The 54,411-nt window shown below is 67.2% G+C and carries 56 protein-coding genes, 1 tRNA gene and 1 riboswitch (2 of these 58 only partly in view); of the genes, 25 read left to right on the top strand and 32 right to left on the bottom strand.

Going from position 1 to position 54,411, the window contains the following annotated elements; translation table 11 throughout:
• Positions 1 to 1,998, bottom strand: the 5' portion of a protein-coding gene (locus tag NYP18_RS12550) for a helicase-associated domain-containing protein (protein WP_259428540.1). Its footprint begins 261 nt before the window's first position; 1,998 of the gene's 2,259 nt are visible here — the first part of the coding sequence; it begins with the start codon at positions 1,996 to 1,998; its stop codon lies off the left edge, out of view.
• A 64-nt stretch (positions 1,999 to 2,062) separates the two neighbouring features.
• Between NYP18_RS12550 and NYP18_RS12545 the strand changes: the two genes are divergently transcribed.
• Positions 2,063 to 2,257: a hypothetical protein gene (locus tag NYP18_RS12545; RefSeq protein WP_126121783.1), complete on the top strand. Its 195-nt coding sequence runs from the start codon at positions 2,063 to 2,065 to the stop codon at positions 2,255 to 2,257.
• Between the two features lie 135 nt (positions 2,258 to 2,392).
• Here the strand turns inward: NYP18_RS12545 and NYP18_RS12540 are convergent, their stop codons facing one another.
• A complete protein-coding gene (locus tag NYP18_RS12540) occupies positions 2,393 to 3,025 on the bottom strand; it encodes a resuscitation-promoting factor Rpf1 domain-containing protein (RefSeq protein ID WP_259428539.1) in 633 nt (210 codons plus the stop codon).
• Positions 3,026 to 3,033: 8 nt separating this feature from the next.
• A riboswitch (cyclic di-AMP (ydaO/yuaA leader) is annotated at positions 3,034 to 3,229 on the bottom strand.
• Between the two features lie 328 nt (positions 3,230 to 3,557).
• On the opposite strand from NYP18_RS12540, the gene NYP18_RS12535 reads away from it, so the two are divergent.
• Positions 3,558 to 3,941: a cold-shock protein gene (locus NYP18_RS12535; RefSeq protein WP_259428556.1), complete on the top strand. Its 384-nt coding sequence runs from the start codon at positions 3,558 to 3,560 to the stop codon at positions 3,939 to 3,941.
• Here the strand turns inward: NYP18_RS12535 and NYP18_RS12530 are convergent.
• Both NYP18_RS12530 and NYP18_RS12525 read right to left on the bottom strand, forming a co-directional pair.
• Positions 3,938 to 4,480, bottom strand: a complete 543-nt coding sequence (locus NYP18_RS12530) for a DUF2771 domain-containing protein (protein WP_259428538.1) — start codon at positions 4,478 to 4,480, stop codon at positions 3,938 to 3,940. The genes NYP18_RS12535 and NYP18_RS12530 overlap by 4 nt on opposite strands.
• Before the next feature lie 11 nt (positions 4,481 to 4,491).
• On the bottom strand, positions 4,492 to 5,232 hold the full coding sequence (locus NYP18_RS12525; RefSeq protein WP_259428537.1) for a glutaminyl-peptide cyclotransferase: 741 nt from the start codon (positions 5,230 to 5,232) through the stop codon (positions 4,492 to 4,494).
• A 31-nt stretch (positions 5,233 to 5,263) separates the two neighbouring features.
• On the opposite strand from NYP18_RS12525, the gene NYP18_RS12520 reads away from it, so the two are divergent.
• Positions 5,264 to 6,004, top strand: coding sequence for a DUF3027 domain-containing protein (locus tag NYP18_RS12520; RefSeq protein WP_439648098.1), 741 nt, complete (start codon positions 5,264 to 5,266; stop codon positions 6,002 to 6,004).
• Positions 6,005 to 6,075: 71 nt separating this feature from the next.
• On the opposite strand, the gene NYP18_RS12515 is transcribed toward NYP18_RS12520, so the two are convergent.
• The gene (locus tag NYP18_RS12515; RefSeq protein WP_259428535.1) at positions 6,076 to 7,155 is read right to left on the bottom strand and encodes a methyltransferase; all 1,080 of its coding nucleotides are present in this window, start codon (positions 7,153 to 7,155) and stop codon (positions 6,076 to 6,078) included.
• 327 nt (positions 7,156 to 7,482) lie between these two features.
• Entirely contained in the window at positions 7,483 to 8,193 is a 711-nt protein-coding gene (locus NYP18_RS12510; RefSeq protein ID WP_259428534.1) for an aminotransferase class IV, read from the bottom strand.
• A 120-nt stretch (positions 8,194 to 8,313) separates the two neighbouring features.
• Between NYP18_RS12510 and NYP18_RS12505 the strand changes: the two genes are divergently transcribed.
• On the top strand, positions 8,314 to 9,774 hold the full coding sequence (locus tag NYP18_RS12505) for an NCS2 family permease (RefSeq protein ID WP_259428533.1): 1,461 nt from the start codon (positions 8,314 to 8,316) through the stop codon (positions 9,772 to 9,774).
• Entirely contained in the window at positions 9,774 to 10,607 is an 834-nt protein-coding gene (locus NYP18_RS12500; protein WP_259428532.1) for a TrmH family RNA methyltransferase, read from the top strand. Before NYP18_RS12505 ends, NYP18_RS12500 begins: the two co-directional genes overlap by 1 nt.
• On the opposite strand, the gene NYP18_RS12495 is transcribed toward NYP18_RS12500, so the two are convergent.
• The 3 genes from NYP18_RS12495 to serC form a co-directional block, all read right to left on the bottom strand.
• A complete protein-coding gene (locus NYP18_RS12495) occupies positions 10,589 to 11,428 on the bottom strand; it encodes a DUF6928 family protein (protein WP_259428531.1) in 840 nt (279 codons plus the stop codon). The genes NYP18_RS12500 and NYP18_RS12495 overlap by 19 nt on opposite strands.
• Positions 11,429 to 11,440: 12 nt before the next feature.
• Positions 11,441 to 12,352 carry a septation protein SepH gene (gene sepH, locus NYP18_RS12490; RefSeq protein WP_259428530.1) on the bottom strand — a complete coding sequence of 304 codons (912 nt, stop codon included), beginning with the start codon at positions 12,350 to 12,352 and terminating at the stop codon, positions 11,441 to 11,443.
• 102 nt (positions 12,353 to 12,454) lie between these two features.
• Positions 12,455 to 13,585: a phosphoserine transaminase gene (serC, locus tag NYP18_RS12485; RefSeq protein ID WP_259428529.1), complete on the bottom strand. Its 1,131-nt coding sequence runs from the start codon at positions 13,583 to 13,585 to the stop codon at positions 12,455 to 12,457.
• 505 nt (positions 13,586 to 14,090) lie between these two features.
• On the opposite strand from serC, the gene NYP18_RS12480 reads away from it, so the two are divergent.
• The 6 genes from NYP18_RS12480 to NYP18_RS12455 all read left to right on the top strand — a co-directional run bounded on the left by NYP18_RS12480 (position 14,091) and on the right by NYP18_RS12455 (position 20,063).
• On the top strand, positions 14,091 to 15,383 hold the full coding sequence (locus NYP18_RS12480; RefSeq protein WP_259428528.1) for a citrate synthase: 1,293 nt from the start codon (positions 14,091 to 14,093) through the stop codon (positions 15,381 to 15,383).
• Between the two features lie 107 nt (positions 15,384 to 15,490).
• Complete coding sequence (gene fkpA, locus NYP18_RS12475; RefSeq protein ID WP_126121769.1) at positions 15,491 to 15,850, top strand: FKBP-type peptidyl-prolyl cis-trans isomerase FkpA; 360 nt, start codon at positions 15,491 to 15,493, stop codon at positions 15,848 to 15,850.
• A 130-nt stretch (positions 15,851 to 15,980) separates the two neighbouring features.
• Positions 15,981 to 16,829 carry an aldo/keto reductase gene (locus tag NYP18_RS12470; RefSeq protein WP_259428527.1) on the top strand — a complete coding sequence of 283 codons (849 nt, stop codon included), beginning with the start codon at positions 15,981 to 15,983 and terminating at the stop codon, positions 16,827 to 16,829.
• Positions 16,830 to 17,251: 422 nt separating this feature from the next.
• Entirely contained in the window at positions 17,252 to 17,533 is a 282-nt protein-coding gene (locus tag NYP18_RS12465; protein WP_259428555.1) for a DUF485 domain-containing protein, read from the top strand.
• A gap of 3 nt (positions 17,534 to 17,536) precedes the next feature.
• Positions 17,537 to 19,177: a monocarboxylic acid transporter gene (locus tag NYP18_RS12460; protein ID WP_259428526.1), complete on the top strand. Its 1,641-nt coding sequence runs from the start codon at positions 17,537 to 17,539 to the stop codon at positions 19,175 to 19,177.
• Positions 19,178 to 19,409: 232 nt separating this feature from the next.
• On the top strand, positions 19,410 to 20,063 hold the full coding sequence (locus NYP18_RS12455) for a hypothetical protein (protein ID WP_259428554.1): 654 nt from the start codon (positions 19,410 to 19,412) through the stop codon (positions 20,061 to 20,063).
• On the opposite strand, the gene NYP18_RS12450 is transcribed toward NYP18_RS12455, so the two are convergent.
• On the bottom strand, positions 20,041 to 20,823 hold the full coding sequence (locus NYP18_RS12450; protein WP_259428553.1) for a DUF1906 domain-containing protein: 783 nt from the start codon (positions 20,821 to 20,823) through the stop codon (positions 20,041 to 20,043). The two genes, NYP18_RS12455 and NYP18_RS12450, sit on opposite strands and share 23 nt — an antisense overlap.
• Positions 20,824 to 21,074: 251 nt before the next feature.
• A tRNA-Arg gene (locus NYP18_RS12445) sits at positions 21,075 to 21,147 on the bottom strand.
• Positions 21,148 to 21,251: 104 nt separating this feature from the next.
• Here NYP18_RS12445 and NYP18_RS12440 point away from each other — a divergent pair.
• Positions 21,252 to 21,536, top strand: a complete 285-nt coding sequence (locus NYP18_RS12440; protein WP_259428525.1) for a cg0963 family protein — start codon at positions 21,252 to 21,254, stop codon at positions 21,534 to 21,536.
• On the opposite strand, the gene NYP18_RS12435 is transcribed toward NYP18_RS12440, so the two are convergent.
• The 4 genes from NYP18_RS12435 to NYP18_RS12420 are packed head-to-tail and all read right to left on the bottom strand — an operon-like array spanning position 21,533 to position 23,919.
• Positions 21,533 to 21,805: a mycoredoxin gene (locus tag NYP18_RS12435; RefSeq protein WP_259428524.1), complete on the bottom strand. Its 273-nt coding sequence runs from the start codon at positions 21,803 to 21,805 to the stop codon at positions 21,533 to 21,535. The genes NYP18_RS12440 and NYP18_RS12435 overlap by 4 nt on opposite strands.
• The gene (locus NYP18_RS12430) at positions 21,802 to 22,338 is read right to left on the bottom strand and encodes a dihydrofolate reductase (protein WP_259428552.1); all 537 of its coding nucleotides are present in this window, start codon (positions 22,336 to 22,338) and stop codon (positions 21,802 to 21,804) included. The genes NYP18_RS12435 and NYP18_RS12430 overlap by 4 nt, the downstream gene beginning before the upstream one ends.
• A 5-nt stretch (positions 22,339 to 22,343) precedes the next feature.
• Positions 22,344 to 23,150 carry a thymidylate synthase gene (locus NYP18_RS12425; protein WP_259428522.1) on the bottom strand — a complete coding sequence of 269 codons (807 nt, stop codon included), beginning with the start codon at positions 23,148 to 23,150 and terminating at the stop codon, positions 22,344 to 22,346.
• A gap of 10 nt (positions 23,151 to 23,160) precedes the next feature.
• On the bottom strand, positions 23,161 to 23,919 hold the full coding sequence (locus NYP18_RS12420; RefSeq protein WP_259428521.1) for a 3'(2'),5'-bisphosphate nucleotidase CysQ: 759 nt from the start codon (positions 23,917 to 23,919) through the stop codon (positions 23,161 to 23,163).
• Positions 23,920 to 23,953: 34 nt separating this feature from the next.
• Between NYP18_RS12420 and NYP18_RS12415 the strand changes: the two genes are divergently transcribed.
• The gene (locus tag NYP18_RS12415) at positions 23,954 to 28,519 is read left to right on the top strand and encodes an ATP-dependent helicase (RefSeq protein WP_259428520.1); all 4,566 of its coding nucleotides are present in this window, start codon (positions 23,954 to 23,956) and stop codon (positions 28,517 to 28,519) included.
• 183 nt (positions 28,520 to 28,702) lie between these two features.
• On the top strand, positions 28,703 to 29,542 hold the full coding sequence (locus tag NYP18_RS12410) for a DNA-formamidopyrimidine glycosylase family protein (RefSeq protein WP_259428518.1): 840 nt from the start codon (positions 28,703 to 28,705) through the stop codon (positions 29,540 to 29,542).
• Here the strand turns inward: NYP18_RS12410 and NYP18_RS12405 are convergent.
• A complete protein-coding gene (locus NYP18_RS12405; RefSeq protein ID WP_259428517.1) occupies positions 29,439 to 30,089 on the bottom strand; it encodes a DedA family protein in 651 nt (216 codons plus the stop codon). The two genes, NYP18_RS12410 and NYP18_RS12405, sit on opposite strands and share 104 nt — an antisense overlap.
• 10 nt (positions 30,090 to 30,099) lie before the next feature.
• The gene (locus NYP18_RS12400) at positions 30,100 to 30,621 is read right to left on the bottom strand and encodes a DUF1707 SHOCT-like domain-containing protein (RefSeq protein WP_259428516.1); all 522 of its coding nucleotides are present in this window, start codon (positions 30,619 to 30,621) and stop codon (positions 30,100 to 30,102) included.
• A 58-nt stretch (positions 30,622 to 30,679) separates the two neighbouring features.
• Here NYP18_RS12400 and NYP18_RS12395 point away from each other — a divergent pair, with 58 nt between their 5' ends.
• Positions 30,680 to 31,093 carry a YccF domain-containing protein gene (locus NYP18_RS12395; protein ID WP_259428514.1) on the top strand — a complete coding sequence of 138 codons (414 nt, stop codon included), beginning with the start codon at positions 30,680 to 30,682 and terminating at the stop codon, positions 31,091 to 31,093.
• 41 nt (positions 31,094 to 31,134) lie between these two features.
• The gene (locus NYP18_RS12390) at positions 31,135 to 31,521 is read left to right on the top strand and encodes a class I SAM-dependent methyltransferase (RefSeq protein WP_259428513.1); all 387 of its coding nucleotides are present in this window, start codon (positions 31,135 to 31,137) and stop codon (positions 31,519 to 31,521) included.
• Positions 31,522 to 31,664: 143 nt separating this feature from the next.
• Here NYP18_RS12390 and NYP18_RS12385 read toward each other — a convergent pair whose 3' ends face one another.
• From NYP18_RS12385 to pgi, 3 genes are all read right to left on the bottom strand, one after another.
• Positions 31,665 to 33,218, bottom strand: a complete 1,554-nt coding sequence (locus NYP18_RS12385) for an HNH endonuclease signature motif containing protein (RefSeq protein ID WP_259428512.1) — start codon at positions 33,216 to 33,218, stop codon at positions 31,665 to 31,667.
• Between the two features lie 187 nt (positions 33,219 to 33,405).
• Positions 33,406 to 34,893: a glutamate-cysteine ligase family protein gene (locus NYP18_RS12380; protein WP_259428511.1), complete on the bottom strand. Its 1,488-nt coding sequence runs from the start codon at positions 34,891 to 34,893 to the stop codon at positions 33,406 to 33,408.
• Positions 34,894 to 34,946: 53 nt separating this feature from the next.
• Positions 34,947 to 36,584 (bottom strand): glucose-6-phosphate isomerase, encoded by a 1,638-nt coding sequence (gene pgi / locus NYP18_RS12375; protein WP_259428510.1) that lies wholly within the window; start codon positions 36,582 to 36,584, stop codon positions 34,947 to 34,949.
• A gap of 96 nt (positions 36,585 to 36,680) precedes the next feature.
• On the opposite strand from pgi, the gene NYP18_RS12370 reads away from it, so the two are divergent.
• Positions 36,681 to 36,995, top strand: coding sequence for an antibiotic biosynthesis monooxygenase family protein (locus NYP18_RS12370; RefSeq protein ID WP_259428509.1), 315 nt, complete (start codon positions 36,681 to 36,683; stop codon positions 36,993 to 36,995).
• A 1-nt stretch (position 36,996) separates the two neighbouring features.
• Here the strand turns inward: NYP18_RS12370 and NYP18_RS12365 are convergent, their stop codons facing one another.
• Positions 36,997 to 37,365: a hypothetical protein gene (locus NYP18_RS12365; protein ID WP_259428508.1), complete on the bottom strand. Its 369-nt coding sequence runs from the start codon at positions 37,363 to 37,365 to the stop codon at positions 36,997 to 36,999.
• On the bottom strand, positions 37,358 to 37,666 hold the full coding sequence (locus NYP18_RS12360) for a chorismate mutase (protein ID WP_259428507.1): 309 nt from the start codon (positions 37,664 to 37,666) through the stop codon (positions 37,358 to 37,360). Before NYP18_RS12360 ends, NYP18_RS12365 begins: the two co-directional genes overlap by 8 nt.
• A 54-nt stretch (positions 37,667 to 37,720) precedes the next feature.
• Between NYP18_RS12360 and pcrA the strand changes: the two genes are divergently transcribed.
• Positions 37,721 to 40,057 carry a DNA helicase PcrA gene (gene pcrA, locus NYP18_RS12355; protein ID WP_259428506.1) on the top strand — a complete coding sequence of 779 codons (2,337 nt, stop codon included), beginning with the start codon at positions 37,721 to 37,723 and terminating at the stop codon, positions 40,055 to 40,057.
• On the opposite strand, the gene NYP18_RS12350 is transcribed toward pcrA, so the two are convergent.
• The 4 genes from NYP18_RS12350 to NYP18_RS12335 all read right to left on the bottom strand — a co-directional run bounded on the left by NYP18_RS12350 (position 40,058) and on the right by NYP18_RS12335 (position 44,906).
• On the bottom strand, positions 40,058 to 40,819 hold the full coding sequence (locus NYP18_RS12350; protein WP_259428505.1) for a M23 family metallopeptidase: 762 nt from the start codon (positions 40,817 to 40,819) through the stop codon (positions 40,058 to 40,060).
• A 157-nt stretch (positions 40,820 to 40,976) separates the two neighbouring features.
• Complete coding sequence (locus NYP18_RS12345; RefSeq protein WP_259428504.1) at positions 40,977 to 43,391, bottom strand: FtsX-like permease family protein; 2,415 nt, start codon at positions 43,389 to 43,391, stop codon at positions 40,977 to 40,979.
• A 17-nt stretch (positions 43,392 to 43,408) separates the two neighbouring features.
• Positions 43,409 to 44,056, bottom strand: a complete 648-nt coding sequence (locus NYP18_RS12340) for an ABC transporter ATP-binding protein (RefSeq protein ID WP_259428503.1) — start codon at positions 44,054 to 44,056, stop codon at positions 43,409 to 43,411.
• 103 nt (positions 44,057 to 44,159) lie between these two features.
• Entirely contained in the window at positions 44,160 to 44,906 is a 747-nt protein-coding gene (locus tag NYP18_RS12335) for a M23 family metallopeptidase (RefSeq protein ID WP_259428502.1), read from the bottom strand.
• Between the two features lie 216 nt (positions 44,907 to 45,122).
• On the opposite strand from NYP18_RS12335, the gene NYP18_RS12330 reads away from it, so the two are divergent.
• The 6 genes from NYP18_RS12330 (at position 45,123) to NYP18_RS12305 (ending at position 51,211) form a co-directional block, all read left to right on the top strand.
• Positions 45,123 to 46,622: a cell division protein PerM gene (locus tag NYP18_RS12330; RefSeq protein ID WP_259428501.1), complete on the top strand. Its 1,500-nt coding sequence runs from the start codon at positions 45,123 to 45,125 to the stop codon at positions 46,620 to 46,622.
• A 52-nt stretch (positions 46,623 to 46,674) separates the two neighbouring features.
• Positions 46,675 to 47,256 carry a phosphoribosylglycinamide formyltransferase gene (gene purN / locus NYP18_RS12325; protein ID WP_259428551.1) on the top strand — a complete coding sequence of 194 codons (582 nt, stop codon included), beginning with the start codon at positions 46,675 to 46,677 and terminating at the stop codon, positions 47,254 to 47,256.
• Positions 47,246 to 48,814, top strand: coding sequence for a bifunctional phosphoribosylaminoimidazolecarboxamide formyltransferase/IMP cyclohydrolase (gene purH / locus NYP18_RS12320; protein ID WP_259428500.1), 1,569 nt, complete (start codon positions 47,246 to 47,248; stop codon positions 48,812 to 48,814). Before purN ends, purH begins: the two co-directional genes overlap by 11 nt.
• A gap of 164 nt (positions 48,815 to 48,978) precedes the next feature.
• Positions 48,979 to 49,536: a hypothetical protein gene (locus NYP18_RS12315; RefSeq protein WP_259428499.1), complete on the top strand. Its 558-nt coding sequence runs from the start codon at positions 48,979 to 48,981 to the stop codon at positions 49,534 to 49,536.
• A gap of 167 nt (positions 49,537 to 49,703) precedes the next feature.
• Entirely contained in the window at positions 49,704 to 50,381 is a 678-nt protein-coding gene (locus NYP18_RS12310; protein ID WP_259428498.1) for a serine hydrolase, read from the top strand.
• 8 nt (positions 50,382 to 50,389) lie between these two features.
• Positions 50,390 to 51,211 carry an HpcH/HpaI aldolase/citrate lyase family protein gene (locus tag NYP18_RS12305; RefSeq protein ID WP_259428497.1) on the top strand — a complete coding sequence of 274 codons (822 nt, stop codon included), beginning with the start codon at positions 50,390 to 50,392 and terminating at the stop codon, positions 51,209 to 51,211.
• On the opposite strand, the gene NYP18_RS12300 is transcribed toward NYP18_RS12305, so the two are convergent.
• The 6 genes from NYP18_RS12300 to rpmB form a co-directional block, all read right to left on the bottom strand.
• Positions 51,192 to 51,860, bottom strand: coding sequence for a TetR/AcrR family transcriptional regulator (locus NYP18_RS12300; protein WP_259428496.1), 669 nt, complete (start codon positions 51,858 to 51,860; stop codon positions 51,192 to 51,194). The genes NYP18_RS12305 and NYP18_RS12300 overlap by 20 nt on opposite strands.
• 49 nt (positions 51,861 to 51,909) lie before the next feature.
• Entirely contained in the window at positions 51,910 to 52,725 is an 816-nt protein-coding gene (locus NYP18_RS12295; protein WP_259428495.1) for a putative nucleotidyltransferase substrate binding domain-containing protein, read from the bottom strand.
• A gap of 118 nt (positions 52,726 to 52,843) precedes the next feature.
• Positions 52,844 to 53,092 (bottom strand): 30S ribosomal protein S18, encoded by a 249-nt coding sequence (gene rpsR, locus NYP18_RS12290; RefSeq protein WP_126121967.1) that lies wholly within the window; start codon positions 53,090 to 53,092, stop codon positions 52,844 to 52,846.
• A gap of 12 nt (positions 53,093 to 53,104) precedes the next feature.
• Positions 53,105 to 53,410, bottom strand: coding sequence for a 30S ribosomal protein S14 (gene rpsN / locus NYP18_RS12285; protein ID WP_126121966.1), 306 nt, complete (start codon positions 53,408 to 53,410; stop codon positions 53,105 to 53,107).
• Positions 53,411 to 53,413: 3 nt separating this feature from the next.
• Positions 53,414 to 53,578 carry a 50S ribosomal protein L33 gene (gene rpmG / locus NYP18_RS12280; RefSeq protein ID WP_123048541.1) on the bottom strand — a complete coding sequence of 55 codons (165 nt, stop codon included), beginning with the start codon at positions 53,576 to 53,578 and terminating at the stop codon, positions 53,414 to 53,416.
• 3 nt (positions 53,579 to 53,581) lie between these two features.
• Positions 53,582 to 53,818: a 50S ribosomal protein L28 gene (gene rpmB / locus NYP18_RS12275; protein ID WP_040085299.1), complete on the bottom strand. Its 237-nt coding sequence runs from the start codon at positions 53,816 to 53,818 to the stop codon at positions 53,582 to 53,584.
• 341 nt (positions 53,819 to 54,159) lie between these two features.
• Between rpmB and NYP18_RS12270 the strand changes: the two genes are divergently transcribed.
• A protein-coding gene (locus tag NYP18_RS12270; protein WP_126121965.1) for a type B 50S ribosomal protein L31 crosses the window boundary here: on the top strand, positions 54,160 to 54,411 show its 5' portion. The gene runs 15 nt beyond the window's last position; only the first 252 of its 267 coding nucleotides appear in the window; the start codon lies at positions 54,160 to 54,162; the stop codon falls past the right edge of the window.

The following is a 54,411-nucleotide window of genomic DNA, read 5'->3' as shown; positions in this document are numbered from 1 at the left end:
TGCGGCGACCGCCGCACTGATCCGGGACTCATCGAGCACCGGCAGTGCCTTCACCGGGATGTCCGGGGCAGGCAGGCGCGCGGGTTTCGGCCGGATGTCCAGTGCCGCGCCGGTGGCGTCCTCGGCGACCGGTTGGAAACCAGCCTCCCGCAGCTCCTCGATGACCTTCGCCAGGGGAGCCTGCGCCACCGCCACCGTCGGTGCGATGATCCGCAGGGCCACCCGCTCCGCGGCCGGCGTGCGGGCGGCCTCGGTGAGCAGCGCGGGGTCGTCGCAACGCAGGTAGCTCAGCGCCGGTCCACCCCGCAGGGTGCCGTGGCGGCGGGCGACGTCCTCGATGAGATAGATGATCGACTGCGGGACCTCGCCGAGGGAGTGGTCGGTGAGCCAGTCCCGCAGCTGCGCGGCCGTACGGCCGGTGTCCAGCGCGCGGCGCACGGAGGTTTCCGTCACCCGGTATACGCTGGCCAACCCGGCGGACTCCAGCTCCCCGAGGAGGTCCAGCTCCGTCTGCAGGTCCCGCGACAGGGGGCCGGGGGCCATGACCGTCATGTCTGCCTGCGGGATCACCCTCTCCACGGTGCCGGGGGTGACCTCCCCGGCCACGGCGAGAGCGTCTGCCGCGGGGTCGAGCAGTGCCCGCAGGACGGAGGTCGCCGTCCCCTGCGCCAGGGCACCGGTCCAGCGGGCCTCCGCCACAATCTCGGAGATTGTCTCCTCCGGCAGGAGGGTGGCGGCCACGGGGCGGGTGAAGAAGAGGTCGTCGCGCATCTGCTCGTCCGTGACGTCCACGCCGGGGGCCACGAGCGTGTGGCGGCTGACCAGCAGGCGGCGGTGTTCGGCGAGGTGCGGCCGTTTCATGGCGTCGCTGAGCAACCGGACCGGCTGCCGCTTCTCATCCCGGGTGCCGATCAGCCACGGCGCCCAGGGCGAATCCAACCATCCGGAAAGCATGGCCACCCAACGTGTGGCCAGGTCGGAGTCCAGCCACCCGTCGGCGGCCAGGGTGGGGGAGAGATAGTCCGAACCCTCATCACCGGCCGGCAGCGGATCCGGTTCCCCACGGCCCAGCAACCCGGCTGCGGTCCCCAGGCTGACCAGGCGGTGGATCTCCGTCTCCTCCACGCCCAGGGCGCGGGCGAGCGTGGTCACGGCGCGTACCCCCACCCCACCCTCCTTCAGCAGCGGGGCAGGGTTCTCGCCGAGCAGCTCGATGAGCTGCCGGAGGTTCCGGGCCACCTCCAGCCCCGCCCCCGCGCCGGCGTGGTCGGCGCGGTCGCGCCCCCGGTCGTCGGCACGCGTCTCCCCCAGCACCCGGGGTGAGGGCGTCAACGGCCGCTGGGTGACGTCCCCACCGCGCAGCAGCGCCCGTACCCGCCGGGGCAGCCGCACGGTGCCGGCATCCACCCGTACGAGCAGTCCGGCATTGATCAGCTGCGGGACTGGGTGGCCCGGGTCGGCGTCCACCGCCGCATGCTTCGTGCGCCCCACCCCACCCGAGTTGAGGAGCGTATCCAGGATCGCCCGCTGTGGCTGGCTCAGTTTCTCGATCACCGCCAGCTCCATCACCGCCGGGGCATCATCCAGCAGCTGCCAGTCCTGCGGCAGGGACGACATGGCCTCCGCAGTGATCCGCAGGGACTGCCCGGAGCCGTAGCACAGGGCCAGTTCCCGTAGCCGGCGTAGCGCCTGCTCCACCTGGGCCGGGGCGGCGGTGGTCGCCGCACAGACCTGGTTGATGACATCCGTGGCCGCCACCGGCTCCAGCTCCGCGCCGAGGTCGGCGGCCGCCTCCAGGGCCGCCAGTTCCAGGGCGTTCAGGGTGCGCAGGGCCCGGCCCACGGAGGCCCGCAGCTCGAGGCGGGCGGCGAGAGGGGTGATTCCCGGGGGTAGCGGCAGAACCACATCGGGGCGGGCACGAAGCAGATTCGCCAGTTCGCGGTCATCACACTGGGCCAACCAGGTGCGGAAATCGGGGCTTTCGGGGGTGGCAGACATGGTGCAACCGATTTTAGTTGCAGTTCAAGTTACTTTTCCGCCGTAGTTTTGCAACAATGAGACCATGGCTAACGTTGAGAAGAAGGGCTATGTCGATCCGGGCTGGCCGAAGCACATCCCGCGGACTGACGGCCACGTGGTGACCGAAATTACCTCCACCCTGGCTGGTGCGTCCAGCCCCTACGGTGACGACCTGGTTCTCCCGCGTCCCGCGGAAGAGCTGGGCTACGTCCACCCGTACACCCGCTTCAACAAGTAGGGGTCCGGGACACTTCCCAGACGCAGACTGATCCCCCGCGCACCTTCCTGGTGCGCGGGGGATCAGTCTCTGGAGGGGGGAAAGCGGAACGGCCCCCGATCTCAGGCTGAGGTCGGGGGCCGTTGACGTGGTTTTCTAGAGACCCACGACAGCGTCGATGGTGCCGCGGTTGGCGCCGTAGAAGGCGTTGAAGTCGTGGCGGTTGGCGTTGTAGGTGGCGTCGAGGGCAGCCGGGACGCCGACACCGTACTGGGTCAGGGAGTCGCGGACGAGGCCGTAGACGGCGTCGACGGCGAGCTCATCGGAGGACACGCCGGAGATCACGGACTGCTCCTCCGACTGGGCGACGATCTGCTGGACCTGGGCCGGGGCGGATGCCTCGGTGGTCGGGGCGGTGCGCGGGGTCGGGGCGGAGTTCAGGCCCAGACGTGCGGAGCAGGCGGGCCATGCGCCCCAGCCCTGGCCGGCGAGGGTCTTCTCGGCGACGGCGATCTGCTGCTCGCGGGTGGCCTGGTTGGCGGTGGCCGCGTACTGGGTGCCACCGTAGGCGGCCCAGGTGGAGGGGGAGAACTGCAGGCCACCGTGGTAGCCGTTGCCGGTGTTGATGTTCCAGTTTCCGCCGGCCTCGCACTGCGCGAGACGGTCCCAGTCGGAGTCCGGGGCGGCGGCGGCGGCCGGTGCCAGCAGAGCTGCGGCGGTGCCGAATGCGGCGGTGGTGGCGGCGAGCTTGGCCGCGGCGGAAACGGTCTTACGGGTGTGACGTGCCATGATTGCTGTGTTCCTCTCATGTTCACGCCTGCGAGGTGAGCTGTCGGGTTCGGGCGGAGGATCACTGTGCCCGGCCCCACTGTCGTGGGGCTTCACCCCGAGGGCAACGGCTGTACTTCTCTGGCCGTCGACCGGTGCGGACCTGGCTGGCCCGCGGTGGTTTCCCCGCCCCTGTCCACATGTATTCTCAAGTATCTGGTGCACTCTGCTGCGCGGCCGCCCGCCTCCCGGACAGGGCTCGGCGTGGGTGGCGGGGAACGGTCCTGCGCGGTGCCTGCCCGATACGATAACGGTTTATAACGTTTCAGTCACGCTAAGTGAACGAAACGGTGTGGATTTCATGGCGGTGCGGAAAAATCCCCCGGGAAGTCCCAGCTCACGACGTCGCCCTCCGCGGGTGTGAGTTACCTCACGCCACGCCGGGCTGGCTGTCCTCCCGCCGGAATCCCCTCCCCGCAGAAATAACTTCTCCCCACCCCGGAGGGGTATACTGACGCCTTCACTATTCAACAGCTAAGGACAGGTGAGCATTGTGCCGATCGGCAAGGTGAAGTGGTACGACGCCGATAAGGGCTTCGGATTCGTCTCCAACCCCGGGGATGAGGATGTGTTCGTGGGCAAGCAGGTGCTGCCCGAGGGAGTCGACGAGCTGGTCCCCGGCCAACGCATCGAGTTCGACTTCGCCGCCGGCCGCCGCGGACCGCAGGCCCTGCGGGTGAAGATCCTGGACACCCCGCGCCGTCGACCCGCGCAGCGCCGCAAGCCCGAGGAGCTGGGCAGTCTGGTCCAGGACCTCATGACCGTCCTGGAGACCCAGGTCCAGCCGGGCCTGGCCGCCGGCCGCTACCCCGACCGCCAGACCGGCCGGCAGGTCGCGGAGATCCTGCGCGCCGTGGCGAAGGAACTCGACAGCTAGTCCTCCGCCGGGTCCACCATGGTGCTCAGGGACCACACCGTGGCGTAGGGGGTCTCCTGCCCCTCGGCGTCGGGACCGATCTGGGCGGAGGAGATCTCCACGACCATGAGGCGGGGACGGGGGTCACCCGCATTCACCGGGTCGACGGAACCGGGGATCTCCACCTGCTCGGTGTCGTAGGGGCCGTGCAGCTGCTGGTCATTGACCGCCGGATCGTCGTAGATCATCAGCAGCTGCCAGTCATGGTCGTGGATCGGCTCGGGGATCTCCAGCACCAGAGTGTCGTCCGGGCCCACCGCCAGGTTGGGCACCTCACCCTCCGGGCACTCCAGGCCGGGTTCACACACGAGATACGGGGAGACCTCGAGGGAGCTGTCACCCACGCGGGCCGTGACGGTGATGTCCTGCGGGGCGGGGCCGGGCCGGTTGTTCCACCAGTTCTGGGCGAGGACCGCCGCGACGATGATGATCACCACGGCGATCAGGAGAGCGAGAAACTGCAGCAGCGACCTCTGCCGCGCCTTCTTGGGGGTGGACATGGCTCCTCATCCTACTGGGCGGGGATGAGCTCGACCTCGTAGAGGTCGGGCCAGCGTTTCCCGCCGAGCAGAAAACGGTCGGTGCCCGGCACGTGCGCGATTCCGTTGAGGACGTGGTCGGCGGCGGGTTCGGCATTGTTGGGCAGGCCGGCGGCGTCGATGACGGCTGTGACGGTGCCGGCGGCGTCGATACGCAGGATGTCGGTGGTGAGGAATACATTGGCGTAGATGTCCCCGTCGACGCACTCGAGCTCGTTGAGGTTCTCCTGCGGGAGACCGTCGGCGGTGACCTGGAATCGGTCGACTTCCGCGAAGGTCCCGGGGTCGAGCCGGCGGAGGGTGTCGGTGCCGTCGGACATGATCAGCTCCTCCCCGGTCGAGCACAACCCCCAACCCTCGCCGGGGTAGGGGACGCGGTCGATCTCCTCGAGTGTGTCCGCATCGCGTTTGACCGCCACCTGTCCCCGCCAGGTCAGTTGCCAGATGTGTCCGCCGTGGCGGGTGACCCCCTCACCGAAGCGCTCCGGTTCCAGCCCGGCGGAAGCCAGCTCCTGCCCCTCGAGGGTGGTGCGGTAGATGCGTGATTCCCCGTACTCGCCCGTGCCCACCAGCAGCGTGCCCCCCTCCTCGAGCTCCAGACCCTGGGTGAAGCTGCTCGCGTCGAAGGGGTGGACCGCCACGATCCGCGGTACCAGCTGCTCCACTTCCACGGGTTCCCCCGCACAGGAGACGAGACCTGCAGCAGATGACATGAGGAGCGTTGCAGCGGCTTCCCTGAGACCCATGGGTTCCATCATGCCGCACATGGCCCATAATGGGGGCGTGTCCTCCTCTCATCGTCGCAGGAAATCTGCACAGCAGCGCAGTCCGCTTCTCGACGCCCGCGCCGTCGAACTCGCCCGCACCGCCCTGGAGGAACTCGGGGACGGGCCAGTCGGCGAGCACATCGGGGTCCAGGGTCTGACGAAGAACGTCGCCACCCACCGCTTCGCCGCGGACGTGCCCGGTTACAGCGGTTGGGAGTGGAATGCCGTACTGGCCTGCGCCTCCGGCTCCCGCCACGTCACAGTCAATGAACTCGCCCTCGTGCCCGCCCCCACCGGTGAAGCCCTCCGCGCACCCGAGTGGGTGCCGTGGATCGACCGGATCCGACCCGGCGACCTCGGCCCCGGCGACCTCATGCCACCCGAGCCGGGGGACGAGCGTCTCACCGAGGCCGAGGACGGCCGTCTCGTCCTGTCGAAGAAGGGACTGGAGAACGCCAGACAGCGCTGGCGCACGGGCGACTACGGCCCCAACAGCGAATTCGCGGAGAAGGCGACCCTGCACTGCCGCACCTGCGCCTTCTTCGTTCCGGCGGGGGAGGTGCTGGGGGAGAACTTCGGTGCGTGCGTGAACGAGTTCTCGGCGGACGGCCACATTGTCCACGCCACCTACGGCTGCGGAGCACACTCCGACACCCCGCCGGACACCCTCATCGAGGAGGCCCCCGATGCCTTCGACGATGAGTACCCGATCTTCTAGTACCGCGCCAGGCAACCTCTGTCCTTCAGGTCCCGGAGCATTATCGGGGCGGTCCACCCTGTATATGGTGTTCACCGCTGCGGAACAGGACTTTTTCTATGCAGTCTCCATAGTGAGGTGACTTCCCTCGAACGTGCGGCGTGCAGCAGGTCTGAGCTGTCTCTCGCTCGCCCATGGGTGGGCGTCGTGTCGAGCCGATCGATCACCTGAAGCCCCGCCTCGTCAATTGCGTCCAGAAGCATCTGTCGGCTGCGCAGGCCAAGGAGCTCGGCGAGATCAGAGAGGATCAACCAACCCTCTCCGTCATCCGTGAGGTGACGTGGCAACCCGGCCAGAAATTGCAGCAGCATTCTGCTGCCGGGGTCATACACTGCCGCATCGAGTGTGGTCGCCGCGCTGCCCGGCAACCACGGCGGGTTGCAGACGATGAGCGGCGCCCGTCCTGCAGGGAACATGCTGGTCAACTGGGCCTCTGCCACACCCTGCATGCCCAGTCGGGTGAAGTTGTCGTTCGCACAGTCCACTGCACGCTGGTTGAGGTCCGTTCCCAGCACCTTTTCCACACCCCGGTTCACGAGCACTGCGGCCAGCACTCCGGTGCCGGTACCAATATCGAACGCCAGATCCCGATTGTTCAGCGGTGCGCGGGCAACGAGATCAACATACTCGTGACGGGTGGGCAGAAACGTACCGTAATGAGGGTGAATCTTTGCGTTCAGGGCGGGAACGTCGACGCCCTGCACGAACCATTGATAAGCGCTCTGCACCCCGATCAGCTCCTGCAGACTCACCACAGCATCCTCGCTGCCGGAGCCAGGATGCTGCCCATACCCGAACTCCACCGCCGGACCAACGTGCGGGGCCCGGGACAAGGGCACCATTGCACTCCCGCTCTGTGCATCAAAGGTGAGCGGCACCAGAACCAACGACATCATCCGTGAACGCTGGGCTCTGACCTGGCGGATACGGTAAAACTTATCTGCATCAGCCATGTCAGGCTGAGCTGCTGCCCTCCCTCGACCTTTTGTCAGGCGTCGGTCCATGGCACTCAAAATTTGTTTTGCGTTGTGGAAGTCGCCCAACCAGAGCATCCCCGTGCCCTGCGCTGCATACCTCATCGCCTGAACTGTGGTGAGCCGGTCATCGACCACGACAAGTTTCCTGGGCGCGGGCCGGTCATTTGCTGACCACCACCTGGCTGAACCCGCTGCCCCGTCATGTTCCCAGTTCAGTAACTCTGCCGCAGGAATCTGGTCCGGAGTAATAGGAATCAACCTCGCTCGATAACGGTACGTCAGCAGTGGGGACCTGCCGGCACCCGCAGGCACATCCACCTGCTTGTCTTGTCCATAGCGATGACCAGCGTGAATGCGCCGACGGTAGGTTCGGTTGCCTGATCATAACAGGATGCCGCTCTGGTCTGATCCGGTGTCAGCAGTCCTGGTGTCGCTCACCCGTAGGGTACGTGCCCCATACCTTCAGACCTCTCCGGCCTGCTCCCACATCCGCTGGTTGATCTCCCGGTGGGTGGGGGCCCCCAGACGCGGCGCGTTGAGGCTGCTCGGGGCCAGCACGGAGCCGTATTCCAGCCAGCCGGTGACCTTGCGCACACCCTCCATGGAACTGAGCAGCCAGGTCTCGTTGCTGCGCAGCTGCAGCATGGTCAACCCCTCCGGATGCTCGACAATCCTGAGTCCCGCCCCGGTGAGCAGCTCCAGGGCCGCCTCCAGCGTCACCGAATCCGAGGCGCGCTGGTGGGCGGAGACGTTGACGGTGCCCTCCTTCAGGTCCAGGAAGAGCACGGCGGAGAAGACCCCCGAGATGACATTGCCGCGTTCGTCGATGAGCAGGCCGGCATCGGAGTCGGAGTGGCGGAGCATGTTCAGGTGTCGGATCTGCCAGCCGAAGTCCGGGCCCTTGCGGGTGGGGTGACGACGCTGGTCGAGGATCCCCTCGGCGTCGACGGTGATCTCCTCCGCCGGCATGATTGAGGGGTGGAGCTCCACGGTCACCGTCGTCTGACCGACACGGATGGCGGGACGGAAGATCCCCGGGCCGGCCTCACGGAGCTTCGCACGAACCTCGTCGACGAGTACCGGGTTGTCAGTGGTCTCCTCACGGAGGCGGTTGAGGTGGGCTTCCAGGTTGGCGACGCGGCCGTCGCGCATGAGGAAGGTCGACACGTACATCACGGGGCGGGCTCCTTGCAGTCGACCCATAATCTACCCAAATGTTGTGTAATTCAAATCCAGGTGGGAGATTTACGAGGTAAAGAGAACTTCATTGAATCCGGAACAGGGGAACCGCGTATGACCACCGGGGTACAGAACAAGGACCGGAGTGCCCTCGACAGGTACTTCCACATCACCGAGCGTGGCTCGACCATCGGCACAGAGATCCGCGCCGGGGTGGTCACGTTCTTCGCGATGGCCTACATCGTCATCCTCAACCCGCTGATCATCGGCACCACCGAAGACATCAACGGCACCACCCTGGGGATCTCCCAGGTTGCCGCCGCCACCGCGCTGGCAGCCGGTGTGATGACGATCGGTTTCGGTCTGATCGCCCGCTATCCCTTCGGCATCGCCGCGGGCCTCGGCCTCAACACCCTCGTCGCCGTCACCCTCGTCGCGGGGGAGGGGCTGACCTGGCCCGAGGCAATGGGACTGGTTGTCCTCGACGGTGTGGTCATCGTCCTGCTGGCGATCTCGGGTTTCCGGACCGCCGTCTTCCGTGCGATCCCGCCATCGATGAAGGCGGCCATGGGTGTCGGTATCGGCATGTTCATCTCCATCATCGGCTTCGTTGACGCCGGTTTCGTCCGCCGCATTCCCGATGCCGCGGGCACCACCGTGCCCGTCGGCCTCGGCATCGACGGTTCCATCTCCTCCTGGCCGACGGTCACCTTCGTCCTCGGCCTGATCATCTGTGGCTTCCTCGTCGTGCGCAAGGTCCGCGGCGGGCTGTTCCTGGGCATCCTGACCACCACGATCATCGCCATGATCGTCGAGGCCCTGACCGATGCGGGTCCCTCCTTCGTGGAGGGTGAGGCCAACCCCGCCGGCTGGTCCCTGGCGGTGCCCGTCATCCCGGAGGGTTTCGGCGGTCTGCCCGACCTCTCCCTGGTCGGCGCGGTCGACCTCTTCGGTGCCTTCACGCGCATCGGCGTCATCGCCGCCACCCTGCTGGTGTTCACCCTGGTCCTGGCGAACTTCTTCGATGCGATGGGCACCATGACCGCACTGGGCAAGCAGGGCAACCTGGTCAACGAGAACGGCGAGCTGCCCGACATGAAGAGGGCCCTGGTCGTCGAGGGTTTCGGCGCCATCGTCGGTGGTGCGACCTCCTCCTCCTCAGCCACCGTCTACGCGGATTCCGCCGCCGGAGTCGGTGACGGTGCGCGCACCGGCCTGGCCAACATCGTCACCGGTGTGCTCTTCCTGCTGGCCATGTTCCTCACCCCGCTCTACGAGGTGGTGCCCATCGAGGCCGCCGCCCCCGTGCTGGTCATCGTCGGTGCAATGATGATGGCCCAGGTCACCGACATCGAGTGGACCAAATTCCACATCGCCCTGCCGGCCTTCCTGACCATCGTGGTCATGCCCTTCACCTACTCCATCGCCAACGGCATCGGCGTCGGCTTCATCGCCTTCGCCCTCATGGCTGTCGCGGCAGGGAAGGCCCGGGAGGTCCACTGGATCATGTGGCTGGTCTCCGCCCTGTTCATCGTCTACTTCGGCATGGACCCGATCCTCGAGGCGATCGGCTGATGCGGATCCGGATCGACGACCCCGCGGACCCGCGTCTCGACGACGTCCGCGACCTCAACCACTCCGACGCCGCAGAGCGCCGCCTGGTGATCGCCGAGGGCCCGCTGGTGGTGGGACGCCTGCTGGAGGCCCGCTTCCCGGTCCGCTGCCTCGTCGGTTTCCCCGGCAGAATCGACAGTTTCCTCGCCGGGAACGTTGTCCCCGCCGACCTGCCCCTCTACGAGGTCAGCCGGGAGGTGCTCGCTGAGGTCGCCGGCTTCGACATGCACCGTGGTCTCCTCGCCGCCGCGGACCGGGCACCCGAACCGGAGCTCGGGGAGATCCTGGCTGAGGCACGCACCGTCGTCGTACTCGAGGGGGTCGGCGACCACGAGAACATCGGCTCGATGTTCCGCAACGCCGCCGGCATGGGCATCGACGCGGTGCTCTTCGGCAACGGCTGCGGCGACCCGCTTTACCGGCGGGTGGTCCGCGTGTCCATGGGGCATGTGCTGCGCATGCCGTTCGCCCATCTGACAGGCACCTACACCACCTGGCAGCGTTCTCTGCAGCAGCTTACCGATGCCGGTTTCCGCCTCGTCTCCCTGACACCTGATCCGGGGGCGGCGCACCTGGCGGACGCGCTCGTGGATGAGCAGGGGCAACCGTGGGAGAAGGTGGCGCTGCTCGTCGGCGCGGAAGGGCCGGGTCTCACCGAGCACGCCATGCGGGTAACCGACATCCGGGCCCGGATCCCCATGGCGCCGGGCACCGACTCCCTCAACCTGGCCACCTCGGCGGCGATCGCCTTCTACGAACGCGATCGCTCGCTGCTTCAGCCCCGGTCGGAGTGACGGATCTTCTCCGTCACCCACGAGCGGGCCAGACGTAACCGGCGGCTGAGCCCGGTGCCCGTGCGCCGCACTGCTGCCACCGATTCATCCGCCCACCGGGGCAACCGGTCCCGCTCCTCCTCGGCGGCAAACTCGTAGTCGTCATAACCGCCGGTGACCTGCGGCTCTGAGGGCTCGCGTGCGGCGCGCTCCCGTTCGAGCCGTGGACCGTCGACCTCCCGGGGTGCGGGCCGACCGTCGACCGCATACGCCACGATGTGGATGTCGGGTCCCTCCGGCGTGATGTCGATCCCCAGCCAGGAACGCCGGGCCTCCGCAACCAGATCCACAGGTTCGAAAGGCAGGGCGATGCCGCCGGCGCTCTCGGCCTTCTCGCCGGCCCAGTAGGGGGCCTCGAAAGGCTCGGGCAGACCGACGTCCTCGTAGGTGCGGGTCCGCTCCGCGCACAGCGAACGCTTGAGCGCCCCGCCCCGCCAGTGCGCCAGCGCGCCGTAACCGGTCGCGGGGTTCACCCCGAAGGCGTACACATCGGCGGCGGGCACGGATTCCAGCAGCCGGCGGTCGAGCTCAGAGAGCGCGGGGGTGTCCGTCAGGACCGTCTGCACGATGGTGACCCCCGGGAAGCCCGCCACATAGAACTCACCCGCAGAGGCCTGCGCTGAACGGTTCAACGCGAACTCGCCGATCGGCGTGATCGGCCACGTCGGATTGAGCTGGGCCAGGTATTTCCGGCCGAAGCCGCGGTCCGCCCGCGGTTCTGCGGTGATCACCCCCGCAGGGTCAGCGGCCGTGACAAACCACAGGGTGACGACAGTCTCCACGACCCACCGCCCCTAGTTCCGCGGACGCTTCGTGTTCGCGCGTACGCCCAACAGCACGTCCTCCCAGTGGGGGGTCACTGCTTTACGACGCCGCCGCGCCGGCGGCGCCTTCTCCTCAGCCTGGAAGTCCTCGCCCTCCAGTTCCTCGGTCTCCGGGACCTCCGGGGTCAGCTGCTCCCCGTCGGAGGTGTCCTCGTCATGGTCCTCCTCGTAGCGGTTGCCCCGACCCACGGAAGTCAGGGAACGCACGGGCTGCACGAAGTCAGGATCCGTCAGGTCGGCGGCCACCGGGTTACGGGCCTCGGCCGTTGTCTGTGAGGTCGGATGGGCGTTGATCGACCACTCGGCCTCGTTCTCTGACAGGCCGACGGTCCAGGTCACCCGGGCCACCCAGGTGCCGTCCGCCTCCCGGTAGGCGTCCCAGGATGTGTCTGCGACGGAATGCCCGCGGGCGGCGAAGGCGGCGGCCAGGACCTCCCACAGCGTCAGCTTCGCCGGGCCGTCCTCCCGGATCGGATGGGCCTGCTTCGCCATCTCCGCCATGCGGGAACGCTCCAGCAGCACCGGATGTGCGAAGGCCTCCACGCGGGAGACCGCGACCCTCATCTCCGCGGCGAGTTCCTCCACCGAGGATCCACTCCGGATGCGTCCCTGGATCTCCCTGGGACGCATGGTCAACGGGGCGGTCAGGAGGGGATCGCGCTCGGGCAGGGCACGCGGAGGTTCCGCAACCACCACGGGGGCGGGCTCCGGATCCGGCTCGGGCTCGGATGGGGCAGCGATCTCGGGCTCCAGGCCGCTCAGGAGGTTCTGCCCGGCGGCGTCAAGCTGCGTGACATCCAGGAAGAACTGATCGCCGTCCGCGGTGCGCAGCACCAGTGAGGTGGACGTCGATTCATCAGGGACGAGGAACAGCTCGCGCATGCGTTCTCCTTCAGGACAGCTCACGTGATGTGTTCCACCCTAACGCAGACATGCGCCGGACCGTGTGATGTCCGACGCATGTTGATCTGTGCAGCAGCCTGACTACTTGGCGGCGACGCCCGAATCCAGGACGTGGTCGATGGCCTTGGTCAGGGTCACGACGTCGGCGGAGTCGATCGCCGGGAACATGCCGATCCGCAGCTGGTTGCGGCCCAGCTTGCGGTAGGGCTCGACGTCCAGGATGCCGTTGGCGCGCAGGACCTTGGCGATGACGGCGGCGTCGATGGAGTCGTCGAAGTCGATGGTGCCGACGACCAGGGAACGCTTGGCCGCGTCGGTGACATAGGGGGTGGTCTCCGCACGGGCCTCAGCCCAGGAGTACAGGGCGTCAGAGGAGGCGGTGGTGCGCGCGACCATGCCGTCCAGGCCGCCGTTGTCGTTCATCCACTTGACCTGGTTGTCCAGCATGAGCAGGGTGCCCACTGCCGGGGTGTTGTAGGTCTGGTTCTTCAGGGAGTTGTCCACCGCGGTCTGCAGGTCCAGGAATGCCGGGATGAAGCGGCCGGAGTCCTTGATCTTCGCGATGCGCTCGATCGCGGCCGGGGACATGGCTGCCAGCCAGATGCCACCGTCGGAGGCGAAACACTTCTGCGGGGAGAAGTAGTAGACGTCGGTCTGGGAGATGTCGACGGGCAGACCGCCGGCGCCGGAGGTGGCGTCGATGGTGATCAGGGAGCCCTCCGAGCCTTCCGGACGGATGATCGGAACCATGGCGCCGGTGGAGGTCTCGTTGTGGGCCCAGCCGATGACGTCGGCACCCTCGATGGCCTGCGGGGCCGGGGCATCGCCGGCCGGGGCCTCGATGACGGTGGGCTCATCCAGCCACGGTGCCTGCTTGGCGGCCTTCGCGAACTTGGAGGAGAACTCGCCGTAGGACAGGTGGCCGGACTTCTTCTCGATGAGACCGAAGGTCGCCGCATCCCAGAAGGCGGTGGCGCCGCCCAGGGAGAGGATGATCTCGTAGCCCTCCGGCAGGGAGAACAGCTCGGCGAGGCCCTCGCGCACGGAGCCGACGACGTTCTTCACGGCCGGCTGGCGGTGGGAGGTGCCGATGATGTCACGGCCACCGTCGACGATGGCCTGGATCTGCTCCGGACGGACCTTGGACGGGCCGCAGCCGAAACGACCGTCGGCGGGGATGAGGTCGGCGGGGAGGGTGGGGAACTCGGTCATGGGGATGACGTCCCTTTCATGGTCTCTGGGATGGCTGTCCGAACTAGAACAACCCTAGTATCTCCCTGCCCGCCGGCGGGCCGGAACCCGGGTGTGTCCCGGAGCTGCGCAACGGGGGTAGCGGGTGGGGGAGTAAAACAGTCGCAACCTCGCAAATTCCATGGGGGTGACCTGCTTCGGCCGAATATGTTGCCGCCATCACATGATTTGCTAAACTGTGCCGTGGCCCACCTGGCTGGCGCGTGGACTGCTTCCGAGGGAGCAGCGGAAATGCCCTGGCGTGGGATGAATAACTGCACAAAGGTGGCCTCGCCGGTTATTCCCGCACTCACATGAGTGGGGGAGGTGGCGGGAATACCGAGGGCACCATCGTGATAGCGTCACCTAAACTCATACATGACTCACCGTCATGTCGGGACTACGGTGAATGTCACATCACCAAAGTTCTGATGGCGGCTGACCCCGACGCGGGGCAAGGTCGAAAACGAAGTCTGAAAGGTACACAGTGGCTACTGACAACAAGGACAAGGCCGTACTCCACTACCCGGGCGGCGAGTACGAACTCGACATCATCAAGGCCACCGAGGGCAACGATGGCGTCGTCCTCGGCAAGATGCTGGCTGAAACGGGCCTGGTCACCTTCGACCCCGGCTACGTCTCCACCGGTTCCTGCGAGTCCGCGATCACCTACATCGACGGTGAGAACGGCATCCTGCGCCACCGTGGTTATGACATCGCCGACCTGGCGGAGAACGCCACCTTCAACGAGGTCTCCTACCTCCTGATCAACGGTGAGCTGCCGACTGTCGATGAGCTGCACAAGTTCTCCGACGACATCCGCCACCACACCCTGCTGGATGAGGACTTCAAGTCCCAGTTCAACGTCTTCCCGCGGGATGCCCATCCGATGTCTGTCCTGGCGTCGTCGGTCAACATACTGTCCACCTACTACCAGGATCAGCTGGACCCCATGAACGAGGCCCACCTGGATAAGGCGACCGTCCGCCTCATGGCCAAGGTGCCGATGCTGGCTGCCTACGCCTACCGTGCCTCCAAGGGTGCCCCGTACATGTACCCGGACAACTCCCTCAACGCGCGCGAGAACTTCCTGCGCATGATGTTCGGCTACCCGACCGAGCCGTACGAGGTCGACCCGATCATGGTCAAGGCACTGGACAAGCTCCTCATCCTGCACGCGGATCACGAGCAGAACTGCTCCACCTCCACCGTCCGCATGATCGGCTCCGCCCAGGCCAACATGTTCGTCTCCATCGCCGGCGGCATCAACGCACTCTCCGGACCGCTGCACGGTGGCGCCAACCAGGCCGTCCTCGAGATGCTCGAGGAGATCGACGCCAACGGCGGCGACGCCACCGACTTCATGAACCGGGTGAAGAACAAGGAGGACGGCGTCCGCCTCATGGGCTTCGGCCACCGCGTCTACCGCAACTACGACCCGCGTGCGGCGATCGTCAAGGAGACCGCCCACGAGATCCTCGAGCACCTCGGCGGCGACCACCTCCTCGATCTCGCCATGAAGCTCGAGGACATCGCCCTCAACGACGAGTACTTCATCTCCCGCAAGCTGTACCCGAACGTCGACTTCTACACCGGCCTGATCTACCGCGCCATGGGCTTCCCGACGGACTTCTTCACCGTCCTCTTCGCCATCGGCCGCCTGCCGGGCTGGATCGCCCACTACCGCGAGCAGCTGGCCACCACCAACAAGATCAACCGCCCGCGTCAGATCTACACCGGCAACACCCTGCGCACCGTCACCCCGCGTGAGGAGCGCTAGAAACACCGGCTGATCCGTGTGTCGGGAAACCGGGCACAACGCCACCTCTATACTGGTGTCGTTGTGCCCGGTTTTTCATGAGTACTCATAATAAGGAGCAATACCCCATGACCAAGCCCCAGATTGAAGCCCAGTCCGGTCCCGCCCCGGAGGATCTTGTTTCTGTCGACCTCGTCGTCGGTGACGGTGCGGAGGCCAAGGCCGGTGGGCTCGTCGAGGTCCACTATGTCGGCGTGGACTTCGAATCGGGCCAGGAGTTCGACTCCTCCTGGGACCGCGGCCAGTCCATCGAGTTCCCGCTGAACGGGCTCATCGCCGGCTGGCAGGAGGGCATCCCGGGCATGAAGGTCGGCGGCCGCCGCCAGCTGACCATCCCGCCGGAGAAGGCCTACGGCCCGGCGGGCGGCGGACACCCCCTGTCCGGACGCACCCTCGTATTCATCATCGACCTGATCAGCGTCGGTTAGATCGCGTGGAGTTCCAGGGCCGTGGCCACCGTTCAGACGGTGGCCACGGCCCTCTGCGTTGCAGGGGTGGCGCGGGGGTGTGATGCGGAAGGTCTCTACCGGACAGGGTGAATGGGGGCACAATGAGGGCATGGCTACAGTAACGCTCAATGACGGCACGGACATCCCCCAGATCGGAATGGGCACCTGGGGCATTCAGGGGGAGGAGGGCCTGCGCCTGGTCCGGACAGCGATTGAGCTGGGTTACCGACACTTCGACACTGCATCCGCATACGGCAACGAGGAGGTCGTCGGCAGAGCGGTCGCGGAGGCCGTCGCCGCCGGCGATGTGACCCGTGAGGAGCTGTTCATCACCACCAAGGTGTGGCAGGACGAGCAGGGTACGGACGCCGTCCCCCTGGCATTCCGCGCTTCCCTGGACCGGCTGGGCCTGGACTACGTGGACCTCTATCTGGTGCACTGGCCCGCTCCGGAGCTGGGGAGGTACGTGGAGAGCTTCGAGGCGATCGCCCGCCTGCAGGGACTGGGACTGGTCCAGTCGGTCGGTGTCTCCAATTTCTACGGGGAGATCCTCCGGGAGGTGGTGGAGAGGGCGGGCATCGTCCCTGCCGTCAACCAGGTGGAACTCCACCCCGGTTTCTCCCAGGCGCCCCTGCGGGGGCTGCACGCTGAACTCGGCGTGACGACGGCCGCCTGGTCCCCGCTGGGGCGCGGCAGGCTGCTGTCGAACCCTGTTCTCGATGCCGTGGCCCGTGCTGCAGGTCGGTCAACCGCCCAGGTGGCCCTGCGGTGGGTCCTGCAGCTGGGCTGCGTGGCCATTCCCCGGGCCTCCCACCCGAAGCGGCTGGCGCAGAATCTGGCGGCAGCTGATTTCACACTCAGTCGGGAGCAGATGGCGGCGATCACGGGGCTGGACGGGGAGTCCGGCTTCGGCAGATTCTTCGAGGATCCCCGGACCTTCGGGAATCCGGTTTCCTGAAAGAACGCTGAAGATATGCGTAGTGTGAATCTCTGTTTAGGGTCTGGGCTATGTTTGCGAAGATCATTGCCTCTGCAAAAGTCGCATTCACAAACTTTGCCGCCCACTGCGAGTTCCCGGTCGGGGGTGGTCGTAGCATCAATGAATGTGCAGGTGATCCCGCCCTGCGGGGGTGGAGAATGATGAGATATCGATCAAAGTGACCTGTTCACTTCAATGTTGCAGTGTGAGCCAGGTAACTTACATTTGCAGGACAGGGTGTGATCGCTCGCACAGGGTATGGCCCTGAGGGAGAACCCACCAGCAGCTAGACTCCCCGGTGTAGCCGGGGCCGATACGAAAGAGAGATCATTGTGAGCGCGACTCCTCCAGTTGTACGACCGGATGGCCGGCGCGAGCCGACGTCCGAGGACTTCATCGAGATGCAGGCGAGCCCGCAGTTCCAGGAACTGCGCTCGGTTTTCCGTAGGTTCAGCTTCCCCATGGCCGTGGCGTTCTTCGTCTGGTACATCTTCTACCTCCTGGTGGCCACGTTTGCCGCTGACTGGATGGCCACCCCGATCGGCGGCGGCTTCAACTACGGCATCGTCTTCGGCCTCCTCCAGTTCGCCACCACGTTCCTGATCACCTGGATCTACGTGCAGTACTCAAACAAGCAGATCGAGCCGCGGACGGCCGCCATCCGCCAGCAGATGGAGGGTTAAACAATGGATATCACCTATCTCGCACAGGAGAGCACCGGAAACCCGATTCTCAACATCGCGGTTTTCGTCGTGTTCATCGTCGTCACCATGACCGTGGTCCTGCGTGCCGGCAAGACCACCAAGGAAGCCTCCGACTTCTACACCGGCGGCGCCTCCTTCACCGGCACCCAGAACGGCCTGGCCATCGCGGGTGACTACCTCTCCGCAGCCTCCTTCCTGGGCATCGTCGGCTCCATCGCCCTCAACGGCTACGACGGCTTCCTCTACTCCATCGGCTTCTTCGTCGCCTGGCTGGTCGCCCTGCTGCTCGTCGCTGAGCCGCTGCGTAACGTCGGACGTTTCACCATGGCCGACGTGCTCTCCTTCCGCCTGCGCCAGAAGCCGGTCCGTGTGGCCGCCGCCATCGCGACCCTCGCGGTCTCGATCTTCTACCTCATCGCCCAGATGGCCGGTGCCGGTTCGCTGGTCTCCGTGCTGCTGAACATGCACGAGCTGTGGCAGCAGGCCATCGTCGTCGCCGTCGTCGGTGTGATCATGACCGCCTACGTTCTCGTCGGCGGCATGAAGGGCACCACCTACGTCCAGATGATCAAGGCAGTCCTGCTCATCGGTGGCGTCGCCGTCATGACGATCTGGACCTTCATCGCCGTCAGGGGTGGCTTCGCCACACTGTTCAACGACGCCATTGCCGCACACGCCGTCTCCGACGTCATCCAGACGAAGGGTTACGCCGCCGAGGACATCATGAAGCCGGGCCTGCAGTACGGCGCGTCCTTCACCAAGCAGCTCGACTTCATCTCCCTGGGTCTGTCCCTGGTCCTCGGTACCGCCGGCCTGCCGCACGTGCTCATGCGCTTCTACACGGTCCCGACCGCCAAGGAAGCCCGCAAGTCCGTGACCGTGGCCATCATCCTCATCGGTATCTTCTACCTCATGGCCATGGTCCTCGGCTACGGTGCCGCCGCCCTCGTCGGCCCGGACCGCATCCTGGCTGCGCCGGGTGCCGCGAACGCCGCCGCCCCGCTGCTGGCACTGGAGCTCGGTGGTTCCATCTTCATGGCCCTGATCTCCGCGGTCGCCTTCGCCACCGTCCTCGCGGTCGTCGCCGGCCTGGCCATCACCGCCTCGGCATCTGTCGCCCACGACGTCTACTCCTCGGTCTTCCGCGACGGCAAGGCCACTGAGGAGGAGACCGTGCGTGTCTCCCGCATCACCGTGGTCATCCTGGGCCTGGTCTCCATCGTCCTCGGTATCCTCGCGATGCAGCAGAACGTCGCCTTCCTGGTGTCGCTGGCCTTCGCCGTCGCTGCCTCCGCGAACGTGCCGACCATCCTGTTCTCCCTGTACTGGAGGCGCTTCAACACCGCCGGTGCCGTCGCCTCCATGTACACCGGTGTGGTCTCCGCGCTGGTCCTGATCGCCCTGTCCCCGGCAGTCTCCGGCGCACCGACCGCCATGTTCCCGAACGCCGACTGGTCGATCTTCCCGCTCACCAGCCCGGGCCTGGTCTCCATCCCGCTGGCCTTCCTGGCAGGCATCATCGCCACCCTGGCCACCAAGCCGGACAACCTGGACCATCTCGCAGCTGAGATGGAGGTCCGCTCCCTCACCGGTGTCGGCGTCGAGGCTCCGGTTGATCACTAGTCACCCGTAGCTCTCGCTGCACCAGCGCCGCCCCCACGGTCACCGTGGGGGCGGCGCTATTATTTTGGATGTGCCAGGAACTTCAGCTGTCGTGCGGACCTTCCCCGCGGCGGTGGCCGCGCTCGCCGTCGCGATCACCGTCGCCATCCCTCTCGTCGTCTGGCTCGGCCGCCACGAGGCGGGGGAGACGGTGCGTCCGGCGGGCGTCGAGAAGCAGGAGGGGCTCCGGCCGGTGACCGCCCCGGGAACCGAGCTGGCACCCTTCGTGGAGAACTCCACAGGCTCCCAGATCAGCTTCCACCGGCTCTCCGACGGCCACCGCACGGGCACCGCCACGGAACGCTTCGCCCGGCCCGCGTTGAGCCTGATCAAGCTCTACATAGCCGAGTACGTCATCGAGCACGGCACGTTCGCCGAGCAGTACGCTGCGATCGACATGATCAGCTCCTCCGATGACCGGACGGCAGGGGAGCTGTACCGGAAGTACCCTGAGTCGATCGGGGAGGTCGCCCGGGAGTACGGGCTGCTGTCCACCCGCGCGCACGACCAGTGGGGACAATCGGTCACGTCGACCTATGACGTGGTGGACTTCATCGTCCAGCTCATGGAGAAGGACCCCATGCACCCGATCCTGGTTGCCATGGCGGAGGCGACCCCCATCGCCGCCGACGGCTACGGCCAGGATTTCGGGACCTCGGTGCTGCCCGGGGTGATCGGCAGCAAGTGGGGATGGTCGAACAGCCGGGAGCTGCACTCCTCGGTGTCCTTCGGGGAGAATTTCGTCGTCGCTGCCGCGGTGACGGGCAGCGCCGACGATCTCACGGAACTCGTCGAGGCCCAGCTGGCCGACGAGGTTGCGGCAGCTACTGGGTCGACAGGTTCCTGAGGGCGTCGACGCCCTGCTGGATCTGCGCCTGGCCGGGCGCAGCCTGATCCGGGGTCCACTGACCCCAGTCGTGCGCGTAGACGTTGTTGATGTCGATACCGACGCCGCCGATCCGGTCCTTGTCGATGCGGACCTGGTGCAGGGTGGTGCGCGGGTGGATCCGGCCGCCGGAGCCCCAGTTGTGCATCCAGAAGTACTGGCCGAGGCCGTCGGCGACCGCCCAGTCCACGACGTTGTAGTTGCCGTACACGCCGGTCTGGTATCCGGCGGCCTGCAGCGCCGCCTGGAAGGCCTGCAGGTAGGGGCGGATCTGGTTGTCGTACTGGGCGCGGGTGGGGTTGTCGTCGATGGCGATGTAGATCGGTCGGCCGGTCGGACCGCCCGCTGCCCGGTGGTAGGCGATCGCCTGCGGGGCGTGCGTCACGACGCCCGCCGCACCCTGCTTCCAGTCCGCCGTGACGTCCTTGCCGTACTGGTAGACCGAGGCGACGGTCAGGCCGTGGTTGGCGAAGTCCTGCGTCTCCGAGGCGGTGACGGGCTTGCCCAGCATCCACTCGGCGCCGGGGCGGCGGCCGGAGACGTAGCGGACGGCACCCAGGTGGCCCGCTGCCTTGATGTCGGCGGCTCCGGGGGCTGCCGCCGAGTAGTCGATGACGGTACCGAGGACGGGGCCCAGGGCGTGTGCCTTGGGCAGGGTGGCACCGACGGCACCGGCGGCCACCGCGACAGCGGCGGCGCGCAGGAATCCACGGCGATTCATGGAGGGGGTGATGGACACAGAAATTCTCCCGATTGATGAACAGCAGTCACATAAACAACATCCGTCACGTTATCAACCGGACAGGGGTGGCGCCAGAGGATCGGGGATGGGCTGGGTTCGGAACTGCGTCATGGCTGGTTCCTGTCCATACCAATGCTGCGGGTCCGTCCGCTCATGGGAGTGCGGCCCCGGGCACGGGAAAAAAGAACCCTCTGATCAGCATCGCTGCAGATCAGAGGGTATTTTTTCTGCGCCCCAGAGAGGAATCGAACCTCCGACACCCGCTTTAGGAGAGCGGTGCTCTATCCACTGAGCTACTGGGGCAACGTCGACAAGAGTACCGCACGTGGGGCGGGTGTCGGTAACCGGACCCGGCCCAACTATCCTGAGAGGTACCTATACTGTTCCAGCCAGAAAGGACCACAACCGTGGCCCAGAACGAGCCGACCTTCATCGACGTCCAGCGACGGGACATCGTCGCCGAGATCGTGACCAAGGATGGTGTCCCGGTGCTGTCCATCGACAAGCAGCTGCCGGGTGGTTCATCCAAGCGGCTGCTGCTGCTCAACAAGGTTGACGCCAAGCAGCTCTCCGAGGTCCTCGAGCACTACCTCAAGCAGGTCTACTCCCTGGAGCTGGCCGGCCTGAACACCTCGCTGTCTCCGCAGGACATGCTCGCCCTCTTCGGTGAAGAGGACGACGACGAGGACTAGTCACCTGCGCTGGCGATGAGCTCCTCCAGCTTGCGGCGCACGGCGGATGCCTCCGGGTTGGTGGCGTGGGTGCCGTCGGAGTACTGCACGGTCGGCACCACCCGGTTGCCGTCGTTGACGGACTCCACCCAGGACGCGGCCTCGGCGTCCTCCTCCACGTCGACCACCGCGTAGGGGGTTTCGGTGCGGTCCAGACGCTTGATCAGGTTGGTGCAGTAGGGGCACCAGGTGGTGGCGTAGATCGTGATGTGGTTGTTTTCGGCCGTCATGCGGCCTCCTTTCTCTCGTACCGCAGGAAACGGTACCTCAGGGGCAGGTCGCTGGGACCATCGCCGACGACAAGGTGGCCCTCCTCGGAATCCAGCCAGCCGGTGTCGGTGACCAGACCGAATTCGTGGGGGATGGCGGGGGCGTGGACCGCGCGGTCACCGAGAACATCACCGAGGTGCGCCCCGATGAGGGTGACCTCGAGGACGTCGACCTCGTCGATGGTGGCGGCGTAGAGCTGGCCGCCGCCCATGATCCAGACCTCGGGGGCGTCGATGAACTCGGGCAGGTCGTTGACCACCTTGCCGCCGTAGGACCAGTCGCCGGCCTCCCGGCTGCACAGGATGAAGTTCTCCCGCTTCGGCAGGGGGCGGAACTTCTCCGGCAGGCTCAGCCAGGTGCGCCGGCCCATGATGACGGGATGGCCCTGGGTCACCTCCCGGAAGTGGGCGAGATCTTCGGGGACGTGCCAGGGCATCCCGGCCCCGTCGCCGATGATGCCGTCGAGGGACTGCGCCCAGATGGCGCCGAGCATGGACATCAGACCGAGACCCTGCCCCGGATTGTCGGGTGCGGGTCGTAACCGGCCACCTCGATGTCGTCGAAGCCGTAGTCGAAAATGCTCTCCGCCTTGCGCAGGTTCAGCTGCGGGTAGGGGCGGGGATCCCGGGAGAGCTGCTCACGGACCTGTTCCAGGTGGTCGTTGTAGATGTGGCAGTCGCCGCCGGTCCAGATCAGTTCGCCGACCTCCAGACCCGCCTGCTGGGCGAACATATGGGCCAGCAGTGCGTAGGAGGCGATGTTGAAGGGCACCCCGAGGAACATGTCCGCGGAACGCTGGTAGACCTGCAGCGAGAGGCGCCCGTCCACGACATAGAGCTGGAACAGCAGGTGACAGGGGAGCAGGGCCATCTTGTCCAGCTCGGAGACATTCCAGGCGGAGACGACGTTGCGGCGGGAATCGGGGTTGGAGCGCAGAGTTTCCAGGGCGCCGGCGATCTGGTCGATGTGGGCGCCGTCGGGGGTGGGCCAGGAACGCCACTGCACGCCGTAGACGGGGCCGAGTTCACCGTCGGCGTCGGCCCACTCGTTCCAGATACGGACGTTGTGGTCCTGCAGCCAGGTGATGTTGGAGTCACCGCGCAGGAACCACAGCAGCTCGCCGACCACGGCGTGGAGGTGGACTTTCTTGGTGGTGAGCAGCGGGAAGGAATCGGCCAGGTTGTAGCGCAGCTGCCGGCCGAACACACTGAGGGTGCCGGTCCCGGTGCGGTCGCCCTTGGGTGCGCCCTCCTCGAGGATCTCGCGGAGGAGGTCTTCGTAGGGCGTGGGGATGGAGACAGTCATGCCAGCCACCTTAGTAGCGACCGTTCTCCTCCTTGAAAGCCGCCGCCATCGCGAGGATGTCCCCGGCCAACTCCGGGCGACAGATGAGAATGTCCGGCATGTAGGTGTCGCGGTTGTTGTACGTCAGCTCGGTACCGTCGAGGCGGGAGCAGTGTAACCCCGCGGCCTTGGCCACGCCCACCGGGGCGGCGGAGTCCCATTCATACTGGCCACCGGCGTGGATGTAGGCGTCGTAGTCCCCGAGCAGGACGTGCATGGCCTTGGCACCGGCGGAACCGATGGCGGCCGTCTCGAAAGCGAGCTGCTCCGCGATGTGGAGGGCCACCTGCGGGGGCCGGTTGTGGGAGATGGCCAGCTTCTTCGCATACGGACCGGTCACCGCCCGGGATTCGGCGGAGCTGAAGACCACACCCAGATCCGGCAGCGCGACGGCAGCGTGGGTGGGCCGCCCCTTCTCGACGAGGGCGATATGCACCGCCCAGTCCTGGCGCCCGGTGGCGAACTCCTTGGTGCCGTCCAACGGGTCGATGATCCACACCCGGTCCTTGTCCAGCCGCTCCGGGGTGTCCGCCATCTCCTCGGAGAGGAAACCATCGTCCGGGCGGTGCTGACGCAGGACACGCGCGATCCAGTTCTGGGCGAGTTCATCACCGGCATCGCCGAGGTTGCGCCCCCGCAGTGCACCGACGTTGCGGACCCCCTTGAGAATCTCCCCCGTGCCCTGCGCGAGCATGTGGGTGAGCCGGGCGTCATCCAGGTGAGCTGTCATGAATCCGACCTTACCGCGCGCGGTAGAGTTGGGCATGACCCAAAGCATCCTCTCCAGGTTCCGCCCCCAGGTGGCCACCTGGTTCGGGGAGGTCTTCGCGGCGCCGACTCCCGTGCAGGAGTCAGCGTGGTCGGCGATCTCCGACGGTGATAACGCACTGGTGGTGGCGCCCACCGGTTCCGGCAAGACCCTCGCAGCCTTCCTGTGGGCGCTGAACAACCTCGTGGAACGGGCGGGGCAGCTGACGCTCCCGGTGGGGGAGGGGGCGTCGGCAAGCGGGGCCGGCGTGAAGGTCCTCTACATATCGCCGCTGAAGGCCCTGGGCGTGGACGTGGAGAACAACCTCCGCGCCCCGCTGACCGGTATCAGCCGCGTGGCGGAACGTCTCGGCCTGGACGTGCCGGAGATCTCCGTGGCGGTACGCTCCGGCGACACGCCTGCCGCGGAGCGCAGCCGGCAGCTGCGCCGCCCACCGGACATCCTCATCACCACCCCGGAATCGGCCTACCTCATGATGACGTCGAAGGCCGCCGGGATCCTGAAGACCGTGGACACCGTCATCATCGACGAGATCCACGCCCTGGCCGGCACCAAACGCGGGGTGCACCTGGCGCTGACCCTGGAACGTCTCGCCCGGCTGACCGGTGGCTTCCAGCGCATCGGGCTCTCGGCGACGGTCCGACCCCTGACCACGGTGGCGAATTTCCTGGGCGGCGACCGCCCCGTGGAGATCATCGCCCCGCCCGCGGACAAAGCCTGGGACCTGCAGGTGCGCGTCGGGGTGGCGGACATGTCGGACCTGCCCGTCCCAGAACTGGGTTCCACCATCGGGGAGGCCACCATCGATGACCAGCTCAGCCCGGAGCCGGCGCAGCCGAAATCGATCTGGCCCTACATCGAGCAGGAGGTCTATGAGGAGGTGATGGCGCACCGCTCGACGCTGGTCTTCGTCAACTCGCGGCGTTCCGCGGAGCGGCTGACCAGCCGGCTCAACGAGATCCACGCCGAGATCCACGACCCGGAGGCGCTGTCCCCGCCGACCAGACGGCCCCCGGCGCAGATCATGGTGCCGGCCGACACCGCCGGTGCCGCCCCGCCACTCATCGCCCGCGCCCACCACGGTTCAGTCTCCAAGGATGAACGTGCCCTGACGGAGCAGATGCTCAAGGAGGGCTCACTCAAGGCCGTCGTGGCGACCAGCTCCCTGGAACTGGGCATCGACATGGGTGCGGTCGACCTGGTTGTCCAGGTGGAATCCCCGCCGAGCGTGGCCTCCGGGCTGCAGCGCGTGGGCCGCGCCGGGCACTCCGTGGGCGCGGTCTCCGAAGGATCCTTCCACCCCAAGCACCGCGCCGACCTGGTGCAGTCGGCGGTGACGGTCGAGCGGATGCGCCAGGGCATGATCGAGGAACTCCACGTGCCCGCCAACCCGCTGGACGTGCTCGCCCAGCAGACCGTGGCGGCCGTCGCCGTCGAGGATCTCGACGTCGAGGAATGGTACGCGCTGGTGCGCCGCGCCTGGCCCTACCGGGAGCTGGCCCGCGACGTCTTCGACGCCGTCATCGACCTGGTCAGCGGCGTATACCCCTCCACGGACTTCGCCGAGCTGCGCCCCCGCGTGGTCTTCGACCGCGTCACCGGGATCCTCTCCGCCCGGCCCGGCGCGCAGCGGGTGGCGGTCATCTCCGGCGGAACGATCCCGGACCGCGGCATGTTCGGGGTCTTCCTCCTCGGTGGGGAAGGAGCTCCGCGCCGGGTGGGGGAGCTGGATGAGGAGATGGTCTACGAATCGCGTGTCGGTGACGTGTTCACCCTCGGGGCCTCCAGTTGGCGGATCGAGGACATCACCCGGGACCAGGTGCTGGTCAGTCCCGCGCCGGGGCACACCGGCCGGCTGCCCTTCTGGACGGGGGATGCCGCCGGGCGCCCCTATGAGCTGGGTCTGGCGCTGGGGGCCTACCGCCGGGAGGTCCACGCGGAGCCGTCCCGCATCGCGGACCTGGATGATCATGCGCGGACCAACCTGCTGACCTTCCTGGCGGAACAGCACGAGGCGACCGGTGTGATCCCGGATGAGCGGACGCTGGTGCTGGAACGGTTCCGGGATGAGCTCGGTGACTGGCGGGTCGTGTTGCACACACCCTTCGGCCGCGGGGTCAACGCTGCGTGGGCGCTGGCGATCGGGGCGCGTTTCGACATTGACGTCCAGGCTGTCGCCGGTGACGACGGCATCGTGCTGCGGCTGCCCGACGGGGCAGTGGAGCCGGACGCCTCGATCTTCCTCTTCGACGCCGATGACATCACTGAGCTGGTGACCGAGCAGGTGGGAAACTCCGCGCTGTTCGCCTCCCGGTTCCGGGAGTGCGCCGCCCGCGCGCTGCTCCTGCCGCGGCGCCACCCGGGGAAACGGGCCCCGCTGTGGCAGCAGCGCCAGCGTGCGGAGCAGCTGCTGGATGTGGCCCGGAAGTACCCGAGTTTCCCCATCATCCTGGAGACGGTCCGCGAGTGCCTCCAGGACGTCTACGACCTGCCGGCGCTGACCCAGGTGTGCCGTGACCTGGGCACCCGCCGGATCCGCATCACCGAGGTCACCACCGACCAGCCCAGCCCCTTCGCCTCCTCGCTGCTGTTCAACTACACCGGTGCGTTCATGTACGAGGGTGACAGCCCGCTGGCGGAGAAGCGCGCGGCTGCGCTGGCCCTCGACCCGACGCTGCTGGCCAAGCTGCTGGGCACGGTGGAGCTGCGGGAGCTGCTCGACCCGGAGATCATCGCCGAGGTCCATGAGCAGCTGCGGCGCCGCGGGGACCGGCGGGCGCGTTCCCCGGAGGAATTCGCCGACACCCTGCGCATCCTCGGTCCCGTACCCGTCGACGAGCTGGAGCACCACACCACCTTCACCGGCGGGCTGGAAAGTCTCGGCGACCGGATCATGGAGGTCCGCATCGGTGGCCGGGCACATCTCGCCCAGACCCCGGATGCGCCGCTGCTGCGCGATGCGCTGGGTGTCCCTGTCCCGCCGGGGGTGCCCGCGCAGGTGGACACCATCCTCGATGCACTGGAGCAGCTGGTCTCCCGCTGGGTGCGCACGCGCGGCCCCTTCGTCCTGCGTGACCTCGCGGCTGATTTCGGGCTCGCGGTCAGCGCCGCGCACTCCGCGCTCCAGCCCCTGCTTGCCGACGCCCGCGTCATCGAGGGGCGTTTCCGTCAGGGCATCGAGGAGCAGGAGTACTGCGCCGCGGACGTGCTCAACATCATCCGCCGCCGCTCGCTGGCCGCCGCCCGGGCCGCCACCCAGCCGGTGTCGCAGTCCGCCTACGCGCGTTTCCTCGTCGACTGGCAGCAGGTCGCCCCGGTGGGGCAGCGGCCCACCCTGCGCGGTGCCGACGGAGTGTTCACCGTCCTGGAGCAGCTCGCCGGGGCCCGCCTGCCCGCCAGTGCCTGGGAATCGGTCGTCCTGCCCTCCCGGGTCGCGGACTATTCCCCGCTCTTCCTCGACGAACTCACCTCCTCCGGGGAGATCCTCATCGCCGGGGCGGGTACCGCAGCGGCCCGCGACCCGTGGATCATGCTCCTGCCTGCCGATTACGCCGCTGAGCTCGTCCCCGAGGTGGAGGCCACGGGGTTGACCTTCATCCAGGAACGCGTCGTGGAGATCCTCCGCCGCGGCGGCGGTTTCCTCTTCGCTGACCTGCAGCGGGAACTGACCGATCTGGTCACCTCCGCCGAGCTGCGGGAGGCGGTCTGGGGGTTGGTCGACGCCGGCCTGGTCAGTCCCGACAGCTTCGCCCCGGTCCGTGCCCGCCTGGCCACCACCGGTGGCACCACCGCCCACCGGGCCCGCCGCCGGCCCAACCGCTCCCGCCTGCGCCACGGCCCACCCCTGGACATGGGCGGACGCTGGGCCCTGACCGTGCCCGCCAGCACGGAGGCCACGGTCCGCTCCGTGGTCCAGGGGGAGACCTGGCTGGACCGCTACGGCGTGGTCACCCGCGGCAGCGTCGTCGCCGAGGACGTCCTCGGCGGTTTCGCCCTGGCGTACAAGGTACTCAGCGGTTTCGAGGAATCCGGCAAGGCGATGCGCGGCTACCTCGTGGAAGGACTCGGTGCCTCCCAGTTCTCCACCCCCGCGGTCATCGACCGGCTCCGCGGCATGGACAACGGCGGTTTCCCGCCCGACCTGCAGGACCCGGACGTCCACGTCCTCGCCGCCGCCGACCCCGCCAACCCCTACGGTGCGGCCCTGCCCTGGCCGGAGACCGGACCCAACCGCGCCGCCGGGGCGCTCGTCGTGCTTGCCGACGGGCTGCTGCTGGCCCACGTCACCCGCGGCGGGCGCACCCTCACCCTCTTCGATGACGTCAACACCGACCTCGTGGTCCAGGCCCTGGCCGCCACCGTGGACCAGCCACTGACAGTGGAGAGGATCAACGGCGTCTCCGCCTTCGACTCGCCGCTGCTGGGCGTGCTGCGGGAGGCGGGGGCGTCGATAAGCCCGCGGGGCGTGCGGATCGGCGGGCGCAGCGCCCCGCCGCGTGCCCCCGGAAAGGGGAGACGGGTGACGGATGTGATCGGGAATCTGAGCTTCAACGACGAATAAGCCCAGGTCACCCCCTTCCGACCACTACAGTGGGCATAGCTGCGGTGGCGCGATCAGAAGTCTCGTCTGATAATTCCGATCGGGGGAAATGATCGCCACGAGGCACGGCCCCGGAACCGGCAGAAGGGAAGCTCGGGGGATGACGGTTCCGGGATCGTGCCTCGTGGCAGTAGCCTGAAGGGCGTGCCCGAAGGTGATTCCGTCCTCCAGCTCTCCCGGCGCCTGCAGATCATGACCGGCCGGGAGGTCCTCCACACCTCACTGCGCGTGCCCTCCGTCGCCACCGTCAGCTTCACCGGCGAGACCGTTGACCGCGTGTGGCCCTACGGAAAACACCTGTTCATGCAGTTCGGTGACCGCATCCTGCACACCCATCTGAAGATGGAGGGCACCTGGGCGCTCCACCGCGTCGGCGACCGCTGGCGCAAACCCGGCCACACCGCCCGCGTCGTGCTCCAGCTGTCCGACCCGAAGCCCATCGAGGTCGTCGGACACTCCCTCGGCCTGGTCCGGGTATTCCCCCTCGACCGCTACCACGAGCAGATCAGCCGTCTCGGCCCCGATGTCCTGGCCCCTGACTGGGACCGGGCGGAGGCCCACCGGCGGGTGAGCGCGGTGCCGCAGCGCAGCATCGGCGAGGCCCTGCTCGACCAGTACAACCTTGCCGGCGTGGGCAACGAGTACCGCGCCGAGATCTGTTTCCTCTGCGGCATCCACCCCGCCCGGCCCGTCGGGGAGGTCGATGTGGATCACGTGCTCGACGTGACCCGGCGGATCATGTGGGCCAACCGCGACGCCCCCGTGCGCGTGACCACCGGTATCCGCCGCGCCGGGGAGACCACCTGGGTATTCGGCCGCCACAGACGGCCATGCCGGCGGTGCGGCACCCCGATTCAGCGGGCCATGCTGGGGGAGCGGATCATCTGGTGGTGCCCCTCGTGCCAACCTGCCGCGCCTGACTTCGTCGCCGTGCCCGTCGTATCAACTGGACCAGCACCACGAGGACAACGATACCGACGATGATGTAGACCACCGTGGAGTACTCGTCGATGACGGACTCCACCAGGTGGTAGCGGTCACCCAGCCACACCCCGGCTGCCAGCAGCAGGGCGTTCCATAATGCGGAGCCGGCCAACGTCATCAGGCCGAAGACCACCGGGTTCATCCGGTCGATGCCCGCAGGGATGGAGATCAACGAACGGATGCCCGGCACCAGCCGGCCGAAGAACACCGAGGTCTTGCCGTATTTCGTGAACCACCGCAGGGACTTGTCCACGTCCTCCGGCTCAACCAGCCACATCCGGTCGGCGATCTGCCGGAGCCGCTCCGCCCCGATCGCCGCACCCAGCCAGTACAGCAGATAGGCACCGACCACCGAACCTGCCGTGGCCCAGATGAAGGCGGCCCAGATGTTGAGCTCGCCGCGGGAGGCGGTGAAACCGGCCAGCGGCAGCACCACCTCGGAGGGGATGGGCGGGAAGAGGTTCTCGAGGAGGATCGCGATACCGACCCCCGGTGCCCCGAGAATCTCCATGAGGGAGACGACCCATTCGACGACAGAGTTGAACATGCGTGGCACGTTACTCCTGCTCCAGCTCCTTCATCCGCTGCGTGGCCCGACGCAACCGCTCCTTCCGGGCGAGTTCCTCAGCTTCTTTCAGCTCCTTGTAGGCTTTCTCGTCCGCATCCGAGAAACCGTGGATCATACGAGGCAGGGGCATCGTGACGAACAGCGTCAACCACACCATCCATGCCCAGCTGGCACTGAACACGAAGGTCAGCACAAGGAAGGTCACCAGCGTCAGCGTGAAGATGAGGCCGGTCAGGCTCTCCACCCGCTTCCCTGACTTCTTCAGCTGCGCGAGCTCGCGCTCCTCACTCCGCTTCTCGACGACCCCGTGATTCTCCGTCAGCGCCTGCTCCAGCTGCCCCGGAAGATCCTGGAAAAAGGGACGAAGATCACCCCTCGTCTTCGCCTGGGTGATGGCGAGGGAACGGTCGTCGAACTCGGTGGCGTCGAGACGCCCCTCCGTGAAGTGGGACGCCAGCGAACTCATGGCGGTGAGCCGCTCATTATCAGACAGCCGCAGGTTTTCGTCCATGAAACCATGCTACGTCCGTGACTGACGAAGGTCGCGGCTCTTCACTACATTGGGGACTGTGAAGCTGTTGCTCAACATCATCTGGTTCATCACCGGCGGTTTCCTCCTTGCCGCCGGTTACCTCCTCTTCGGCCTCCTGGCCTGCCTCCTGGTGGTGACCATCCCGGCCGGTATCGCCTCCTTCCGGATGGCCAACTACGCCCTCGCCCCCTTCGGACGTTCCGTCGTCCAGCCCGTGGGCGGGGTCGGCGGGCTGTCCACCTTGAGCAACATCATCTGGTTCCTGGTGGCCGGCCTGTGGCTGGCGCTGGGACACATCGGCACCGCCGCTGTCCAGGCAGCCAGCATCATCGGCATCCCCCTGGCATGGGCGAACATCAAGATGATCCCGGTGACCTGTTTCCCCTTCGGCAGGGAGATCGTCCCCTCCGACCGCATCCCCTACGGCTACGAGCCCATGGTGAAACTCTGAGCCCCACTACCTGGAGCCACAACGGTCATTTCCACGGTTGAGTGCTGCGCTCGCTTCCCGACGCCCGCTCCCATGCCCTCGACCTCGGCTGCGGTTCAGACCATCTGGTCCGCCAGCTCACCTCCTGCTTCGAGGCGGTGACCGGTGTGGACTCGGACCCAGCCATCATTCAGGACGTGGCGGTGCCCGCCAACACCCGGCTTCTCGTCTCCGAAGCGTTGGCTGTCCAGGAACGTGCCGACCTGATAACCCTGCTCGCGGTCCTCCACCATCTGCCCCTCCGGTCTGCTCTTGAGCATGTGGCGGACCTGCTGAACCCCGGCGGACGTTTCCTCTGTGTGGGATTGGCACGCCCCAGGAGCCTGATGGACTGGGCCTGGGCAGTAGGTAACGTCGTGGCGAATCCTCTTATCGGCCTGATCACGTAAGGGAAAGCAGCCCCGTCCCATGCCAGGATCGTCGAGCCCTCGCTGAGTCTCGCGGAGATTGGCCAGGTCGGGTCCGAGGTGATGCCAGGACTGAGGACCCGCCGCCGGGAGGGCTTCCGCCATACTCTGACGTGGAGTAAGCCCTAGAACGGCGGGGGATCGGACTCGGTCGGTTGGTCGTCGGGTGGTGCCCGGTCCGGATCGGTGTCCTCCGGTGGGTCGGGGCCGTTGCTGGTCTCGGCCTGTGCCACGGCCTCCTCCAGCCGGGCGTGGGCCTCCGCCCGGGCCTCAGCCCCTTCCTGATAGGTAGCGAATTCCTGTGCTGCGGCCCTCGCTGCTGCCCGCTCCGCCCGGCGTTTCCGGCGCTGCACATAGGTCTGCACCCAGCGTTTCTCCACCGGCGCCAGGGGCCCCTGCGCATGATCCACCGCCCACGTCCCGTCCGCGAACAACCAGAACACATCCCCGGTCACCGGATCAAGCAGGTACTGGGCCTGGGCATCAGTTTTCCGGTTGTGGTGGTGCCGGCACAGCATCACCATGTTCCCCGGTGTGGTGGGCCCACCGTCGTGGTGGTTGATGCGGTGGTCGTTATCGCTGGCGACCGCGGGTGTGGAGCAACCGGGCCAGCGGCAGCACCAGTCCCTCCCGACGAGGTAGGCCCGGATCACAGGTGTCGGGGTATAGGCCGGTGTGACTGCGGTGGCAGCAGCATCCATGTCCGTGGTGCGCTCAGAGATGTCCAGCAGACGGGTGGCTGCCTGCGCGGTGAGCATGCCTGCCAGGGGGTGGAACACCGGGGCACCGGCCACATCACGGACGGTGTACAGGTGCGTGGTGACACTGGTGGTGGTCTGCCCGAGGATGAGCATGACCATCGCCTTTGCCTGGCTGACATCAGCGGCCTTGGCGACCTGCCACACCGCATCCCGGATCAGGGTGCCGGTGGCCTGATCCACCGACAACTCGAAGCGGAGGGTGGCGTTGTCCTCGGTGTCGATCCACAACCCCGGTGCCGGGGTATCGCCCAGGGGCGGCAGGGAACGCATGAGTTCTGCCGGGTCGAGGCACGGCTGCGGACCGGTCGGGGCATCGGTCTCCTCGGCCCCGTCCTGACCGTTATCGTCGCTGGCGTCGTTGCTGCCCTCCCCCGGGTTGTCCTCCGGATCCCCCTCCAGTGCCTCAGGTGGTGGGTCGGGTTCCGGGACCGGGGGCCAGGCGGGGTGGTCATCGTGGGTCACCACGGTGGTGATGGTGGTGGCCACGACCTGCCGGATGGTCTGAGGTGTCGGCAGCAGCTGATGGGCTCTTCTGGGGGCCAGCAGGCGTTCGACCAGGGCGTGGTCGAGGGCCTCCCAGAAGTAGAGGTCGTCCTGCAGGCGCACGGGTGCGCGGGTGGCGGCGCGGTCGATGACGCGCAGGTGGTCGATGTCGAGTACCCAGGTCTCCTCAACCACTTCTTTGAGCATGGGCAGCTGGTCCAGGGTGGTCAGCGCGTCGAGACAGGCGGTGATGCGTGTGGCGTCGATGCCGGTGGAGCGGGTGAGACCGGCGAGCAGGGTGGTCCAGTCGACGGTGTCCAGCTGTTCGGGGGCGGGTTGGATGGCGCGCCAGAACCGGTAGTTGCCGGCGGTGTGGATGGTGCGTGCCACCGCGTGCGGGTCGGCCTCGTTGAGCACACTCCATGACGGTTGCATCCTGTCTCACCCCCTGTCGAACATCCGTCGCTTATCCGTTCGATTCCGACGCTAGACCATGCACCTGACACGGGGGTGAACTCCGGGGTCAACCGACGGTGAACGGGCAGTTCAGGGGGTATTTATTTAATGAAAACGGGCACCATTTCCATTTATCAGGAAACGGTGCCCCAGCAGATGATCGAACTCAGCCGCCAATTTTCCAGGTGTGCACCGGTTCCTCGGTGGCCTGGTGGGCCAGGTAGAGGCGCAGCATCTCGGCCAGAGCGGCGCGCCGTTCCGGGGAGTTCGGCTTGCTGCCCGTCGGAGTGAGCGCCTTGAGGGTGCGCAGCTGCCACATGGCGCCGTTCTGGCGGGTGCGGGCGCGCTGGCGGACGATGTCCAGATAGTAGGTGATCAGGTCTTCATCGACGTCGAGGGCGCGGAGCCCCTCGCAGGCCTGGTCGAGGAGATGGTCCTGGACGAGGGTGGCGACGTCGATACGCCCGAGGGTGGGCCAGTCGAGGCGGGCGAACATGCCGGCGCGGGCGCCGTAGGTGAAGTTCTGTTCGGCGGTCTCGAAGGGCAGCCGCGACCAGACGGGGCGTGTCTCCTCAGCGAGGTATTTGACCAGGCCGTAGTAGAAGGCGGCATCAGCGACTATGTCGGTGATGGTGGGGCCGGCGGCCAGGATGCGGTTCTCCACACGGATGTGGGCACGCTGCTTGCCGGGGGCGTAGATGGGCCGGTTCCAGCGCCACACGGTGCCGTTGTGCAGGTTGAGGTGGTGCAGGGTGGGGGACTGGCCCTCGATGATGGGCTTGCCGGAGTCCTCGCGTGCTTCGGGCAGGAGCGGGGAGAAGTAGCGGACGTTCTCCTCGAAGAGGTCGAAGACGCTGGTGATCCACCGTTCCCCGAACCACACACGGGGGCGCACACCCTGGGCGACGAGTTCGGGGGTGCGGGTGTCTATGGACTGCTGGAAGACCGGCACCCGGGATTCGTGCCAGAGTTTCCGGCCGAGGAACAGCGGGGAGTTGGCGCTGAGGGCGACCTGGACGGCGGCCATGGCCTGCGAGGCGTTCCAGGCGCTGGCGAAACGGTTCGGGGGCACCTGCAGGTGCAGCTGCATGGAGGTGCATGTCGATTCGGGGGAGATGTCCTCGAATTCGTGGCGGAACTCCTCCTCGTTGGCGAAGTCGATGTGCACCAGTTCGCCACGACTCTGCATGATGGCGTTGTTGAGTGCGCGGTAGCGGTTCTCCGGGGTCATCCAGCCGTCTTCGGCGAGGAACTCGGGGGTGATGGTCGGCAGGGTGCCGATCATCGCTATCCGGGCGCCCACCTGTTCGGCGGCCTGCCGCACCTCGGTGACACGCGCGGTGATGCCCTCGTGGAGTTGGCGCAGTCCATCACCCGCGACGGTCAGAGGCGGGTGGTTGAGTTCGACGTTGTGCAGGCCGATCTCGGACTGGTACTCCCCGCCGAGCAGCTCGAGGACCTCGGTGCCCTTGCGCAGGGGCTGCATGTCCTCGTCGACGAGGTTGAGCTCGAGTTCCAGACCGATGGTCCCGCGGTTGCCGAACTCGGCCTTCTGCAGGTGCTGGTCGAAAACCTCCAGGTCGTTCATCAGCTGCTGACGGTATTTCGTGCGCTGCTGCGGGGTGTAGGTGTCCTTGGAAACTGCGTCGCCCATGCTGAAGACTTTAGCCGCCCCGGGGGCTGCGGGTCGGGCTTATCGACGCCGTCCTACCGCTGGGCCCGGTACCAGCTGATCAGTGCGTCGGTGGAGGAGTCACCGGAATCGGACTCCTCGGCGCCGGAGACAGCTGCGGCGAGCTGGCTGGCCTGCTGCTTGCCCAGCTCCACGCCCCACTGGTCGAAGGAGTTGATGCCCCAGATCACGCCCTGCACGAAGGTGATGTGCTCATAGAGCGCGATAAGCGCGCCGAGCACCGCGGGGGTCAGCTCCTGCGCCAGGATCGTTGTGCTGGGACGGTTGCCCGGCATGACCTTGTGGGCCACGAGCTCCGCTGCCACGCCTTCCGCGGTGATCTCTTCAGCGGTCTTGCCGAAGGCCAGCACCTTGGCCTGCGCGAAGAGGTTGCCCATGAGCAGGTCGTGCATGGAGCCTTCGCCACTGGCGGTGGGCAGGTCCTCCTTGGGGCGGGCGAAACCGATGAAATCGGCCGGGACGGTGCGGGTGCCCTGGTGCATGAGCTGGTAGAAGGCGTGCTGTCCGTTGGTGCCCGGCTCACCCCAGTAGATCTCGCCGGTGGCGCAGGAGACAGCGGAGCCGTCGTGGCGGACGGACTTGCCGTTGGACTCCATGGTCAGCTGCTGCAGGTAAGCGGGGAAACGCGCCAGGTCCTGGGAGTAGGGGAGCACCGCATGGGTCTCGAAGCCGTGGAAGTTGGTGTACCAGACGCCCAGCAGTGCCATGAGGACGGGGATGTTGTGCTCGAAGGGGGTGGCGCGGAAATGCTCGTCCATGGCGCGGAAACCCTCGAGGAAGCGCATGAAGTCCATGGGGCCGATGACGGCCATGAGCGACAGGCCGATGGCGGAGTCGACGGAGTAGCGCCCGCCGACCCAGTCCCAGAAGCCGAACATGTTGGCGGTGTCGATGCCGAATTCGGCGACCTTCTCCGCGTTGGTGGACACCGCGACGAAGTGCTTCGCGACGGCCCGTTCGTCCCCCTCGAAGGCCTCGAGCAGCCAGCGCTTCGCAGCGTGGGCGTTGGCCAGGGTCTCCTGGGTGGTGAAGGTCTTCGAGGCGATGACGAAGAGGGTGGAGCCCGGGTCGAGGTCCTCGAGGGTGGCGGCCATGTCGGCCGGGTCCACATTGGAGACGAACTCGGCGGTGATGCCGGCGGTGGCGTAGGAGCGCAGGGCCTTGGTCGCCATGGCCGGGCCCAGGTCGGAGCCGCCGATGCCAATGTTGACGATCTTCTTGATGGTGTGGCCCGTGTGGCCCAGCCAGTTGCCCGAACGCAGGGCGGAGGCGAAGTCACGCATCCGGCCGAGCACCTCGTGGACGTCCGCCGCGATATCCTGGCCGTCGACACTGAGGTCCTCCGCCACCGGCAGGCGCAGCGCGGTGTGCAGCACAGCGCGGTCCTCGGTGTTGTTGATGTGCGCGCCGGTGAACATCTTCTCGATTGCCCCGGAGACCTGCGCCTCCTTGGCCAGTGCGACCAGGGAACGCAGGATCTCGTCGTCCACCAGGTTCTTCGACAGGTCCACGCGCAGACCGGCGGCGTCGAAAGTGTACTTCTCCGCACGCTGCGAATCCCCGGCGAACAGCTCGCGCAACGTCGTGGCCTGGCTCCGTTCGAAGACGGTCTCCAGGTTCTTCCATTCGGCGGAGGTGGTGATGTCGACCATGTGGGGGCTCCTCATCGGTTCAGATCTCTTTTATGTTCCTCCTGAATGTAGTGAAGAAACCCCACGTCCGCCCGGGAAGCAGGCACAATGGGTGACATGAGCATCGTCAAGATCAACGCAATCACCGTCCCCGAGGGCGCCGGCCCCGAACTCGAGGCCCGTTTCGCCGCCCGCAAGCAGGCCGTCGACTCCTCACCCGGTTTCGAGGGTTTCCAGCTCCTGCGCCCCGTCGCAGGGGAGGACCGTTACTTCGTGGTCACCCGCTGGGCTGACGAGGAGTCCTACGTAGCCTGGCGCGACGGAGACGCCCGCAACGCCCACAGTGCCCACAGTGGTGAGAAGCGTCAGCCGGTGGCCAGCGGCGCTGAACTGCTGGAGTTCGAGGTCGTCCTCGACTCCACGGAACAGTAGCTCAGCTCCGCAGCAGCCGGAGGACCTCATGGGACTGGAAACCGGGGAACGGGTCGCGTTCCGTCGGGCCGCAGAAGAACAGCTGCTGGTGGACCTCATCTTCACAGGCGGGGTCGAAGGTCAGCGCGCACCGCAGCGTGAAGAGTTCCAGCCGTGCCGGATCCAGTCCTTCGTATGAGGCGGTCTCCCGCAGCATGGCCAGCAGATGGGGGTCCTCTGCAGATACCGGCGACGCAGAGATGAAATGCACCTCGGCCGCCTCCGGCGGGATGGCACCGACGCGGGCGGTGTAGAGCTGGTGGGCGTCGTCGGTGAGCGATGGCTCAGCGACGAACCATGTGGTCACCAGCAGGGTGGGCCACTCAGCCAAGCCGGCCGCGCCCCAGACGCAGCAGCGCGTTGGCGATCTCCGGGCCCTCGGGACCGAGTTCCGCGCGGAACTGGTTGATGATCGCCAGTTCGCGGGTGTGCACCAGGCGGGTGCCGCCGGAGCCCATGCGGGTCTTGCCGATGGCCTGGGCGACTTCGGTGCGACGCTTCACAGCGTCGAGGATGACCCGGTTGAGCCGGTCGATCTCCTGCCGGTACTGCTGGATCTCCGCATCGGACAGGGGGTCGTCGGTGCCGGAGGGCATGCGGATCTCGAACTGGGGTTCAGCAGCGTCAGTCATGGGCACTATTGTGCCACGGGGGTCATGTCGGGTCGGGCTAGTAGGTTGTTAAGCATGCAGCAGTCCATCTCCACCGATCTCACCCTGGGCCTCAATGAGCAGCAGAAGGCCGCCGTCGAACACTCCGGTTCCCCCCTGCTCATCGTCGCAGGTGCCGGCTCCGGCAAGACCGCGGTGCTCACCCGGCGGATCGCCCACCTCATGCAGAACCGCGGGGTGGCGCCCTGGCAGATCCTCGCCATCACCTTCACCAACAAGGCCGCCGCCGAGATGCGTGAACGCGTCTCCGGTCTGGTCGGCGCGATCGCCGAACGGATGTGGGTGGCCACCTTCCACTCGGTATGCGTGCGCATCCTCCGCCAGCAGGCACAGCTCGTGCCGGGGTTGAACACGAACTTCACCATCTACGACTCGGATGATTCCCGCCGTCTGCTGTCGATGATCGCGAAGGACCACAACCTGGACCTGAAGAAATTCACCGCCCGGGTCCTGGGCAACGCGATCTCCAACCTGAAGAACGAACTCATCACCCCGGAGGATGCGCTCGCGGAGGCCGAGGCCACACGCAACCCCTTCGAGTTGACCGTGGCGCAGGTCTTCGGTGACTACCAGCGGCGTCTGCGGGCGGCCAACGCCGTGGACTTCGATGACCTCATCGGTGAGGTGGTGCGCATCTTCCAGGAGCACCCGCAGGTCACCGACCACTACCGCCGTCGCTTCCGTCATGTGCTCATCGACGAGTACCAGGACACCAACCATGCCCAGTACATGCTCATCGCCACGCTGGTGGGTAAGGGGCAGGACGCCCCGGAGTTGTGCGTGGTGGGTGATTCCGACCAGTCGATCTACGCCTTCCGTGGGGCGACGATCCGCAACATCGAGGAATTCGAGCGCGACTACCCGCAGGCCCGCACCATCCTGCTGGAGCAGAACTACCGCTCGACGCAGACGATCCTCAACGCCGCCAACGCCGTGATCTCGCGTAACGACGGCCGCCGGGAGAAGAAGCTGTGGACCGCCCACGGCGAGGGCCGGCGGATCATCGGCTACGTCGCGGACAACGAGCACGACGAGGCGCGTTTCATCGCAGGCGAGATCGACGCGGTCGTCGACAAGGGGGCCACCTACTCCGACGTCGCGGTGATGTACCGCACCAACAACGCCTCCCGCGCGCTGGAGGACGTGTTCATCCGCGCCGGGATCCCCTACAAGGTGGTCGGCGGCACCCGCTTCTACGAGCGCCGCGAGATCCGCGACATCGTCGCCTACCTGCGTATCCTGGAGAACCCCGACGACACGGTCAGCCTGCGCCGGATCATCAACACCCCGCGCCGCGGCATCGGCGACCGTGCACAGGCCTTCATCGCGCTGCACGCCGGGAACAACGCCGTCTCCTTCGGCGCCGCGCTTATCGACGCCGCCGCCGACAAAGTCGATCTCCTCGGCGCGCGCGGGCGCAACGCCGTGGCGAAATTCATCGACATGATGGACACCCTGCGCGCCGAGATGCCCGCCATGGTCAATGAGGTCACCGGCATGCCGGACCTCGGCGAGCTCATCTCCCGGGTGCTGGACATCACCGGCTACCGTGCCGAGCTGGAGGCCAGCAACGACCCGCAGGACGGCGCGCGCCTGGACAACCTCAACGAGCTGGTCTCGGTCGCCCGGGAATTCTCCTCCGAGGCGGCCAACCAGGTCGCCTACGAGGAAATGGACGGCGGCGAGTTCCAGCTTGAGGAAGGCGAGGCCGCGCCGGGTTCCCTGCAGGCCTTCCTGGAGAAGGTCTCGCTGGTGGCTGATGCGGACCAGCTCCCCGACAACGAGCAGGGCGTGGTCACGCTCATGACCCTGCACACGGCCAAGGGCCTGGAGTTCCCGGTCGTCTTCCTCACCGGATGGGAGGACGGGCAGTTCCCGCACCTGCGCGCTCTGGGCGACCCGAAGGAACTGGCCGAGGAGCGTCGCCTGGCGTACGTGGGTATCACCCGCGCCCGGGAGCAGCTCTACATCACCCGGGCGATGCTGCGCTCTTCCTGGGGCAATGCGGTGACCAACCCGCCGAGCCGCTTCCTCGGTGAGGTGCCGGAGGATCTGGTCGACTGGCGCCGGGAGGAGCCGGAGCAGTCGTGGTCCGCTTCCGGTGCGGGTTCCTGGGGCCAGCCGACGCAGCGGCGCACCCCGCCGCGGCGGCCGGACCTGCCGAAGGCCCGCAGCAGCAACAACAACCTCCAGCTGACGGTGGGCGACCGGGTCAACCACGATAAATACGGGCTGGGCACGGTCATCACCTCCGACGGTTCCGGGGCGCGTGCCACCGTGACAATCGACTTCGGTTCCTCCGGCAAGGTGCGGCTGATGCTCATCGGCGGGGTACCGATGGAGAAGCTCTAGCTAGCTGACATTGATGCCCTGGCTGGCGAACCAGCTGACGGGGTCTGTCGGGCCGTTGCCGTCGGGACGGATCTCGAAGTGCAGGTGGGGGCCGGTGGAGTGGCCCTCGTTGCCGATGGTGGCGATCTGGTCGCCGGCGTTGACGCGCTGGCCGACGGAGACGTCGATTGTGTGGACATGCCCGTAGACGGAGATGGAGCCGTCATCGTGGCGCAGGCGGACCCACTGCCCGAAACCGTCGGCCGGTCCGGCGTTGATGACCTCGCCGTCCATGACCGCCAGCACCGGGGTGCCGATGGGATCGGCGATGTCGATACCCTCGTGGGTCGCACCCCAGCGGGAGCCGTAGCCGGAGGTGAACTGTCCGGAGGTGGGGAATACGACGGTGCGGCCGTCGGCGGTCTGGCCGCGGACCGGGGACATCCTGTTGATGCTGCCGAGGACGTCGCCGAGATCCACGTCGGTCAGATCGTCCGGGGAAACAAGGGTGATGGCCGAGGAGAGGGCCTCCAGGGGGTCGAGGATGACCTGCAGGTCGGTGGGCCCGTTCTCGGTGGAGCCGTCGGCGGCGACCGTGTCAGCGAGCTTGCCCACCGCATCGAGGACGGTGATCAGGTCATTGAGGTCGGCGCCCTCGACGCCTTCCTCGGTCACCTGGAACGTGGCCTCCTGCGCACCTGCAGCAGGGGCGAGAACCGCGGAGCTGAGCCCTGTGGTGACGGCAGTGGCTGCGAGGAGGGTCCTGAGGCCCGTTCTTTTCATCGTTGTTACCTTTTCGTTTCGGGGACGAGTTAAAACTACCGGGGCAACAGAGGGGCAGCAACGCGAAAGCGCAGGTTAAAAGGGGGTTTACGAAACGTACATGTCTGGTCCCCGCAGGTCACAGGCATGTTACATATGGTGGGGAAGTGTCGGAATGTTACTTCTGGGGGAGGTGGTTCGGGGGTGGCGGAAAGGCGGAGAACCAGCCGATCGCGGCCACCACGGCCGGGGCGAGAACTAGCAGTGCCGGCACCAGCCACCAGTCGACGCCGACGTAGGTCAGCGTCTGCCGGGAGATGAGCAGCGCCCCGAGGTGCCCCACCAGCAGACCCGGTGCCGCGCCCGACAGGGTGAGTAGAGCTCCGGACCAGGCGGCGACGGCCCGGGCGGTACGGGGTGGCACCCCGATCACCTCCAGCACCATGTTGTGTCGGCGACCCTGCCGCACTGACAGCAGCAGGACCACCCCGACGAGGAGGACCACCGCGCCGGTGAGCAGCAGTTTCGGTGTGATGCTCTGCCGGTGCGCAACCCCCGGTACGCGGATGCCCGGGTCGATCTCCGCCAGCTCCGCCTGCATGGCAGGAGTGACCGCCTGCCCGGCGGTGAGGAGCACACCGAGAAAGTCCTCCGCCACCCGGAACTGGGCGAAGGCCTCCGCGGTGGGCAACCAGTCCGACACCCCTTCCGGCAGGATCGGGCTCAGGGGCAGGACGGCGGCCTCACCAACCGGTTCATCGGCGTAGTTGTGCAGCCGGAAGGTTGCCTCTTCCTGGCCGATGTAGGTGGGGACGAGCATGGCGGGCCCGAGGGGGAGGGGATCCCGGGTGACCAGGGCGCCGATGAGCCCCGGCGACGCGATGACCACACTGGCGTCGAACAGGGCCGCCGGGCCAGGCACCCAGAAAGACATGTCCGGCCGGTCGCGGGTCGGCGGCTCGGCCACGAGGAAGGTGTGTGTCGGGCTCAACCAGTCGGCCCCCAGGCCGTGGACGTCTGTGCGGCTGACCGGACCGACCACCTCCGTGACCGCCGTGACCACCTCCGCCAGCCGCGGGGAGTCCTGCACGGCGATGACCCCCGGACGGTAGGTTGCCTGCTCCCAGACCGCCGCCCGGGTGTCGTAGGCCTGCGACTGCACCATCATGGTGGTCGCCAGCGTGACCAGCGCGGTCACTGCCGCCACCGTGGAGGCGGAGCGGGCGGGCTGCTGGACCAGGTCCCGCGCCGCCAGACGGGCGGACAGGGGACGGCGGACCAGCCGGCCGACCAGCCCCACGATGGCGGGTGCGGACAGGACGATGCCGAGGAAGCCGAGGAGACCACCGATACCGGCAGCGGCCGAGGCCCAGCTGAGGTCCTCGAAATTCGGCAGCGGCGGACTCATGAGGCTGATGGCCAGGATGAGGGCGGAGGCGCCGAGGAGGACCATCCCGCTCCGCATCCACCGGTGGAGATCCCGGGTGCGCGCCGGGGTGCTGACTATGGTTGCCCGGGCAGCCCGGCGCGCTGCGGGCAGCGCCGCACCGGCGGCCACGGCGACGGCGAAGAGCCACAGGGCGGGAAGCCATGCCGACCACAGCACGACGGGCCAGTCCGGGTAGTGCCGCGGCCACCAGAGCAGCGCCCAGAGGCCCCCGGCCAGCATGCCGGCGGTGGCGCCCACCAGTCCGGCCAGGAGGCCCTGGAGGAGCCCCAGCCGCAGGAGCCGGCGAGGGCTGGCGCCCTGTGCTGCCAGAAGCGCGAAGGCGCGGGACTGCCGGCCCAGCGTGATCGTGAACACCGGAGAGAGGATGAGCGCTGCCAGCAGCGTGATGGTGAGGGCGAGCACCAGCATCAGCAGCGCCCACACGAGGAAGAAGGGTTCGTGGATCATTCCCATGGGGTGCGGTGCGAAGCCCGGTTGGACGGGCGGGGGATCACCGGCGATCTCCTCGGCCTGGACGACGAAACCTACCTGATTGAGTCGGGCGACGTCATCCCAGGTCACCACCCCCGGGAGGTGCCACAGCGCCCAGGTGTTGCCCGGGAGGCGGAATTCCGCCGGGTCGGTCACCGTGGGGTGGGAGATCAATGACTCGATACCGGGGGTGTCCCCGGCGATCCGGAGTCCGAGGGTGCGCCCGTCGACGGTGAGCAGGACCGTGTCACCGACCGAGAGACCCAGCTGCTCCCGTTGGAAGGTGACCAGGCGGATCATCCCTGACGGGGGTGCGTGCTCCACGGCGGGGTCCACCTGGGTCAGGGAAGTGGGGGACGTCGCGGTGGGGGAGTTGAGCTCGGCGGGCCCACTGATCACCAGCCGTGCGGAGGTCTCACCCCGCAGGGCCTCAGTGAGCAGGGTCTGCTGGGGGAGATCCGCGGACTCGCCGGCGCATTCGTGGATGTGACCGTCAGGGGACTGCTGGCACTGCCCGCCGATGTAACGGGCGGTGGTGGGGGCGAAGGCGAGGGCATGGGCCGTGGAGCGGGAGGCCTCCTGGATGAGCACGGAGCTGAGGAATGCCACCGGTGCCGCGATGAGCAGGACCGCGACGAGCGCGTGCCAGGGGTGGCGGAGGGCGATGCGCATCGACGCCCCCGTCACTTTCACGTCAGTCTTCCGTCGCGCAGACTGACCGTGCGGTCCGCCCAGTCGGCCACGCGTGGTTCGTGGGTGACCAGCAGGCCGGAACCGCCGGTGTCGATGAGCCTGCGCAGGACGCCGAGCACCTGCGCGCCGGCCGTCGTGTCGAGGGCTCCGGTGGGTTCGTCCGCCAGCACCAGGGTGCGGGGGCCGATCAGTGCGCGGGCCAGTGCGGCGCGCTGGGCCTCTGCCTCGGAGACCGCTTCCGGGAGGAGGTCGCCCTTCCCCTCCAGTCCGACGGCGGCCAGCGCCTCCCCGATGCCGGCGACGGGTGCGTTATCCAGCTCCAGCGGCAGGGCGATGTTCTCTGCGAGGGTCAGTCGGGGGAGGAGGTTGTCCCGCTGGAGGACCAGGCCGATCCGCCGGCGGCGCACCTCCGCGGCCTGGGTACGGGTGAGCCGGGAGACATCGATGCCGTCGACGAGCACGGTCCCGGCGGTGACCGGCAGGAGGAGACCGGCCACGTGGATGAGGGTGGACTTGCCTGAACCGGAGGGGCCGGTGACGGCGACCAGCTCCCCGGGGTTGACGGTGAGGGAGACATCAGTCAGCACCCGGCAGGACACGTTCTGCAGCGCGAGGGCCGCAGATGGGGGAGTGCTGACGCTCATGAGCAGGAGATTACCCCTGGGCAACGGCCTCCCAGAAGGGGCCGGGCATAACAAAAGGACCCGACCTTGAGGGTCGGGTCCTGAACTGAAGGATAAGGTGTGGCTACTGGATGGTGATGCCGCGCTCGGCGAACCACGGGACCGGGTCCACGGCGCCGTTGCCGTTGGGGTGGATCTCGAAGTGGAGGTGGGAACCGGTGGAGAAACCACGGTTGCCCATACCGGCGATGTTCTGGCCAGCGGTGACGCGGTCACCGACGGACACGGCGAGGGTCTCCATGTGACCGTAGACGGAGACGGCGCCGTCGTCATGCTGGACGCGGATCCACTGGCCGTAGCCGGAGGCCGGGCCGGAGTCGATGACGGTGCCGTCCATGACTGCGAGGATCGGGGTGCCGACGACGTTGGCGATGTCGATGCCGGCGTGGAGGGTGCCCCAGCGCGGGCCGAAGCCGGAGGTGAACACACCCTCGGCCGGCTTGGCTACGGAAGGCGCGCGGAGGGCCTGGTCGATCTCGGTACGGATGGTGTTGTGCTCGACAGCCTTGGTCAGCTGGTCTGCCAGGTTGGCGACGGGCTTGTACTCGGCGATCGCGAGGATCTGCGGGGCGGCCTCGGAGGAGGCGGCGAACTCGGCGGCATTCGCTGCGAGCTCGATCTCCGGGGTGGCTGCGGTGGCGGACTGCTCCGGGTTCTGTGCCTGGATCTGGGCGGCTGCTGCGCCACCGATACCTGCCGTAGAAACCGCGCCGGTTGCGACGGCGACGAGGGCGATGCGACCCTTGGTCGTCTGCGAGGAGGTGATCTTGCGGTGCCTGCCTCCGGTCGACCGCTGAGTCGTCATTCGCATGAAGCCTTCTTCCGTTCGTTTCCACAGCCGTAGGGTTACGGGATTGTGACCGCTTTGTTATCTACGCTCGGTAACAATAGCGTCTCAATTCCGGTGTGGCAACCGAGGAAGGAAAATCTCACTAGATCGCGGTTGACTCAGAGGATGTTACATACCTGTGTCCCACGGCCCTGTTGCAGGGGTAACGGAAGGTGACCGTGGCAGAGTGTGGGGGTGATGAGCAAGAAGACCAGCCCCCAGTCCAGGCCCGGTCGGCGCCCACGCAGGATGCGCGCCGGCGGCACCACCGCAGGCCGCGCGGCAACCCCCCGGCCGGCACCGGAACAACAGGCACCCACCGGCCTCCGCGGTCGGTTGCGCCGCTACCTCCCCGTGGTCCTCGTACCCAACGGGGTCGTGGTGCTCGTCCTCATCGTGTTCGCCCTCGCCGGCCTCCTGTTCACCGGAACCTCCCTGGCCGCACTGCCCGCGACGATTGCGCAGCTGTGGCTGATCCTCAACCTTGTCCCGGTTTCCGCTGGCGGCATCGTCCTCGGCGTGCTGCCGCTGCTGCCCGCGATGGGGCTGGCCGCCCTCATCGCCCGGCGGGTGCACGTGGCGGTCCGTGACCGTGTGAGTATGGCGGACCTCCTGGTGCTGGCGCTCAGTGCCGTGGTGGTCCCCCTGGTGCTCACGTTCATCGCCACCGGGATGATGTGGGACGCCGGCCGGGTCTTCGACGTGGGCCCGCCGCCGGTGGGGCAGGCAGTTGCCCGGACCCTGCTGGTCCACCTTCTGGCTCTGGCGACCGGCATGGGCGGGCGGCTGTGGCGTGCCCTGTTGCGCCGCTACAACGCTCCCGAGTGGCTTGTCGACGCCACCGCCACCGCCGTCCGCATCCTTCTTCTGCTCTCCGCGGCCGCACTGGTGGTCATGCTGGTCCTCCTCTTCACCGGCTGGTCCAGGCAGACCGAACTGGCGGCCATCTACGCGGGTGGGCCCGGCATGGTCGGTTCCTCTCTGATCAGCCTGCTCTACCTGCCCAACGCGGTCATCGCCGTGATCACGGTACTGCTGGGCTCGGAATTCCACCTGGGGGCGGCCTCCATCTCCCTCTACGCCATCGACCTGACCGCCCTGCCGCCGCTGCCCCTGCTGGCACTCATCCCCGCCTGGGCGCATCCCTGGTCGATCACCCTGCTGCTGGTCACCTCGATCGCCGTTGCCTACGTCCTGAGCAATGTCCGTTTCAACATCCGGCAGACCCTGGCGACGAGCGCAGTCACGGCTGTCCTGGTGCTCATCTTCAGCTACCTCACGTGGGGGGAGATCGGCCATCTGGGCACCGGCGGACCCATGATCTGGCTGACCGCCGGACTGGCCTTGGCCTGGACTGCCGGTATCGGCGTGGCAGCGGCACTTCTCGGTCGCCTGGCTGACCGTCGCGCCGCGAAGCCCGCCAAACCGGCAGCGGCGCCCGAGACCGAACCCGACCCCGAACCCGAACCCGAGGAGACCATTGAGGAGGTCATCGACAGCGAAATCGTCGAGGACGAAGAGGTGGAAGCCGAGGAAGAGCCCACTGAGGAGGAAGTCGCCGAGGGGGAGGCCACTGAGGGGGAGGCCGCTGAGGAGCTGATGCAAGAACCCGAGGAGGAGACTGCGGGCGAATCGGAGGAGACTGCCGAATCCCAGGAAGACAACGGTAAAGCCGAAGATCCGGAACGTAGGGACTAGGCTGACAGGAGTGACTTCCACCCTCGATCAGAACATCCCGAACGACGGCCCGATGGGGGTCGTCGTACTCGTTTCCGGCAGCGGTACGCTGCTGCAGGCCATCCTGGACAACCAGGGCGACCGCTATCGGGTCTCCCTCGTTATCGCGGACGTGCCCTGCACGGCGCTGGAGCGTGCGGAAAAGGCGGGCGTCGATACGCGGGTAGTGGAGCTCGGTGATGACCGCGCTGCCTGGAACGTCACGCTGGCCGACACCATCGCGGAGATCAACCCGGACATCATTGTCTCGGCCGGGTTCATGAAGATCCTCGGCGCAGGAGTCCTCGCCCGCTTCGACGGACGCATCATCAACACCCACCCGGCGCTGCTGCCGTCGTTCCCGGGCGCACATGCCGTCCGTGACGCGCTCGCCCACGGGGTCAAGGTCACCGGCTCCACCGTCCATTTCATCGACGCGGGCGTGGACACGGGCCCCATCATCGCCCAGGCGGCGGTCGAGGTGGAGACCGATGACACAGAAGATTCCCTCCACGAGCGGATCAAGAAGATCGAACGGCAGCTCATTGTGTCCGTGCTGCGGTCGGCAACCATCGACGAGACCACCAGGAAGGTTGAGTTCATCCATGAGCGATGATCGCAAGGTAATCAAGCGCGCACTGATCAGCGTTTACGACAAGACGGGAATTGAGGAGCTGGCCAAGGCTCTGCACGAGGCGGGCGTGGAGATCGTCTCCACCGGTTCCACCGCCTCCCGCATCGCGGACCAGGGTGTCCCGGTCACCCCCGTCGAGGCTCTCACCGGTTTCCCCGAGTGTCTCGAGGGCCGCGTGAAGACCCTCCACCCGAAGGTCCATGCCGGCATCCTCGCCGACACCCGCAAGGACGATCACCTGGCCCAGCTCGGTGAGCTCGGCGTCGAGCCCTTCCAGCTCGTCGTGGTCAACCTGTACCCCTTCACCGAGACCGTCGCCTCCGGCGCCGGCTTCGATGACTGCGTCGAGCAGATCGACATCGGTGGCCCCTCCATGGTCCGTGCGGCCGCGAAGAACCACCCGTCGGTGGCCGTGGTCGTCGACCCGGCCCGTTACGGGGATGTCGCCGCTGCACTCGCGGACGGCGGTTTCACCCGCACGCAGCGCACCGCGCTCGCCCTCGACGCCTTCCGCCACACCGCCGCCTACGACGTCGCCGTGGCCACCTGGCTGGGCGGGCAGGCCGACGCCGAGGGCTTCCCGGCCTGGATCGGCTCCTCCCACGAGCTGAGCAACACCCTGCGCTACGGCGAGAACCCGCACCAGGCAGGCGCCCTCTACGCGGACGCCGGTGCCGGCGGACTGGCCAACGCCGAGCAGCTGCACGGCAAGGAGATGAGCTACAACAACTACCAGGACGCTGACGCGGCCTGGCGGGCCGCCTGGGACCACGAGCGTCCCTGCGTGGCCATCATCAAGCACGCCAACCCCTGCGGCATCGCGGTCTCCGACACCTCCATCGCCAAGGCCCACCGCAAGGCCCACGCCTGCGACCCGATGTCCGCTTTCGGCGGCGTCATCGCCTCCAACCGTGAGGTCACCGTCGCCATGGCCGAGCAGGTCGCCGAGATCTTCACCGAGGTCATCATCGCACCGTCCTACGCGGACGGCGCCGTGGAGGTCCTCGCCCGGAAGAAGAACATCCGCGTCCTCCAGGCTGAGCCGCTGACCCGTACCGGGCATGAGACGAAGGAGATCTCCGGTGGTCTCCTCGTGCAGGAGCGCGACACCCTCCAGGCCGAGGGTGACCGTGCCGAGAACTGGACGCTGGCCGCCGGTGCGGCCGGCGACGAGCAGATCCTCGCGGACCTCCAGTTCGCCTGGTCCGCCGTGCGTTCCGTCAAGTCCAACGCCATCCTGATCGCCACCCGCGGTGCCACCGTGGGCGTGGGCATGGGGCAGGTCAACCGTGTCGACTCCGCCAAGCTGGCCGTCGAACGCGCGAACACCCTCGCCGGTGACGCCAACCGCACCACCGGTGCCGTCGCCGCCTCCGACGCCTTCTTCCCCTTCGCCGACGGCTTCGAGGTCCTCGCCGAGGCCGGCGTGAAGGCAGTCGTCCAGCCGGGTGGCTCCATCCGCGACGAAGAGGTCATCGCCGCTGCCGAGAAGGCCGGCGTGACCATGTACTTCACCGGGGCGCGCCACTTCGCCCACTAGCGCCTGCGCCGTTCTCCCACCTCGCCCCGCGATCCCCTGTGGACCGCGGGGCGAGGTGTCTTCAGTGGCTGGATAACCACACGGTATAGAAAACATCGCATCCCGGATTCCACCTGATCTGCGGGTTAGACTCAGGACAGTGGTTATAACCAGAGGAGGTCCGGATGGACACAGACATGTACCGGAGTGGTTGGCAGCCGGAACCGCCCCCACGTTCCTCCTCGAACGCCGTGCTCTGGGTGCTCATCGGACTCCTGGCTGTCTTCCTCGCAGCGGGCCTGATCGGGGGAATCTGGTGGTTCACCTCCTCCCGCCCACCGGTGCAGGGGCAGGGGGCGGCCGGCACGGTCACCGCCACAGCAGAACCCCCTGCACCCCCTCCCTCCCCGGTGACGGTCACTGTTGAGGCACCCGCCCCGACTCCGGCACCGGCACCGGCCCCAGCTCCGGCACCCGTACCCTCATCCGGTGTGCCCGGCACGCTGATCAGTGCAGGCGGTTACCTGGAGAACGTCTGGGTCGGTTCCTCCAACACCTCGGAGGCCTTCGCGATGAACGTGTCGAACGCCTACCTGGAGAACCGGGCGATCACCGGCCTGCATAACGCCACGGTCTACGCCTGGAGCCCGGTGACCGGGCAGAGCTACGCCATGAACTGCCGGGAGACCAGTTGGTATGTGACCTGCACCGGCGGCAACAACGCCGTGGTCTACATCTCGTGAGAAAACGGCTGGTTACGGGGCTGCTGACCGCTGCCCTCCTCGGCGGTTGCAGTCCGTCACCGCCGCAGACACCCCCGCCGACCGTGACGGTGTGGGTGACCCCCACCTCCACTCCTGACCCCCTGTCACCGGAACCCCGTGCAGCGCCGGATGTGGTTCAGGAGGCGGTGGACCGGGTCATCGCCCGGTACGGCGGGGAAGCGGAGGTGGCCTTCCTCGACGGTGAGCAGGCCCGGACATCGGGGCTGGTCCAGGATGCCCCGGCCTGGTCGACGGTGAAGGTCCCCATCGCGGTGGCAGCCCTGCGCCGGGACCCTGCCCTGATCAGCACCGTCCAGGCGGCGATCACGGTTTCGGACAACCAGGCCGCGCAACAACTCTGGCTTTCCCTGGGCACCCCGGAGGAGGCGGGACAGGCCACGGAGGCGGTGCTCGCGGAGGCCGGGGTACACACGGCCGTGCAGACGGCTGTCACCCGCCCGGAGTTCAGCAGCTTCGGGCAGACCCGCTGGACATCCCAGGATCAGGTGGCCTTCGCTGCACACCTGCCCTGTCTGGTCGGCGCGGAACCTGTGCTGGCTGCGATGGGGCAGATAACCCCCGGGCAGGACTACGGTCTCGGCACCATCCCCGGGGCCCGCTACAAGGGCGGCTGGGGGCCGGATCCGGACGGGCGGTACGTGGTCCGGCAGTTCGGTCTGCTGCCCACAGATGGGGGACAGGGGATGGGTGCGGTGGCGCTTGTCGCCCGCCCCGCCTCCGGGCAGTATGCGGACGGTCAGGCCATGCTCACCGAACTGGCGCAACAACTCCCGGCGCTTCCCGCCGTGAACTGCCGGGCATAATATCGGACATGACATCGCATCCTGTTGGCCCCGCCCTCCTCTTCGCCCCCGCCCACCGACCAGAGTTGCTGGCCAAGGCCTTCGACCGGGCGGATACCGTCATCGTTGATCTGGAGGACGGTGCCGGCACCGGCGACCGGGACACCATGCACGACAACATCCGCGGTGCCGAGCTGGACCTGGCCCGCACCATCCTGCGCACCACCGGACCCGACGCGGAGGGTTTCGCCGCTGATGTGGCGCTGGCCCGGGAGCTGGGCATCGGCACGGTGATGGTGCCCAAGGTCGGGGAACAGGTTCCGGCCGGTCTGGCGGGGCTGGGCGTCATCGCGATGATCGAGACTCCCCAGGCGCTGGTGAACATCCGGGAGATCGTCAACCATGAGGTAGTGACCGGGCTGTTCTGGGGTGCGGAGGATCTGATCACCCTGCTCGGCGGCACCCACTCCCGGCGGCAGGCGGATGAATCCGGGGCGGGCACCTACCGGGAGGTGATCCGTCACGCGCGGGCACAGGTGCTCATCCATGCGGCGGCCGCCGGGAAATTCGCCGTTGACGCGATCCACGCCGATTTCCGCGACACCGACGGGCAGCTCGCAGAGGCACTCGATGCGGCCCGCTCCGGCTTCCTCGGCACCGCCTGCATCCACCCGGCCCAGGTGGCGGCGGTACGGGAGGCCTTCCGGCCGGAGGCGGAGCAGATCGAATGGGCGCAGAAGGTCCTGGACGGCGCGCGGGGGAACTCCGGTGCCTTCCAGATCGATGGCGTGATGATCGACGCCCCGCTGGTCAGCCAGGCAGAGCGGATCCTCAGCCGTCAGCGGCGTTGATCAGCGCCAGAGTGTGTTCGACGCGGTCGGCGGGATGTTCAGCGTGGAGGACGTCGAGGGCGGCGTCGGCAAGCATGACGGCGATGGCGGGGAGCTCGGCCTGTGAGAGCGGCGCCGCGGGAGTGCCGTCGTTGCCGCGCATCTCAATGACCGACAGGGCGATGTGGAAGGGCAGATCCGCGCGGGGGTCATCCGCCCCGACGATCGCCTGCGCCAGGCTGCGGAAGAGGTTCCGCAGCTCCGTGCGTTGAGTGTGGTACTCGGCGAATTCCGCGGAGGAGGCCACCGGCAGCTGGTAGAGCCTGCCCACATTCCACCGGGTGGACAGCAGCAGACGCGCCTCGGCGGCGACGAGCGCCCACAGCCGCAGGGCGGGGGAGACCTCCGAGTCATGGAGGGCGGTGGCCAGTTCCGTGGACGGCTCGACGGTGGATTTCAGCAGGGTCAGGAATATCTCGGTCTTTGACGGGAAGTGGTAGTACAGCGAGGCCTGGCGGATGCCGACGGCGTCGGCGATCTGGTGGGTGGAGGTCGAGGCGAAGCCCTGGGTGGTGAAGAGCTCGGCGGAGGCGTCGAGGATCTCCTCCCGGGCCGTGGAGCCACGTCGACGCGGGCTGTGCTTGCGCGGACGTCCGACTGCACCTGCCATCGTGGGCCACTCCTTCCTGGTGGTTTCTGTTCGCCTAAAGATACCAGCGTCAGTCGAGGGGGAGGCCGTGGCGTCCGGCCAGGGCGCGCAGCACACCCGCGACCTGACGGGCCGCGGCGCCATAGGCGCTGCGGTGCAGGGCAGGCAGATCACCCAGGGTCGCGGGGCGGGAGTCCACCCGGTCCGCCCACCGCCCGAACTGCAGCGCCAGCCCCGTCTCCCAGGCCTGGGAGAGGGCCTCGACCTCCTCGCCGGTGAGCAGCTCCCGGTTGTGGCCGGCGGCGAGCCTGTCCAGCGTGGAGCGCTCCGCCGGGGCCGCCCAACGGGCCACGTCGGCGATGGGACGCAGCAGGGCCGCGGTGACATCGACCATGACGTCCGGGTCCGGCAGACCCGCCAGGGCGCGCAGGGCCGGTGGGCGGTGGGAGATCGCCAGCTCCAGCAGTTCGCCGGCGACGGTGGCGGGGGTGACCAGCCCGGCGTCGACACGCGCGGCGAGCAGGCCGGCCCCGTCCGTCGGCGGCTCCGCGACGGTGAGTCCCGCGGAGGTGAGCAACCCGACCAGTTCCGAGGTGTCCATCTCCGGTTCCGCGAACCAGACCACCGCTGAGGTGGGCAGGGCGTCACCACGCGCGAAGGCTCCGGTGGGTGTGACGGGGGCGGAGAGCTTCTCGACGACCGCCGGGCACCCCAGCGTGGCCAGCACCAGGTCGGAGAACCACCCGGCAAGGAGGGTCTCCGGGGTCCGGTGCTCCAGGGCGTTGCGCAGCAGCTGCTGCGCCTCAACGAGCACCCCGCGGGCGGTGGCGGTGGTGGGGGAGAGGGGGGCCTGCTCGGCCAGGTCGCGCAGCGAAGGGTGCAGCATGATCTCGAAGATAACAAAACCCGCCCCCTCCGAAATATCGGAAGGGGCGGGTCGGGGGTACTTTTACCGTGTCACACGGCCAGCGGCAAAAGTGCGCTGTTGCGTCCTGTCAACCGGTTTAGCGGCTGGTGAACGGCAGGAGAGCCATTTCGCGTGCGTTCTTCACTGCGGTGGCGACCTGACGCTGCTGCTGCGGGGTCAGGCCGGTCACGCGGCGGGAACGGATCTTGTGGCGGTCGGAGATGAACAGACGAAGGGTCTTGACGTCCTTGTAGTCCACCTTCTCGATGCCCTCAGCCTTGAGGGGGTTCTTCTTCGGGCGGCGGGACTGCTCCATCCGCGCCTTCTTATGGTTGGTGCGCTTCATGTTCGCCACTCCTTACCAGCTGGACTTACGGACGCCCGGCAGCTCACCGCGGTGAGCCATCTCGCGCATACGGACACGGGACAGACCGAACTTGCGGAGGAAACCGCGGGGGCGACCATCGTGTGCGTCGCGGTTACGGACGCGAACCTTGGCGGCGTCGCGCGGCTGACGGTTCAGCTCGAACTGCGCATCCAGACGGTCCTCGTCAGAGGTGTTCGGGTTACGGATGATTGCCTTGAGCTCTGCGCGACGCTCCGCGTAGCGGGCGACGATCTCCTTGCGCTGCTCATTCTTGGCGATCTTAGACTTCTTGGCCATGAATTATCGCTCCTCGCGGAACTCGACGTGCTTGCGGGCAACCGGATCAAACTTCATCAGGGAGATGCGGTCGGGGTTGTTGCGCTTGTTCTTGCGGGTGACATAGGTGTAACCGGTGCCAGCCGTAGACTTCAGCTTGATGATCGGACGGATGTCATTACGTGCCATGACTTAGATCTTCTCCCCACGTGCACGGATCTTGGCCACGACGGACTCGATGCCGTCGCGGTCGATGACCTTGAGGCCCTTGGTGGAAACATTCAGGGTGATGGTCCGGCCCTCAGAGGGCAGGAAGAACCGACGACGCTGCACGTTGGGGTTCCAACGGCGCGAGTGGCGTCGGTGCGAGTGCGAGACGGTCTTGCCGAACTGCGGCTTACGTCCCGTGACCTGGCAAATAGCCGACATGGGTTTTCTTTCTCCTAGCCGCCCACGTCGGAAAAGCTCATATGACCGCGCCGCACCGATTCATTCCTCGTGCCCTCGTGAATGAGCACAGGTCGGGGCGCAGTCTTCAGCCAGCTGACGGGGCGTAGACGTTTACTTCGACAACAGCAAGGGACTACTCTACAAGCCGGTGGGCAGAATTCCTAATCGCATGATATGCAGGGTGATTTCAGGATTCCGGTCCCCCGGGGCTAGGATTGTCCGAGTTGTCAATCTCCAACCCAACTCAGGCACGATCCGGGCCTTTCTGTTCACGCGCCCGGAACCGACCTGATGTTCAATCCTGAGGGAATCGAGACTTAATGAAGAAGGATATCCACCCCGACTACCACCCGGTGGTCTTCCAGGATGCCGGCACCGGCTTCCAGTTCATGACCCGTTCGACCGTCACCAGCGACCGTACCGTCGCCTGGGAGGACGGCAACGAGTACCCGCTGATCGTCGTTGACGTCACCAGCGAGTCCCACCCGTTCTGGACCGGCGCCCAGCGTGTCATGGACACCGCAGGTCGTGTCGAGAAGTTCGAGAAGCGTTTCGGCGGCATGGCCCGCCGC

It is taken from the genome of Corynebacterium lemuris (genome assembly GCF_024919295.1).
Lineage (GTDB): Bacteria > Actinomycetota > Actinomycetes > Mycobacteriales > Mycobacteriaceae > Corynebacterium > Corynebacterium lemuris.
This window is presented reverse-complemented; position numbering and strand designations above follow the sequence as displayed.

What these genes read in the sequence shown, in the direction of transcription:
- NYP18_RS12400 (WP_259428516.1), bottom strand. Translation starts at nt 30,621, where the DNA reads ATGGACGAAAACCTGCGGCTGTCTGATAATGAGCGGCTCACCGCCATG.
- NYP18_RS12305 (WP_259428497.1), top strand. Translation starts at nt 50,390, where the DNA reads ATGACATCGCATCCTGTTGGCCCCGCCCTCCTCTTCGCCCCCGCCCAC.
- NYP18_RS12520 (WP_439648098.1), top strand. Translation starts at nt 5,264, where the DNA reads ATGGGTTCCATCATGCCGCACATGGCCCATAATGGGGGCGTGTCCTCC.
- purH (WP_259428500.1), top strand. Translation starts at nt 47,246, where the DNA reads ATGAGCGATGATCGCAAGGTAATCAAGCGCGCACTGATCAGCGTTTAC.
- rpsR (WP_126121967.1), bottom strand. Translation starts at nt 53,092, where the DNA reads ATGAAGCGCACCAACCATAAGAAGGCGCGGATGGAGCAGTCCCGCCGC.
- NYP18_RS12450 (WP_259428553.1), bottom strand. Translation starts at nt 20,823, where the DNA reads ATGAATCGCCGTGGATTCCTGCGCGCCGCCGCTGTCGCGGTGGCCGCC.
- NYP18_RS12415 (WP_259428520.1), top strand. Translation starts at nt 23,954, where the DNA reads ATGACCCAAAGCATCCTCTCCAGGTTCCGCCCCCAGGTGGCCACCTGG.
- NYP18_RS12505 (WP_259428533.1), top strand. Translation starts at nt 8,314, where the DNA reads ATGACCACCGGGGTACAGAACAAGGACCGGAGTGCCCTCGACAGGTAC.
- purN (WP_259428551.1), top strand. Translation starts at nt 46,675, where the DNA reads ATGGGGGTCGTCGTACTCGTTTCCGGCAGCGGTACGCTGCTGCAGGCC.
- NYP18_RS12385 (WP_259428512.1), bottom strand. Translation starts at nt 33,218, where the DNA reads ATGCAACCGTCATGGAGTGTGCTCAACGAGGCCGACCCGCACGCGGTG.
- NYP18_RS12370 (WP_259428509.1), top strand. Translation starts at nt 36,681, where the DNA reads ATGAGCATCGTCAAGATCAACGCAATCACCGTCCCCGAGGGCGCCGGC.
- NYP18_RS12380 (WP_259428511.1), bottom strand. Translation starts at nt 34,893, where the DNA reads ATGGGCGACGCAGTTTCCAAGGACACCTACACCCCGCAGCAGCGCACG.
- NYP18_RS12540 (WP_259428539.1), bottom strand. Translation starts at nt 3,025, where the DNA reads ATGGCACGTCACACCCGTAAGACCGTTTCCGCCGCGGCCAAGCTCGCC.
- NYP18_RS12510 (WP_259428534.1), bottom strand. Translation starts at nt 8,193, where the DNA reads ATGTACGTGTCGACCTTCCTCATGCGCGACGGCCGCGTCGCCAACCTG.
- sepH (WP_259428530.1), bottom strand. Translation starts at nt 12,352, where the DNA reads ATGCGCGAGCTGTTCCTCGTCCCTGATGAATCGACGTCCACCTCACTG.
- NYP18_RS12350 (WP_259428505.1), bottom strand. Translation starts at nt 40,819, where the DNA reads ATGAAAAGAACGGGCCTCAGGACCCTCCTCGCAGCCACTGCCGTCACC.
- serC (WP_259428529.1), bottom strand. Translation starts at nt 13,585, where the DNA reads ATGACCGAGTTCCCCACCCTCCCCGCCGACCTCATCCCCGCCGACGGT.
- NYP18_RS12300 (WP_259428496.1), bottom strand. Translation starts at nt 51,860, where the DNA reads ATGGCAGGTGCAGTCGGACGTCCGCGCAAGCACAGCCCGCGTCGACGT.
- fkpA (WP_126121769.1), top strand. Translation starts at nt 15,491, where the DNA reads ATGACCAAGCCCCAGATTGAAGCCCAGTCCGGTCCCGCCCCGGAGGAT.
- NYP18_RS12500 (WP_259428532.1), top strand. Translation starts at nt 9,774, where the DNA reads ATGCGGATCCGGATCGACGACCCCGCGGACCCGCGTCTCGACGACGTC.
- NYP18_RS12545 (WP_126121783.1), top strand. Translation starts at nt 2,063, where the DNA reads ATGGCTAACGTTGAGAAGAAGGGCTATGTCGATCCGGGCTGGCCGAAG.
- NYP18_RS12335 (WP_259428502.1), bottom strand. Translation starts at nt 44,906, where the DNA reads ATGCGAATGACGACTCAGCGGTCGACCGGAGGCAGGCACCGCAAGATC.
- pcrA (WP_259428506.1), top strand. Translation starts at nt 37,721, where the DNA reads ATGCAGCAGTCCATCTCCACCGATCTCACCCTGGGCCTCAATGAGCAG.
- NYP18_RS12340 (WP_259428503.1), bottom strand. Translation starts at nt 44,056, where the DNA reads ATGAGCGTCAGCACTCCCCCATCTGCGGCCCTCGCGCTGCAGAACGTG.
- NYP18_RS12345 (WP_259428504.1), bottom strand. Translation starts at nt 43,391, where the DNA reads ATGCGCATCGCCCTCCGCCACCCCTGGCACGCGCTCGTCGCGGTCCTG.
- NYP18_RS12470 (WP_259428527.1), top strand. Translation starts at nt 15,981, where the DNA reads ATGGCTACAGTAACGCTCAATGACGGCACGGACATCCCCCAGATCGGA.
- NYP18_RS12465 (WP_259428555.1), top strand. Translation starts at nt 17,252, where the DNA reads ATGCAGGCGAGCCCGCAGTTCCAGGAACTGCGCTCGGTTTTCCGTAGG.
- NYP18_RS12530 (WP_259428538.1), bottom strand. Translation starts at nt 4,480, where the DNA reads ATGTCCACCCCCAAGAAGGCGCGGCAGAGGTCGCTGCTGCAGTTTCTC.
- NYP18_RS12460 (WP_259428526.1), top strand. Translation starts at nt 17,537, where the DNA reads ATGGATATCACCTATCTCGCACAGGAGAGCACCGGAAACCCGATTCTC.
- NYP18_RS12360 (WP_259428507.1), bottom strand. Translation starts at nt 37,666, where the DNA reads ATGACTGACGCTGCTGAACCCCAGTTCGAGATCCGCATGCCCTCCGGC.
- NYP18_RS12425 (WP_259428522.1), bottom strand. Translation starts at nt 23,150, where the DNA reads ATGACTGTCTCCATCCCCACGCCCTACGAAGACCTCCTCCGCGAGATC.
- NYP18_RS12295 (WP_259428495.1), bottom strand. Translation starts at nt 52,725, where the DNA reads ATGCTGCACCCTTCGCTGCGCGACCTGGCCGAGCAGGCCCCCCTCTCC.
- NYP18_RS12435 (WP_259428524.1), bottom strand. Translation starts at nt 21,805, where the DNA reads ATGACGGCCGAAAACAACCACATCACGATCTACGCCACCACCTGGTGC.
- NYP18_RS12405 (WP_259428517.1), bottom strand. Translation starts at nt 30,089, where the DNA reads ATGTTCAACTCTGTCGTCGAATGGGTCGTCTCCCTCATGGAGATTCTC.
- rpmG (WP_123048541.1), bottom strand. Translation starts at nt 53,578, where the DNA reads ATGGCACGTAATGACATCCGTCCGATCATCAAGCTGAAGTCTACGGCT.
- NYP18_RS12315 (WP_259428499.1), top strand. Translation starts at nt 48,979, where the DNA reads ATGGACACAGACATGTACCGGAGTGGTTGGCAGCCGGAACCGCCCCCA.
- rpsN (WP_126121966.1), bottom strand. Translation starts at nt 53,410, where the DNA reads ATGGCCAAGAAGTCTAAGATCGCCAAGAATGAGCAGCGCAAGGAGATC.
- rpmB (WP_040085299.1), bottom strand. Translation starts at nt 53,818, where the DNA reads ATGTCGGCTATTTGCCAGGTCACGGGACGTAAGCCGCAGTTCGGCAAG.
- NYP18_RS12430 (WP_259428552.1), bottom strand. Translation starts at nt 22,338, where the DNA reads ATGCTCGGCGCCATCTGGGCGCAGTCCCTCGACGGCATCATCGGCGAC.
- pgi (WP_259428510.1), bottom strand. Translation starts at nt 36,584, where the DNA reads ATGGTCGACATCACCACCTCCGCCGAATGGAAGAACCTGGAGACCGTC.
- NYP18_RS12420 (WP_259428521.1), bottom strand. Translation starts at nt 23,919, where the DNA reads ATGACAGCTCACCTGGATGACGCCCGGCTCACCCACATGCTCGCGCAG.
- NYP18_RS12525 (WP_259428537.1), bottom strand. Translation starts at nt 5,232, where the DNA reads ATGTCATCTGCTGCAGGTCTCGTCTCCTGTGCGGGGGAACCCGTGGAA.
- NYP18_RS12330 (WP_259428501.1), top strand. Translation starts at nt 45,123, where the DNA reads ATGAGCAAGAAGACCAGCCCCCAGTCCAGGCCCGGTCGGCGCCCACGC.